Annotated in this window: 54 protein-coding genes (2 of these 54 running past the window's edge); 25 read left to right on the top strand and 29 right to left on the bottom strand. The window is 42.0% G+C overall.

Going from position 1 to position 57671, the window contains the following annotated elements; genetic code table 11:
* Positions 1 to 648, top strand: partial view of a Nif11-like leader peptide family natural product precursor gene (locus V7K79_RS14160; RefSeq protein WP_335048536.1) — the 3' portion only. Its footprint begins 12 nt before the window's first position; the window shows 648 of its 660 coding nt (coding positions 13–660); the start codon falls outside the window, past its left edge; it ends in the stop codon at positions 646 to 648.
* A 203-nt stretch (positions 649 to 851) separates the two neighbouring features.
* Here the strand turns inward: V7K79_RS14160 and V7K79_RS14155 are convergent, their stop codons facing one another.
* From V7K79_RS14155 to V7K79_RS14145, 3 genes are all read right to left on the bottom strand, one after another.
* Positions 852 to 2438, bottom strand: a complete 1587-nt coding sequence (locus V7K79_RS14155) for a glucose-6-phosphate isomerase (protein WP_335048535.1) — start codon at positions 2436 to 2438, stop codon at positions 852 to 854.
* A 112-nt stretch (positions 2439 to 2550) separates the two neighbouring features.
* Positions 2551 to 2808 (bottom strand): cytotoxic translational repressor of toxin-antitoxin stability system, encoded by a 258-nt coding sequence (locus V7K79_RS14150; RefSeq protein WP_099102182.1) that lies wholly within the window; start codon positions 2806 to 2808, stop codon positions 2551 to 2553.
* 62 nt (positions 2809 to 2870) lie between these two features.
* A complete protein-coding gene (locus V7K79_RS14145; RefSeq protein WP_334845889.1) occupies positions 2871 to 3068 on the bottom strand; it encodes a hypothetical protein in 198 nt (65 codons plus the stop codon).
* A 244-nt stretch (positions 3069 to 3312) separates the two neighbouring features.
* Between V7K79_RS14145 and V7K79_RS14140 the strand changes: the two genes are divergently transcribed.
* Together V7K79_RS14140 and V7K79_RS14135 are read left to right on the top strand one after the other, a co-directional pair.
* On the top strand, positions 3313 to 4446 hold the full coding sequence (locus tag V7K79_RS14140) for a branched-chain amino acid ABC transporter permease (protein ID WP_335048533.1): 1134 nt from the start codon (positions 3313 to 3315) through the stop codon (positions 4444 to 4446).
* Positions 4436 to 5218: an ABC transporter ATP-binding protein gene (locus V7K79_RS14135; RefSeq protein ID WP_335048531.1), complete on the top strand. Its 783-nt coding sequence runs from the start codon at positions 4436 to 4438 to the stop codon at positions 5216 to 5218. Before V7K79_RS14140 ends, V7K79_RS14135 begins: the two co-directional genes overlap by 11 nt.
* A gap of 212 nt (positions 5219 to 5430) precedes the next feature.
* Here the strand turns inward: V7K79_RS14135 and V7K79_RS14130 are convergent, their stop codons facing one another.
* From V7K79_RS14130 to glpX, 3 genes are all read right to left on the bottom strand, one after another.
* Positions 5431 to 5991 (bottom strand): DUF2087 domain-containing protein, encoded by a 561-nt coding sequence (locus V7K79_RS14130; RefSeq protein WP_335048530.1) that lies wholly within the window; start codon positions 5989 to 5991, stop codon positions 5431 to 5433.
* Positions 5992 to 6099: 108 nt separating this feature from the next.
* Entirely contained in the window at positions 6100 to 7386 is a 1287-nt protein-coding gene (locus tag V7K79_RS14125; RefSeq protein ID WP_335048528.1) for a glutamyl-tRNA reductase, read from the bottom strand.
* Positions 7387 to 7624: 238 nt separating this feature from the next.
* Complete coding sequence (glpX, locus tag V7K79_RS14120) at positions 7625 to 8662, bottom strand: class II fructose-bisphosphatase (RefSeq protein WP_335048527.1); 1038 nt, start codon at positions 8660 to 8662, stop codon at positions 7625 to 7627.
* 355 nt (positions 8663 to 9017) lie between these two features.
* On the opposite strand from glpX, the gene V7K79_RS14115 reads away from it, so the two are divergent.
* From V7K79_RS14115 to grxD, 7 genes are all read left to right on the top strand, one after another.
* Positions 9018 to 9590: a DUF981 family protein gene (locus V7K79_RS14115; protein ID WP_335048525.1), complete on the top strand. Its 573-nt coding sequence runs from the start codon at positions 9018 to 9020 to the stop codon at positions 9588 to 9590.
* A gap of 290 nt (positions 9591 to 9880) precedes the next feature.
* Entirely contained in the window at positions 9881 to 10195 is a 315-nt protein-coding gene (gene grxC / locus V7K79_RS14110) for a glutaredoxin 3 (protein WP_335048524.1), read from the top strand.
* A 223-nt stretch (positions 10196 to 10418) separates the two neighbouring features.
* A complete protein-coding gene (gene tadA / locus V7K79_RS14105; protein WP_335048522.1) occupies positions 10419 to 10904 on the top strand; it encodes a tRNA adenosine(34) deaminase TadA in 486 nt (161 codons plus the stop codon).
* A 112-nt stretch (positions 10905 to 11016) separates the two neighbouring features.
* Complete coding sequence (locus tag V7K79_RS14100; protein ID WP_442938927.1) at positions 11017 to 11793, top strand: lysophospholipid acyltransferase family protein; 777 nt, start codon at positions 11017 to 11019, stop codon at positions 11791 to 11793.
* A 615-nt stretch (positions 11794 to 12408) separates the two neighbouring features.
* Positions 12409 to 13017 carry a hypothetical protein gene (locus tag V7K79_RS14095; RefSeq protein WP_335048520.1) on the top strand — a complete coding sequence of 203 codons (609 nt, stop codon included), beginning with the start codon at positions 12409 to 12411 and terminating at the stop codon, positions 13015 to 13017.
* A 225-nt stretch (positions 13018 to 13242) separates the two neighbouring features.
* A complete protein-coding gene (locus V7K79_RS14090; RefSeq protein ID WP_335048518.1) occupies positions 13243 to 13500 on the top strand; it encodes a BolA family protein in 258 nt (85 codons plus the stop codon).
* Positions 13501 to 13586: 86 nt separating this feature from the next.
* A complete protein-coding gene (gene grxD, locus V7K79_RS14085) occupies positions 13587 to 13910 on the top strand; it encodes a Grx4 family monothiol glutaredoxin (RefSeq protein WP_335048898.1) in 324 nt (107 codons plus the stop codon).
* 349 nt (positions 13911 to 14259) lie between these two features.
* Here grxD and V7K79_RS14080 read toward each other — a convergent pair whose 3' ends face one another.
* Positions 14260 to 14508, bottom strand: coding sequence for a DUF6761 family protein (locus V7K79_RS14080; protein WP_335048517.1), 249 nt, complete (start codon positions 14506 to 14508; stop codon positions 14260 to 14262).
* 589 nt (positions 14509 to 15097) lie between these two features.
* Here V7K79_RS14080 and V7K79_RS14075 point away from each other — a divergent pair.
* Positions 15098 to 15871, top strand: a complete 774-nt coding sequence (locus V7K79_RS14075) for a response regulator transcription factor (RefSeq protein ID WP_335048897.1) — start codon at positions 15098 to 15100, stop codon at positions 15869 to 15871.
* A gap of 52 nt (positions 15872 to 15923) precedes the next feature.
* Here the strand turns inward: V7K79_RS14075 and V7K79_RS14070 are convergent, their stop codons facing one another.
* The 4 genes from V7K79_RS14070 to V7K79_RS14055 form a co-directional block, all read right to left on the bottom strand.
* Positions 15924 to 16742, bottom strand: coding sequence for an ABC transporter ATP-binding protein (locus V7K79_RS14070; RefSeq protein WP_335048516.1), 819 nt, complete (start codon positions 16740 to 16742; stop codon positions 15924 to 15926).
* A gap of 8 nt (positions 16743 to 16750) precedes the next feature.
* Positions 16751 to 17317, bottom strand: coding sequence for a hypothetical protein (locus V7K79_RS14065; protein WP_335048514.1), 567 nt, complete (start codon positions 17315 to 17317; stop codon positions 16751 to 16753).
* Positions 17318 to 17385: 68 nt separating this feature from the next.
* Complete coding sequence (locus V7K79_RS14060) at positions 17386 to 17847, bottom strand: DUF4079 domain-containing protein (RefSeq protein WP_335048512.1); 462 nt, start codon at positions 17845 to 17847, stop codon at positions 17386 to 17388.
* A gap of 176 nt (positions 17848 to 18023) precedes the next feature.
* Entirely contained in the window at positions 18024 to 18419 is a 396-nt protein-coding gene (locus tag V7K79_RS14055; RefSeq protein ID WP_335048510.1) for a DUF1830 domain-containing protein, read from the bottom strand.
* Between the two features lie 586 nt (positions 18420 to 19005).
* On the opposite strand from V7K79_RS14055, the gene V7K79_RS14050 reads away from it, so the two are divergent.
* From V7K79_RS14050 to V7K79_RS14035, 4 genes are read left to right on the top strand one after another with little or no spacing between them, the layout of a single operon-like run.
* Entirely contained in the window at positions 19006 to 20598 is a 1593-nt protein-coding gene (locus tag V7K79_RS14050; protein WP_335048509.1) for a photosystem II high light acclimation radical SAM protein, read from the top strand.
* A gap of 58 nt (positions 20599 to 20656) precedes the next feature.
* Positions 20657 to 22045, top strand: a complete 1389-nt coding sequence (locus V7K79_RS14045) for a DICT sensory domain-containing protein (protein WP_335048507.1) — start codon at positions 20657 to 20659, stop codon at positions 22043 to 22045.
* Positions 22042 to 22680 (top strand): pentapeptide repeat-containing protein, encoded by a 639-nt coding sequence (locus V7K79_RS14040; protein ID WP_335048506.1) that lies wholly within the window; start codon positions 22042 to 22044, stop codon positions 22678 to 22680. Before V7K79_RS14045 ends, V7K79_RS14040 begins: the two co-directional genes overlap by 4 nt.
* A gap of 51 nt (positions 22681 to 22731) precedes the next feature.
* Positions 22732 to 22974, top strand: a complete 243-nt coding sequence (locus tag V7K79_RS14035) for a hypothetical protein (protein ID WP_335048505.1) — start codon at positions 22732 to 22734, stop codon at positions 22972 to 22974.
* Positions 22975 to 23003: 29 nt separating this feature from the next.
* Here the strand turns inward: V7K79_RS14035 and V7K79_RS14030 are convergent, their stop codons facing one another.
* The 3 genes from V7K79_RS14030 to clpS all read right to left on the bottom strand — a co-directional run bounded on the left by V7K79_RS14030 (position 23004) and on the right by clpS (position 24780).
* A complete protein-coding gene (locus tag V7K79_RS14030) occupies positions 23004 to 23468 on the bottom strand; it encodes a hypothetical protein (protein ID WP_335048503.1) in 465 nt (154 codons plus the stop codon).
* Between the two features lie 140 nt (positions 23469 to 23608).
* Positions 23609 to 24433, bottom strand: coding sequence for a CPBP family intramembrane glutamic endopeptidase (locus V7K79_RS14025; RefSeq protein ID WP_335048501.1), 825 nt, complete (start codon positions 24431 to 24433; stop codon positions 23609 to 23611).
* A 65-nt stretch (positions 24434 to 24498) separates the two neighbouring features.
* Positions 24499 to 24780, bottom strand: coding sequence for an ATP-dependent Clp protease adapter ClpS (clpS, locus tag V7K79_RS14020; protein WP_104907504.1), 282 nt, complete (start codon positions 24778 to 24780; stop codon positions 24499 to 24501).
* 295 nt (positions 24781 to 25075) lie between these two features.
* Between clpS and V7K79_RS14015 the strand changes: the two genes are divergently transcribed.
* Entirely contained in the window at positions 25076 to 25441 is a 366-nt protein-coding gene (locus V7K79_RS14015) for a hypothetical protein (protein WP_335048896.1), read from the top strand.
* 208 nt (positions 25442 to 25649) lie between these two features.
* On the opposite strand, the gene V7K79_RS14010 is transcribed toward V7K79_RS14015, so the two are convergent.
* Positions 25650 to 25850, bottom strand: coding sequence for a hypothetical protein (locus V7K79_RS14010; RefSeq protein WP_094349495.1), 201 nt, complete (start codon positions 25848 to 25850; stop codon positions 25650 to 25652).
* A 471-nt stretch (positions 25851 to 26321) separates the two neighbouring features.
* Between V7K79_RS14010 and V7K79_RS14005 the strand changes: the two genes are divergently transcribed.
* From V7K79_RS14005 to V7K79_RS13990, 4 genes are all read left to right on the top strand, one after another.
* Positions 26322 to 26651 (top strand): STAS domain-containing protein, encoded by a 330-nt coding sequence (locus V7K79_RS14005; protein WP_335048499.1) that lies wholly within the window; start codon positions 26322 to 26324, stop codon positions 26649 to 26651.
* A gap of 148 nt (positions 26652 to 26799) precedes the next feature.
* Complete coding sequence (locus tag V7K79_RS14000) at positions 26800 to 29454, top strand: TIGR03960 family B12-binding radical SAM protein (protein ID WP_335048498.1); 2655 nt, start codon at positions 26800 to 26802, stop codon at positions 29452 to 29454.
* Positions 29455 to 30389: 935 nt separating this feature from the next.
* The gene (locus tag V7K79_RS13995; RefSeq protein ID WP_335048497.1) at positions 30390 to 32537 is read left to right on the top strand and encodes an Rne/Rng family ribonuclease; all 2148 of its coding nucleotides are present in this window, start codon (positions 30390 to 30392) and stop codon (positions 32535 to 32537) included.
* Between the two features lie 8 nt (positions 32538 to 32545).
* The gene (locus tag V7K79_RS13990; protein WP_335048495.1) at positions 32546 to 33211 is read left to right on the top strand and encodes a ribonuclease HII; all 666 of its coding nucleotides are present in this window, start codon (positions 32546 to 32548) and stop codon (positions 33209 to 33211) included.
* Here V7K79_RS13990 and V7K79_RS13985 read toward each other — a convergent pair whose 3' ends face one another.
* Positions 33212 to 33799 (bottom strand): DUF1997 domain-containing protein, encoded by a 588-nt coding sequence (locus V7K79_RS13985; RefSeq protein WP_335048493.1) that lies wholly within the window; start codon positions 33797 to 33799, stop codon positions 33212 to 33214.
* A 457-nt stretch (positions 33800 to 34256) separates the two neighbouring features.
* On the opposite strand from V7K79_RS13985, the gene pheA reads away from it, so the two are divergent.
* Positions 34257 to 35132: a prephenate dehydratase gene (pheA, locus tag V7K79_RS13980; protein WP_335048491.1), complete on the top strand. Its 876-nt coding sequence runs from the start codon at positions 34257 to 34259 to the stop codon at positions 35130 to 35132.
* A gap of 78 nt (positions 35133 to 35210) precedes the next feature.
* Here pheA and V7K79_RS13975 read toward each other — a convergent pair whose 3' ends face one another.
* The 9 genes from V7K79_RS13975 to V7K79_RS13935 form a co-directional block, all read right to left on the bottom strand.
* Positions 35211 to 35858 (bottom strand): LON peptidase substrate-binding domain-containing protein, encoded by a 648-nt coding sequence (locus tag V7K79_RS13975; RefSeq protein ID WP_335048490.1) that lies wholly within the window; start codon positions 35856 to 35858, stop codon positions 35211 to 35213.
* A gap of 345 nt (positions 35859 to 36203) precedes the next feature.
* Complete coding sequence (gene rpsJ / locus V7K79_RS13970; protein ID WP_008232935.1) at positions 36204 to 36521, bottom strand: 30S ribosomal protein S10; 318 nt, start codon at positions 36519 to 36521, stop codon at positions 36204 to 36206.
* A gap of 182 nt (positions 36522 to 36703) precedes the next feature.
* Entirely contained in the window at positions 36704 to 37933 is a 1230-nt protein-coding gene (tuf, locus tag V7K79_RS13965) for an elongation factor Tu (RefSeq protein ID WP_335048488.1), read from the bottom strand.
* 23 nt (positions 37934 to 37956) lie between these two features.
* On the bottom strand, positions 37957 to 40035 hold the full coding sequence (gene fusA / locus V7K79_RS13960; protein ID WP_335048486.1) for an elongation factor G: 2079 nt from the start codon (positions 40033 to 40035) through the stop codon (positions 37957 to 37959).
* Between the two features lie 138 nt (positions 40036 to 40173).
* Positions 40174 to 40644: a 30S ribosomal protein S7 gene (gene rpsG / locus V7K79_RS13955; RefSeq protein WP_069070112.1), complete on the bottom strand. Its 471-nt coding sequence runs from the start codon at positions 40642 to 40644 to the stop codon at positions 40174 to 40176.
* A gap of 602 nt (positions 40645 to 41246) precedes the next feature.
* Positions 41247 to 41630 carry a 30S ribosomal protein S12 gene (rpsL, locus tag V7K79_RS13950; protein WP_334815629.1) on the bottom strand — a complete coding sequence of 128 codons (384 nt, stop codon included), beginning with the start codon at positions 41628 to 41630 and terminating at the stop codon, positions 41247 to 41249.
* Between the two features lie 132 nt (positions 41631 to 41762).
* Entirely contained in the window at positions 41763 to 42086 is a 324-nt protein-coding gene (locus V7K79_RS13945) for a HesB/IscA family protein (RefSeq protein WP_335048484.1), read from the bottom strand.
* A gap of 420 nt (positions 42087 to 42506) precedes the next feature.
* A complete protein-coding gene (locus V7K79_RS13940; RefSeq protein ID WP_335048482.1) occupies positions 42507 to 42926 on the bottom strand; it encodes a cupin domain-containing protein in 420 nt (139 codons plus the stop codon).
* A gap of 261 nt (positions 42927 to 43187) precedes the next feature.
* A complete protein-coding gene (locus tag V7K79_RS13935; protein ID WP_335048480.1) occupies positions 43188 to 45251 on the bottom strand; it encodes a phosphodiester glycosidase family protein in 2064 nt (687 codons plus the stop codon).
* A gap of 888 nt (positions 45252 to 46139) precedes the next feature.
* Between V7K79_RS13935 and gltB the strand changes: the two genes are divergently transcribed.
* Complete coding sequence (gltB, locus tag V7K79_RS13930; protein ID WP_335048479.1) at positions 46140 to 50852, top strand: glutamate synthase large subunit; 4713 nt, start codon at positions 46140 to 46142, stop codon at positions 50850 to 50852.
* A gap of 406 nt (positions 50853 to 51258) precedes the next feature.
* On the opposite strand, the gene V7K79_RS13925 is transcribed toward gltB, so the two are convergent.
* Complete coding sequence (locus tag V7K79_RS13925; RefSeq protein ID WP_335048478.1) at positions 51259 to 52167, bottom strand: polysaccharide deacetylase family protein; 909 nt, start codon at positions 52165 to 52167, stop codon at positions 51259 to 51261.
* A 1589-nt stretch (positions 52168 to 53756) separates the two neighbouring features.
* Between V7K79_RS13925 and lepB the strand changes: the two genes are divergently transcribed.
* Positions 53757 to 54329: a signal peptidase I gene (gene lepB / locus V7K79_RS13920; protein ID WP_335048477.1), complete on the top strand. Its 573-nt coding sequence runs from the start codon at positions 53757 to 53759 to the stop codon at positions 54327 to 54329.
* A gap of 79 nt (positions 54330 to 54408) precedes the next feature.
* On the opposite strand, the gene V7K79_RS13915 is transcribed toward lepB, so the two are convergent.
* Both V7K79_RS13915 and V7K79_RS13910 read right to left on the bottom strand, forming a co-directional pair.
* Positions 54409 to 54942 carry a ComEA family DNA-binding protein gene (locus V7K79_RS13915; RefSeq protein WP_335048475.1) on the bottom strand — a complete coding sequence of 178 codons (534 nt, stop codon included), beginning with the start codon at positions 54940 to 54942 and terminating at the stop codon, positions 54409 to 54411.
* A 14-nt stretch (positions 54943 to 54956) separates the two neighbouring features.
* The gene (locus V7K79_RS13910) at positions 54957 to 55331 is read right to left on the bottom strand and encodes an NINE protein (protein ID WP_335048473.1); all 375 of its coding nucleotides are present in this window, start codon (positions 55329 to 55331) and stop codon (positions 54957 to 54959) included.
* Between the two features lie 247 nt (positions 55332 to 55578).
* Here V7K79_RS13910 and V7K79_RS13905 point away from each other — a divergent pair, with 247 nt between their 5' ends.
* Both V7K79_RS13905 and V7K79_RS13900 read left to right on the top strand, forming a co-directional pair.
* Positions 55579 to 56508, top strand: coding sequence for a J domain-containing protein (locus V7K79_RS13905; protein WP_335048471.1), 930 nt, complete (start codon positions 55579 to 55581; stop codon positions 56506 to 56508).
* 126 nt (positions 56509 to 56634) lie between these two features.
* The gene (locus V7K79_RS13900) at positions 56635 to 56958 is read left to right on the top strand and encodes a DUF1825 family protein (RefSeq protein ID WP_334736957.1); all 324 of its coding nucleotides are present in this window, start codon (positions 56635 to 56637) and stop codon (positions 56956 to 56958) included.
* 62 nt (positions 56959 to 57020) lie between these two features.
* On the opposite strand, the gene V7K79_RS13895 is transcribed toward V7K79_RS13900, so the two are convergent.
* Positions 57021 to 57671: the end of a transglycosylase domain-containing protein gene (locus V7K79_RS13895; protein WP_335048469.1), read on the bottom strand. 1281 nt of this gene lie beyond the right edge of the window; 651 of the gene's 1932 nt are visible here — the last part of the coding sequence; its start codon lies beyond the right edge, outside the window; it ends in the stop codon at positions 57021 to 57023.

The raw sequence follows: 57671 nt of genomic DNA, 5'->3' as shown, positions 1-57671 counted from the left end.
ATTTGGAATTTTTTTCTTAAAGAAGATAAATACATTTATTGGAAAGAAAAAACAAAAGCTAACAAAAACTTTGACAAAGTTACATGGCAGAAAATTATTGATTTCTTGTCATTAGTAGAGCAAACTTTCCAGTTGAAAAGTCAATTAGCAGAAACTGATAGCCTTGAGCCGTTTCTTAAGTTAGCAACAGAAAACGGTTATAATTTGACCGCAGAAGAACTTGCCTGGTTTTTAATTACGAGAAGACAAATTTGGGATCTTTTTGATTTTGCACAAAAAACACCATCTCTCAAAGAAGAATTGCTAATAGCTAAAGATCCGCAGCAATTCATCGAAATCGCTGCCGAAAATGGCTATTATTTTTCTGCTGATGAGTTAGCTTGGCTGTTAATTGACATCAAATCATCGTCAGATTTAATATCTATTAACAATAGCGTTGGAGAGATTATCACGGTATCAAGCTACGGCAGAATCGAAACAGGATATTGGATTTGGTTAGCAGAATACTGGGGAATTGTGCCACCATTTTGCCATCGGGATAAACCCGGTACTTTATTATGTCAAAATCTCAACAATCCTTTTTTACCCGATCGCTGTTTTTTACCTAAGAGTTACTTTAATCAACGTCTTCTGGCAATTCATAATTAAAATAATTCGTAATTAGGTGAAGGAAGAGAGGAAAGCAATACTTAACCAAGTGGTATTGAGTTATGAAACTTAATTACGAATTAGGAATTATACAGTGAAGCATCCTGAATAGAAGATATATCTTCTATTCAGGATGCTTCACAATAAAAAATTGTTGTTTCAACAACAATTCTGGACAAAATGTGAGATTTAGACTAAAGCTATCAGCTAGGAGAAACGGTCAAACTACCAGGTTTATGAAGATCGCCTTGTAAAACTGCACCCCGTTGATTGGCATGAATGTGACGCAAAATCTTGTAAATTGCCTCAACTTGATCTGATGCGCCTGCTTTCTCGGCGAGTTCGTCCAGGGAAAGGGGAGTTTTTTCTTTTTGTAGCACTGCTATCACTCGTGTTTGTAAATCAAGAATGGAAGCAGCAGCTTTTTTGCCAGCTTCTACGCCTGGTTGATGATAGGCGTTGACGTTGACCAAACTAGCATATAAACCAACAGCACGCTCATACAAAGCAATTAATGCCCCTACAATTCGGGGATTAACTTGGGGAATAGTGACTGTAATCGAATCGCGGTGATTTTCATAAAGCGCTTGTCGGGTTCCTTGGAGAAAACCGGAAAGATAATCGCCTGATGTAACTCCTGGGTCTATTTCAGTCGATGGGCCTTGACGATCTTCTAACACTTCGATGAAGGTAGCAAAGAAGTTCGCTACACCCTCGCGTAACTGCTGGACGTAAGCGTGTTGATCTGTTGAGCCTTTGTTGCCATAAACGGCGATACCTTGATGAACAACGTTGCCGTCTAAGTCTTTCTCCTTGCCCAAGGATTCCATCACTAGCTGTTGTAAATAGCGACTGAATAAAAATAAGCTGTCCTTGTAAGGTAGAACAACCATATCTTTTTCGCCCTTACCATTGCCTGTAAAGTACCAAGACAAAGCAAGCAAGGCTGCTGGGTTATTTTTCACATCTGGGACGCGCGTAGCGTCATCCATTTCTTTTGCACCATCTAGCATAGCGCGAACATCAATGCCCTGTAATGCTGCTGGTACTAGCCCCACAGCAGACATTTCTGAGGTGCGTCCTCCTACCCAGTCATACATCGGAAATCTTTCCAGCCAGCCTTCATCTTTGGCTAGTTTATCGAGGTTGCTATCAACGCTAGTAATAGCTACTGCATACTGGGCAAACTCCAAATTGTGTCCGGCATAGGCTTTTTTGACTTCAATCATGCCGTTGCGGGGTTCCGGTGTTCCCCCAGATTTGGAAATTACCAATACCAAAGTGCTGGCAAGGCTATTTCGGAGATGATTGAGAACGCGATCAATACCTGCGGGATCGTTATTATCGATAAAGTGAATTTTCAGGGGCGGGAAATCAGGAGCGAGAGCTTCCGCGACGAATTGGGGGCCGAGAGCGGAACCACCAATGCCGATGGAGATAATATCCGTGAAGCGGCTTGCTCTGGGAGGATGAATAGCACCTGTTTGGACTTTTTCCGCAAAGGCTTCGATTTGTTCTAGAGTTTGGACTATTTCTTGTGTAAGTTCTGGAGCTGGCGCTAAATCAGGATTTCGCAGCCAGTAGTGTCCAACCATGCGGTTCTCGTCAGGATTTGCGATCGCACCCTTCTCTAGTTGAGCCATATCCGCAAACGCCTTGTCAAACTTCGGCTGCAACGATTCCACGAAGGCATCATCGAACCGTATCCGACTCACGTCTAAGTACAGTCCCAATCCCTCGTGGAAATATAACCAATCTTGGTATCGTTGCCAAAGTGCCCTAGCATCCATAGGGAAATCTCAAATAAAGTGTTTTTCAAAAACCAGTTTAATGTAAGGTTATAGCGATCCCTGCCTAGCCTTATACAGTTTACAGTTTTAAGTGTTCCCTTACCTCTTGACTTTAAACATCTGGCATAGGGATGACACGCAAAAATTTCACAATTTCACCTCTAATTTCTATACCAATCAGATAATTGTCTAGGGTGAAGCGATGAAAAATGCCTTCACTATCAAGCTGTCGCAATTCTTTTAAATCAGTCAGTTGCCACTTTTGGGCTAACTCAATAAAAACAAAATCATGCACCCGCTCGTAGGCGGCAGGTTCTAAATTCTTCAGGTCTAGCAAAAAAGACCTGGCATAGCGCATTTCCAGACTCACTGGGCGTTACCTTCACCAAAACTTGAGGGGCCACTGGCAAAAGAGAAGAAAGCGCTGCTGAATCAGAAAAACATCAACAGTCTTACTGCTTCTTCATGGGTTAAGATATCCCACGGTTGCTGCGATCGCTTGACTTTTTGTATGGCTTTAAGCATATAAAAGTCATAATGTAAACCTTCAAGAACGTTCCAAATGTCTTGCAAATCGTCATCACCTAACTGCTCTATTAAGTGATGCATTCTAAGTCGCAGCAAATTCATACGCCAATTATTCCCTACCAGCAAATACCAACAATAAATAGTATTCCCATAAAATTAGCTCCGCTCAAGCTACGCTAAAATTTATTCGCCAAGCGTTGAGGGCAAAGGGGCAGGGGAGACAAAGGTAAAAGGGGATAAGGTGACTAAAGTTAGAACTTCCAACAAGTCTTTCCCTTCCTCTTGTCCCTAATTCTCCTTGTCCCCAAGTCTCTTCCCTGTTTGCCCAATTCCCAAATAATTTAATATGGTTGACTATCTAATTTTCTTAGCAATTTCTACAGCACTTTTTGCTCTATTCGCACTAGGACTGAATTTACAGTGGGGCTTTACGGGATTAATTAACTTTGGTCATATTGCTTTCATGACCCTGGGAGCATATACAACGGTATTATTAAGCTTAAAGGGCGTACCAATACTAGTATCGGCACTGGCTGGGGCAATTGCCGCTGCCTTGTTGGGTTTGATAATTGGTTTTGTAACTCTCCGTTTACGGGAAGATTATCTAGGAATTGTCACCATTGGTACGGGCGAATTAATTCGTTTGGTGGTGAATAATCAGGAATTGCCTGTGGGTGACACTTGGATTTCTGGGGCGTTTGGCGTACAAAGTTATCCCATACCTTTATCCACAGAGCCAACTTTGTTTGTCAGATTAATAATGATTGGGCTTTTGACACTGCTGGCTGCTGTAACTTTCTTTACTTTGTGGCAATGGATTCGTACCACTCAAATATCTCGGACTACTGATTTAGGTAAAAGTACGACTAGCAAGCAAGAATTTGCATCGCGCTTGGGTGTGGGAATTGTGTTAGCAATTTTGGCGGCAGCGATTTATATTTCTGGAGTAATCGGACTGTATAATTACAACCCAAAAGCGGGTTTAATGCTGGTGTTGTTGCTGGTTTTAGCATTTGTATACTGGCGGTTAGAAATTTTGGTGCGATCGCCTTGGGGTAGAATTCTCAAAGCCATCCGCGAAGATGAAGAAATTCCCAAAGCATTAGGAAAAAATGTCTTTTGGTATAAATTACAATCTCTGATGTTAGGAGGTGCGATCGCAGGTATCGCTGGTGCTTTCTTTGCTTGGCAACTCAGCGCCATTTACCCTGATAATTTCCAACCGCAGATCACCTTTGACACTTGGATTATGGTGATTTTAGGCGGTTCTGGGAAAAATGTTGGCACAATCGTAGGCGCGATAATTTTCTTTGCTTACGATGCGCTAACGCGAGAAGTCTTACCCAGAATCGTTTCCCTTGATGAAGCGCGTTTGGGCGCATTTCGGATCATGGTAATCGGACTAATTTTGATGGTACTGATGATTTGGCGTCCTCAAGGTATCTTAGGGAAAAAGGAGGAACTCACCCTTGGTAAATAACTATTCATCCCCACTTCCCCTTTTAGTAGCCACTGGACTTTCTAAAAGCTTTGGTGGTGTCAAAGCAGTTAATGAGGCGAAAATCGAAGTTCCTAAAGGCAGCATTACGGGCTTGATTGGCCCCAATGGTGCTGGTAAAACTACTTTATTTAATTTACTCTCAAACTTCATCCGCCCCGATAAGGGACGAGTGATTTTTGATGGCGAACCGATTCACAATTTGCAACCATATCAAATTGCCCAGCAGGGGGTAATCCGCACCTTTCAAGTTGCACGGACTCTCTCGCGGTTGTCGGTGTTAGAAAATATGCTGTTGGCGGCGCAAAAACAAACGGGTGAAAATTTTTGGCAAGTGCAGTTGCAACCGCACGTTGTCGCCAAGGAAGAAAAGCAACTCCAAGAGCGAGCAATGTTTTTATTAGAATCAGTGGGCTTGGCAAAAAAAGCACACGATTATGCTGGTGGCTTGTCTGGTGGACAACGTAAGCTGCTGGAAATGGGACGAGCCTTAATGACTAATCCCAAGTTAATTTTGTTGGATGAACCGGCGGCTGGGGTAAATCCGAGACTGATTGATGATATTTGCGATCGCATTATCACTTGGAACCGTCAAGATGGCATGACCTTTTTGATTATCGAACACAATATGGATGTAGTTATGTCATTGTGCGATCGTGTTTGGGTACTTGCCGAAGGACAGAATTTAGCTGACGGTACACCCGCAGAAATTCAAACTAATCCCAAAGTTTTAGAAGCTTATTTGGGAAAATAGAGTGCGATTGACTTTCTGTGCCAAACTCTCCCTGTGTGGGAGAGAGGCTTTTATTCTTACTCTGATTCGCTGCTAGGGAAAGGTTTGAGGCTTAAGTTTGAGAAAATGTCACATACTGTGTCAAATTTTCGGAAATTTGGCTCTTGTTAAAATCGAGTTCTAACTGCATAAATATACGACCTAGAATTGTGCGGTTTGCTCATCTTTCATATCTATGTTGTACGCCAATAAACCCCATTTTCTCGCTGCATTAACTGGCAAGCAATCAACTCTCGTCGCAGGGTTGCACAGTCAATATGGTAGCGTTTGAGAATATCATTTACCAGATGTTCAGGGTAGTTGACTCTTACATCAAACTGGTTTACTAACCACTTAAGAATAACTAGACGCTTTTTACGACTAGCAGGAATTTCTTTGAGGCGTTCGCCCTCGAAATAGTTTTTCAACACTTTGCTTTCCCAAGCCTCGGTATCCACATCCTCAATCAAGGATGCTATTTTCTCAGGTGTGAAAATTTCCTTGCTAATGCTTTGCAAAGCCTCGCTATTCAATTGATATAGACGGCTATTACCTTCAGGACGCATTGTCACCAAATTTAGCTCTTTAAGTTTCGCTAAATGATGGGATACCGTCGGTTCTTTGAGTTGCAGTAGCACCGCTAATTCTTCGACGCTGCATTCCTGATTCGCCAAAATACCTACAATCTTCAATCGGCTATCATCCGCTAATGCCTTGAAAAAGCGCAATAAGATGTTAAATTGCTCTGGTTGCATAACTAACTTCTAATTAGACATCTATCTAATTAGAAGTATATCTAATTTCAAATTGATTGGCTTAGAACTCCAACTTCTCACCAAAATTTGAAGTTTTGGTTGTTTAATTTAACTAAACTGTTCTTCTGCATCGAGGTTAAACAGCATTTGCAGAGTTTGCATACAGCGCCTTCTGGCTTCAACATCTTGCTGCGATCGCAATTGCACCATCGGGTCATGTAAAATTTTATTGACAATTCCCCGTGTTAATGCTTCTATTATTTCTTGATGTTTTTCAGCGAATTCCGAACCCAATCTCGACAAAGCTTTTTCTAATTCTTGTTCGCGGATGGTTTCGACTTTATTTCGCAGACAGCTAATAGTAGTAACAGTTTCCAGAGAGCGCCACCAAATATCAAAGGTTTCTACTTCTTCTTCTAAAAGTCGCTCGGCTTCCTGTGCAATTTTCCGGCGGCTTTCGTAGTTTTGCGCTACAACAGCCTTCAAATCATCCACATTAAACGCCTGCACATTCTCCAATTCATTTACATCCGCATGAACATTACGCGGCACAGAAATATCAAATAACATTAGAGAGCGCTGAACTTCTAAAACCATTTCCAATTTGGCACGGTCAAGTATTGGCTCTGTTGCCGAAGTGCTTGTAAAGACTAAATCGCTATCGGCAATTACTGCCATCATTGCTGATAGCGGATGAATTTGAATAAGTTGTTGAGGGAACTGCTTCGCTAATTCTTGGGCGCGATCGCGAGAGCGATTTACAATACTAATTTCCACAGCACCTTTAGAAACTAGGTGTTGCACCAGCAGCCGCGACATTTTACCAGCGCCGAGAATTACTACTCGACAAGCTGCTAAATTTGCCACTTTTAGCTGTGCTAATTCTACAGCTGCCGAACTGATAGAGACAGCGCCAGTACCAATACTAGTTTCAGTGCGAACCCGCTTACCAGCTGTCAGTGCTTGTTTAAATAATCGATTCAAAATGGTTTTTATACCGCTATATTGCTGTCCCAGTTTGTGAGTAGTCTTCACCTGAGCCAGAATTTGACCTTCTCCAAGAACCAGACTATCTAAACCACCTGCTACCCGCATCACGTGCATCACTGCATCATCATGCAGCAGCATAAACAAATGCTGTCGCAGAGAAAGCACGGGTAATTTACTGTATTCTGCAAGAAACTGCGTTATTTCTCGAATACCTTGGTCTGCTTCATTGGTAACAATGTAAATTTCCAGGCGGTTACAAGTACTAAGAATTGCAACTTCGTCAATATGAGGATAGCTAGCTAGTTGAGCGATCGCACTTTCAATTTGTGGTTCTGGAATACTCAGTTTTTCCCGAACTTCTACTGGGGCTGTTTTATGGCTTAACCCCACTACTGCTATATTCATTTGCTAAATCTTAGTTATTAATTGGTAGTTGAGAATAGGGCATTGAGTGAGAAATAGGGAATGGGAAATTTTGTTTACTGGCTGATAGTTTTTTCAACCAATAAACAATAACTAATCACTAAATACTAACTACTAACTAGTGTAAGGATGAAACATTTGGGTGAATATTTTTCCGTTTTATATAAATATTTTTCCAAATGTTTTACCCTTACTTTTACCATTCCCCATTCCCGACAAATTAATTCAGTTGGAGAGTCTTGGGTTCACCAAACATGTGAATCGTATCAACAAATCGAGCAGTTTTCGATTGGTTGGAAATTACCAAGCTTTGAGTTCTGGCTCCGCCGTTGAAGAAACGTACACCTTCCATCAGATTACCACTGGTAATACCGCTAGCAGCGAACAGAACAGTTTTACCAGATGCCAATTCATGAGCATCATAGACCTTATCGGGGTCATTGATATTCATAGACTTTAAACGATCGATATTGGCTTCTTTGCTTTCTCCAATCAGACCCGTTTTTACGATTGCTGGATCGTAAATCAGTTGACCTTGGAAGTGTCCGCCCAAAGCACGCATTGCTGCTGCCGAGATTACACCTTCAGGAGCCGCACCGATACCCATCAGCCCGTGGATATTAGTTCCAGCAAAACCACAGCTGATAGCTGCACCCACATCACCGTCTGAAATTAGGGCGACTCTCGCTCCAGCCTCACGGATTTCTTTAATTAAATCGTTGTGGCGTTCGCGCTTCATAACTACGATCACAAGTTCTTCAATCGAGCGCTCTAGACACTCAGAGAGAATCTTGAGGTTTTCTGTTGCTGACTTGTTGATATCTACCTTGCCCTTAGCTGCGGGGGGTGCTGCTAACTTCTTCATGTAAAAGTCAGGAGCAGCAAATAATCCACCCTTTTCAGAAATTGCCAAGACAGCCATCGAACCAGGTTGTCCATAAGCTACCAAATTTGTGCCTTCACAGGGGTCAACGGCGATGTCAATTTCAATTAATTCATCGGGGTTACAGAGAGCTTCGGCATTTGGTTGAGTACAAATACCAACTTCTTCCCCGATGTATAACATCGGCGCATCATCGCGTTCGCCTTCTCCAATCACAATGCGACCGCGCATATAGATTTTATTCATCCGCTCCCGCATGGCTTCCACTGCTACCTGGTCAGCAGTGTTCTTTTCGCCTTTACCCATCCACTTTGCGGATGCGATCGCGGCTTGCTCTACTACTTCAATAATCTCTAACCCAAGTGTATTTTCCACAGAGTTTGCCCTCTCAGCTGCTTGAATTTGCGTCGTTTCATCTGCCTATTTCAGTCTTCAAGTCTACCAAAGGGCGGATACACGTGGAAGAAAGTTAAGTTTTACTGCTAACTCGTTAGAAAAGTGCCAGTTAACACATCCTGATTTTTTACTCATAATTACTCCAGTATAAAACCTGTTCACAAGTAACTAAGTTAAAAATTGCCACAAATAGGTAACAGTGTATATCCAAAACATTGCTTTTCTTCTGTATCTATCTTTAGGTATAAAATAACAAATAAAAAAGCTGGTAGATTCACTAACAACTAAAAAACGAGGTACAGAGTAAATAACTTGTAAAATTCAGAGGAAAATCGTGTTTATCGACTACATCACCCTCATGTTAATCAACATGGTAGCTGGGTTATTTTTACTAGCTGACTATGTGTATCGTGGTATAGATAGCTCTAACCAAAGACAGTGGATTCCGGGATTTGGAATTACGGGTGCGATCGCACTCACAACTGGTTTACACATGAGCTTCACCTGGCCAGTAATGGGTAGCTTTAATATTGCCTTTGGTGAAACAAGTGTTCTATTTGGAATATTGTTTGTAGCAGCTGCAATCGCCCTAGCTCAAGGTTGGGATTTATTGACAATCGCAATTTACGGCTTCTTTGCTGGTGCAGTTGCGATCGTAGTCGGTATCCGCATCATCAACTTGAATTTGACAAAGCAACCGCTTTTATCGGGAATCGGCTTTATTTTAACTGGATTAGGTGGTGTTTTTGCCGCGCCAACTCTTTATTGGAAAACCAACCGAACTTTGCGACTAATTGGCGTAGCAGTGCTAATAGTAGCCGCTCTAATTTGGGCATTAACTGGATATTTGGCTTATTGGAATCATTTAGAGGGTTTCCAAAAGTGGGTTCCAGCGCCGATGCGGTAAGCAATGATCTAGGCTAGAGACATAGTTCAAATGTCAGAATTCAGGAGTCAGAATCAAAGTCAGAATAGTTAAAGAATCAAAGTCAGATTTGGTAAATGAATATCTTAGTACCGCAAGGCGGAATTCAAAATTCAAAATTCATGCATTAATATAGCGTAAGCATTTCATTGGTTTTGAATGGGTGGTTTATTTACGCCAAGTTGTACTAGTTATATAACAGTCCTTATAAATTCTGATTTCTGACTCCTGGGTGCTGAATTATTACGTTAAAACTTTGCTTAAGTATCGATATGCTGGACTTTCTTAATCCCCTCTTAAATCGCCATCCAGAGCGAGTTAAAGCCAACGTCGAACTTTACACGTGGCAAACTTGTCCTTACTGCATTCGTGCCAAAATACTGCTGTGGTGGAAGGGTGTAAATTTTACTGAATACAAAATTGACGGCGACGAAGCAGCCAGAGCGAAAATGGCAGAACGCTCTAACGGCCGCCGTAGCGTACCACAAATTTTTATCAATAACCAGCACATTGGTGGCTGCGATGATCTTTACCAGCTAGATACACAAAGTCAACTCGATCCTCTTTTAGCCCAAGCCGCTATTTAGAAATCAAATTAGCCCCCAACAATTTCTTTGGTAATGCGATGTTGGGCAATTTTGGATTTTAAATTGCTCAGTAAGCAAGTTCGTAGTAAGCACTTTAGTCCTTAATTTTCTAGGCACTAAAGTGCTTACTATAAACTCTTTATTACTAGCTTGACAAAGCGCCAGTAAACTGTATTACAAATTTGCCCATCTTTATGGCAAGGAGTATCAAATTTATCAGAATATGCTAACTAAGTATACAGAATATCTTATACATCAACAATGGATGAGTTATGCCTTAGAATTAGCAAAAACAGCAGGTGAAGCAGGTGAAATCCCTGTAGGTGCTGTTATCATTGATTCGACAGGCAAATTGCTGGCGCAAGGAGAAAACAGAAAAGAGCGCGACAAAGATCCTACCGCTCATGCGGAAATTCTCGCTCTCAAGACAGCGGCAACAACTTTACAAAATTGGCATCTTAATGAATGCACACTCTATGTAACTCTTGAACCTTGCCCGATGTGTGCAGGTGCGATCGTCCAATCACGATTAGGACTACTGGTATATGGAGTAGACGATACAAAAACTGGCGCAATTCGTACAGTTATTAACATCCCCGATAGCGCTGCTTCTAATCACCGTCTCCAAGTAATCGGAGGCATTCTAGAGTCAGCTTGTCGTCAGCAATTACAGATTTGGTTTGCTACTAGACGGCGTAAGGTAAACTAACGGACAGAGGTAAAACTGTCCATCTAGTACGACACAAGTCACACAAGAGAATCTACGGTGTAACTAGTCAGGCATTTAATTAAATTTTACCCGTCAATCAGCTGCATTCGTCATGATGGAATTTTACTCTTCATCCGATACCTGCCAGCAAACCCTGGCAAATCCTCAGGTAGATAGCACTACCTCAAGGGTTTCTCCTTGGTTAAGTCCCCTGGCATATTCATTAGGGCGTCACTGCCTATTACCATTATTCTTTGGACAAATTAGAATAACCGGACAAAAAAATATCCCTAGAACTGGGCCTGTAATCCTTGCCCCTACTCATCGGGCGCGTTGGGATGCCTTGCTCGTACCTTACGCTACCTCTGATTGTCGCAGAGAACAAGACCTGCGCTTTATGGTGACTATTGACGAATGCCAAGGTTTGCAAGGCTGGTTTGTCCAACGTTTGGGGGGTTTTCCTGTAAATTCTAAGCATCCGTCAATCCGCACGCTGCGACATGGAGTACAACTACTTCAGCAGCAAAAAACCCTGGTAATCTTTCCAGAAGGTAACATTTTTCGTGATGGCCAAGTTCACCAGTTGAAGCCAGGAATTGCTCGTCTTGCTTTGAGTGCTGAATCTAGTCATTCCGGGCTAGGAGTGAAAATTATACCCATAGGCATTAACTACAGCCAACCTTATCCCAATTGGGGTACAGATGTGAGTATTGACATTGGCTCCCCAATCAGAATTGCGGATTACATGAATGGCTGTATAAAACAAGATGCAAAAAACATTACAACTGATTTAGCAAAGGCACTGCAACAATTGAGCCATCAAAAAACAAAAATTACTAACCATGCATTTGCAGAAATTACTAATTCTTGCTCCAGTCAAACCTCATAATCATTGACCGTGCATAATTTAGAAACCGCATCTTTTCAATATTTGACACTAATTACTAACTGCTATATTCATCCTGAGTAAGTCACAAACGATTAGTGGTGTTTTGCAACCTTTGAGTATGTATATATAGATTACCCTCTATTGATCATATATTCAGCCAATTTGGCATTTTTTTGAGCCAATAGCTAATTAATTGCCTGCAAACTACTGAATTGCTTGATGATAAATATTTTCATGATTTAGTCAAACAGTTAAATAAAAAGTAGGGAAGCGCGGACTGAGGATATCGCTATTCTGAACTATTTTGGTGCGATTGCAAATACTTCAAGCAGTGCTTTGGGAAAATTATCCTGCCAAATATTTCAGTTAAGTTGAGATAATTATTGGGGAAGAAAGTCGGTAGTCAGACAGATGGTAACGCACTCCACCGTAGGTATCACTGATCGCGGCGACATAAGTTAGTTGGTATACAGAAATAATGGGAACTCTATTAAACTGATTTTTAGTCTAAATCAGAGATACTTAGGATGTAACTTTGCTTTGTTCAAGACCAAAACAGAGTTAAGATACCCGAAGTTTCCATAACTCTATATAGTTGTCGCACTAATTGATCCCATGAACACTGCTGTCGCTGTTACCTTGATGCACCGTACTGTTTTATCAGTTATAGCAGTCCTCAGCCTGCTATCACCTGTGAATGCTCAGGTATCACAGTCACCAGGCACTACCAGCCAACCACAACTCATTGACCCCAACGATCCTAATAACCTCCGCCCCATAACCGAAAGTAACAGCCTTTTAAGTATTGCAGGTGGCGATCGCTTACTAAAAGATGCAGAACAAGCTGTTTCTGCTCAAAACTACCCTTTAGCTGCCAAAAAACTGCAAGAAGCACGTCAAGTTTATAATCAGCTATCTAATTTTTATCAAGAGTTAAATTCTAGCTTTTCGGGAATTGACAACAGAGTTTCTGATTCTCAGCGTCAAAAAGCTCTATTAACAGCCCAAAAGCGAGATGAAGCTACTTTTCAGCTAGCATTGGTACATCGGGCACAAAATCAGCCAGAACTAGCTGTACCATTGTTGATTCAAATAATTAAGAGTCAAAACCCAACGCGGGATTTAGGCAAGAAAGCTTATAAACAGTTGTTTGAGTTGGGTTTTGTTGATTCTCCTTATCCTAGAGAAGGTGGTAATTCATCCTCCTCATCCCCAAAAAAATAAATTAAATTTTTGTTACCTGTTTTTCCCTACCCACATTTCCCTAACCAGTCGCTTGGGAACGCCCCAGTGCTAGGATAGAGCTATCCGCCGTAACCTTGATCCAGCGTTCTCAAGCAATACACTCCAAAGGCGTCTTTGTCTACAGCCTTGCCAAAGCCTGAAGTTGGCACAGGCATTTGCTCTATATCTGTTAATAATAGAAAAGTAAGTTTTTCAGGAATTGCGATGATTAGTCCGCAACAGGTTGAGGAAATGATCAAGGCGGAACTGCCAGATGCACAGGTTCAGGTGCAAGACTTGACTGGTGGCGGCGACCACTATCAAGTGACAGTAGTTTCATCGCACTTTGCAGGTAAAGGACTAGTGCAACAGCACCAGTTAGTTTATGGTGCGTTGGGTCAAGCTATGTCAACTGAAGCGATTCATGCCTTGGCGATGAAAACATACACTCCCGAAGCTTGGCAAGCAACAGCAGCTTCGTAAATAAGAGTTAGAAGTTAGGAGTTATGAATTTTGACTCCTCACTCTCACTCCTCACTGTTGAATCCAACATAGGAAACATAATTACCATGACACCAGAACTCAAAGACAAAATTGATAGCTTAGTACAAGAAAACAAGATTTTAGTTTTCATGAAGGGAAACAAGTTAATGCCCCAATGTGGTTTCTCCAACAATGTTGTGCAGATTCTCAATACCTTGGGAGTTCCCTTTGAGACGGTTGACGTTCTATCAGACGCGGAAATTCGTCAAGGTATTAAAGAATACTCTAGCTGGCCCACAATTCCCCAAGTGTATCTCAATGGTGAATTCCTTGGCGGTTCTGACATCTTAATTGAACTGTACCAAAAAGGTGAATTGCAGCAGAAGGTAGAAGTAGCATTAGCTTCTTAATCTTTCTTTACGCAAACTAAAGGATATGCTGCTGAATTTGCTCTTTGCGATCAAGGCAATGTGCCGTTTTTAATCTTCTTGAAAGGAGAGAGAATATAATATCTCTCCTTTCAAGGGTTTTAAATCAGTTTCTAACAAAAATACTCTCTGTTGGACTTAATTTCATAGCTAGCCAACAATCCCCTCAGTTTTATATTGGTTTTGCCAATATAAAACTGAGGGGATGCGTTTAATCAATATAATTTCTCCAAAATTTCACACCACGACAACCCGTTGACCAATACAAATAATATGCTATAATTATCTGTTGGTAATTAACCGTTACTATTAACGGCCAGATAAATGGTACTTAGTAGTAATCGGGTTGTGGCTGTGGTTGCGGGACTGCAAAGTTCGATCCATCGTACAAGTAGCGGCTGGCTTCCTCTTCTAAGCGATGAATCAGAAAAGGTTCAATGACGTTGCTATGTCGCAGTGCGGCTAGATATCCATCCAAATACATCCGCATATCATCCATGCGATAACCGCGATTCCATAGCTCGACGAAGGCGTCGGTGAGTCTTTGGTAATAACGGATGGTTTGTGTGTCTTGGAGCATAACTGCTGTATTAATCTCTTTGGAATGAGAATTGTAAATGATTCACGATTAAAAGTGAACTGTAATTTCACTTTGGCATCTACTCAAAGTCAACACATCTACTTTGGGTAGTACCCTTATATCAGCAACAAGCTACTTTAATCCTATTCCATAAAACACCGATTCTAGTTAGCTGCTAAGTTATTTTTTTGATTTTCACAATCAACAGCCCAATTGTATTGATATTATATTCCTGGATAGAATTGCTAAATTTTGGCGAAAAAATCGACTTTCATCATCAAGTTTAAAAGCTGTTGTAGTAAGGTTAGCTAGGTTGGGTTCTATTATATTTGTCATATAACACCCATCTAAAAGCAAAATGTCAGGCTAAAAAAAAGAACTTTTCATAAGTGTAACAACACTTTCGGAAAATTTAATAAAAATTTAATAATATTTCTAATTGCCTATCGGCAAGGCATAACTTAAAGATATTGCCATTCATTTTATTAGGAAATGTAAAGTTAATTGCAATTGAAGTAACAAAGGCTACAAAACCTTAGACATGGGCTTGTTACTTTGAATGTCATCGACGCTAAGGGATCTTGCCACCGTGGGTTCGGTTTGTATAGAAATCATTGAGGGGAATCCCCATCTGAGGTCGTTGTTGGGTTGGCACTTGCAACAACTGGAATACCGCGTGCATCAAGCTGCCAGTATTTATCAAGCAAGGGAAGTATTTTTAAGCCATCAACCAGCACTGATAGTTTTAGATGCAGACCTGCCTGATGGTGATGGCATTGAGTTTTGTCGTTGGTTGCATCGTCAGCAGCAGCCTTTAATCTTAATGCTATCTGCTCGTAATAGTGAAGCTGATATAGTCGCAGGTTTAAAGGCGGGTGCAGATGATTACCTGAGCAAACCTTTTGGAATGCAAGAGTTTTTGGCACGGGTGGAGTCACTGATTCGCCGGAAGCGCACACCTACTGCACCAGCTTATTTGGATTATGGCACTTTGCAAATCGATTTAGTTCAGCGTCGTGTCCGTTTTCAAGGGGAGTTTATTGACTTAACGCCCCAGGAATTTAGTTTGCTGTACGTTTTAGCACAAGCTGGAGGAGTACCTTTAAGTAGATCGGAATTGCTGCGTCGTGCTTGGCCTGACGCTATTGATAACCCTCGTACTATTGATACTCATGTTTTATCGCTGCGGAAAAAAGTTGAACTCGACCCCAGGCAACCCAATTTGATTCAAACTATCCGCAATGTTGGATACCGTTTTAATATGGAAATTTTGAATACCAATATTTCACAGTCACAGACAACAAAGTTAGCTAGAGAGAGATTTAATAATCAACGTTCAACACTTACTAGTAGTCAGGTGTGAATGGGGCATGAGGGAGTAAGAAAACAATTCCTGATTTTGTCTCATTCAAAATTTAAAATCCAAAATCGTCTTGATTTGCTGCTTGAGTTAGGCTTTTTCGTAATTCAATCCACTCTATCTCTGAGGCTGTTTGATTTGCGAATAAATGACCTTGTTGCAGGTGTAATAACCGAGCGCAAAACATCTCGGCTAGTTCCAGTTGGTGATTTACCATTAAAATTGTGGTTTGATGAGTTTGACTCAACTGAGTTAAGACTTGCATTAGATGAGTAGCTGTACCAGCATCTAGGGCAGAGGTTGGCTCATCTAATAATAATATTTTAGGCTGGATGATTAAGGCACGAGCGATCGCTACTAGTTGTCGTTGTCCTGCTGAAAGTTGTACCTCTGTTCGCCCTAACCATTCATTGGGAATGTGCAGTTGTTCTGTCCAGTAATCGACTCGTTGCTGAATTGTCTGTTTCGGTAAACCACGCAAAACCAAAGGATAAGCTAAGGCTTGTCCAACTGTCATCCCCAACAGCTTTGACTCTTGCAATACAAGTACAAGCATCTGCCGTAGCTGGATGACGGGAATTTGAGGATATTCTTGATTTTCTAGATAAAGTTTACCACTCGTGGGTTCAATGAGGCGGTTGATCAGGCGTAATAACGAAGTTTTCCCAGCACCTACTGGGCCGACAATAGCAATGCGTTCGCTCTGGAATACCTCTAAGGAAATATCCTGTAATATGGGGTATCCCTGCTGATTGCCGGGAAGTTGGGTTTTCAGCTTTGTAAACAGATTAACTTGCTCTAGCCTGAGTGTGGCTTTTGCTGTATTCAAAGGTAATAGGGAGTAGGGAATGGGGAGAAATAACCAATGCCCCATGCCTAATTTTAAGTTAATTGTGCAGTAGTTAAAGCTGTAGCGATCGCCCAGCCATCGACTAATAGTAGCAGCAGAGTGAATACTAGTAAAATCAGGTACATCCAGGGCTGCGCTAAAGGGCGAACATCTGTGGTGTCAATACTCGTCTTTGCTTGGACAATTTTTACCAAACGGGCAAATCCAGCTACACGCATCGGTAGTAAATAAGCTTTCCCATCCTGGCTGAGGAAGTAATAAACTAGCCCTCCTTGCCCAGTGGTACGGGGTTTTAACTCTTTCATTTCTGACCAAGGTAAAGACCAGCCTTTACGAAAAAAGCTCGGCACCCAAGCGGGGTAAGTAACCTGAATTCCTTGGTCATCTACTATTACTTGTTCAGTTAATACCGCGTACAAGGCAACTAAACCGATGCCAATCCCTATCCACAATAATTCTGGAGGTACGGGTGCAGCTGTTACCTGCGATAAGAAGGGTAATGGGACTGTGAGTGCTATGTATAGACTCAGCAACGTTATCCGAATCAAAGGAGACAGACGAAAAATAGAAGTTGAGATATTGGCTGAGTTTGCTGTCACGGCTCAATTACAATGCTTTTCTTCATTGTAGGGTAGGTCTATGTCCCTGGTAGTTGGCGTGTGGTAGTTCAGGGTAAATACTTTTGTACGACAATCCAACCAGTAAGGGACACCCAGGCAAATCCTATAAACAGAATAATATTTACACCGATGTGTAAAGGTCTAGCCCAAGGTTGTCTGGCACTAATTTGGGTGGCACTGAAGGCAGACAGTAAAACTAGTGTTACCACTATTAATCCAGCGATTAAGTGTGATGAGTGACCTAAAGAACCAAAGTGCCCGAAAGTGCCAACAATACCGATCGCTAGCAACAGTAGTACTAAACTTACCATACTGATGCCCATTGTATAGTGGAGCGATCGCACCCCTCTATTACCGCCTACAAATGGGGTAAAAAAAGGGAATTGCTGCGAAGTTCTCGCCCGAAACATCCAAACGCCGGTAATTGCTAACATCAGATAGGCCAGCAGGGATAATCCCATTGACCAGGCGGCTATTTTCCACAACCAAAGAAATGAAGGCAGATTCATAAGATTGATTGTAAATGAGATGAGGGAGCAATCAATTCAAAATTCAAAATTCAAAATTAAAGAACTTCTGCCTCCTGCCTCGTGCCTTCTCTTTCCCAATGCCCAATGCCCAATAAATAATAAACAAAAAGGGCTGCTAAATTAGCAACCCTTAAATTTAGATAAAATTGTTTTTTTTAATCAACCGAAGCTAAACCAAGCATTTGCAAGGATTTTGTAGTATCTGGGATTTTTTTATTAATTTGCTGCACCATTAATTTGGTATTAATAGGGTCTTTCCCATCTGATGAGTCTGTATCAAACTCAAAAGTACTGGGTTCTTCGAGCATCAGGCGATCGCACGGAATCTTATCGGATAAAATTGCACTTGCCATCATCCCTGTATGAATCTCCACTTGACCTTTTAGCGGAGCTTCAAAAACTAAACGTTGTCCAGGGAAAACAACCCTTTCAAAGTACCAGTTGGGAATATTGGAGATGCGAGCTACCTGTATTTTGCTCGTGGCATTAACGTAGCAGCAGAGAACTTTTTCTGCTTGCTCAGTTGGTAGAGGATCTAATATTTGAGCCATAACTGCTGAGGAGCTTTACGCCACAATCTTACATTATACTAACCAAGCCTAGCACTCACTGATCCCCAATTGTTGTAACTGTGAATACCAACTGAGTAGTTGGAGATTATTTCTATCTAAAGATATATTTTTAGTTATAAAAATTTTGTGAAAATTCCCACGTTTTTCGGAATCATACACTATGGATAAATGTTTTTGAGATTTTTCTGGTATAAAAGTTTCAATTCTCTTCAAACAGATTGTTAGGAAATTGACATAACAGCGATCCCCTTGCTTTTTTCGTAGCGAGGAAATAAGTTTTGCTGTTTTATCTATCCCAGGAATATCGGCTGGGATCGTCGCTTAATGAATAAACTCAATGTTATGGTAAAACTATATGAAAAAATATCTTCAGAAAGCTCTCTATAAATTCCATGTATTTTTTATGTACAGCAATTCTAGCGTTTTACGCAGTTGCTAAGAGCAGGTTAAGTATTACCAATAATCGGCTGAAATGTCAAGCTAAATTGTGATAAATAAAACCAAATAAAACAAGCACACACTTTAAAACTAGATGTTTCTCTCGCTTTCTCCACAGGTTGGCAAGATGGAAGTTAAAACACAGATGATAAAAAATCGAATTCTTTACGTTCGCCTTCCTTGTAACCCCATCTTTCCTATTGGGGTTGTCTACCTTAGCGATCATGTCCACAAGCAGTTTCCTAATATTGAACAGCGCATCTTTGATTTGGGAACAGTGCCACCTTTAGATTACAGTTCGGCTCTGGATCATTGTATTGATGAATTTAAACCGACACTATTAGTATTTTCTTGGCGGGATATTCAAATTTATGCCCCAGTTGGCGGACGTGGTGGTAATCCACTGCAAAATGCCTTTGAATTTTACTACGCTAAAAATCCTCTATTGAAACTACGCGGCGGATTGGGCGGTTTGCGAATCTTTATCGCTTACTATGTAGAATTGTGGCGCAACCAGAGCTTAATCAAACACGGTTTAAAACGTGCCCAAAAATATCATTCTGATGCCCGTGTAGTTGTCGGTGGTGGTGCAGTCAGCGTATTTTATGAGCAACTAGGTAGAAGCTTACCCGAAGGAACAATTATTTCTGTGGGTGAAGGCGAAACCCTGCTAGAAAAACTTTTAAGTGGCAGAGATTTTCGAGATGAACGCTGTTACGTTGCCGGAGAAGCTCAACCACGGAAACGGCTAATTCACGAACAACCTACCCCGATAGAAAAAACAGCTTGTAACTACGATTACATCGAAAGCATCTGGCCGGAATTTAATTATTACCTACAAGAGCAAGACTTTTATATAGGTGTACAAACTAAACGTGGTTGTCCTCACAACTGTTGTTATTGCGTCTATACGGTTGTCGAAGGCAAACAAGTACGCATTAACCCAGCAGATGAAGTCGTTGCTGAGATGCGCCAATTATACGATCGCGGCATTCGCAACTTCTGGTTTACCGATGCCCAATTCATCCCCGCGAAAAAATTTATCGCCGACGCTGTAGAACTATTGCAAAAAATCGTCGATTCTGGTATGACAGATATCCACTGGGCAGCATATATCAGAGCCGACAATTTGACACCAGAGTTGTGTGACTTGATGGCGAAAACTGGGATGAACTATTTTGAAATCGGGATTACCAGTGGTTCTCAAGAACTTGTGCGGAAAATGCGGATGGGGTATAACCTGCGAAACGTCTTGCAAAACTGCCGTGACTTAAAAGCAGCTGGTTTCAACGACTTAGTTTCCGTCAACTACTCCTTTAATGTGATTGACGAACGCCCCGAAACCATCCGCCAAACCATCGCTTACCACCGCGAACTAGAACGGATTTTTGGTGCTGATAAAGTCGAACCTGCCATCTTCTTTATTGGACTACAACCCCATACCCATTTAGAAGAATACGCTTTCAAAGAAGGCATCCTCAAACCAGGGTACGATCCAATGAGTTTGATGCCGTGGACAGCCAAAAAACTTCTCTGGAATCCCGAACCCCTTGGTTCATTTTTCGGCGAAGTCTGCTTACAAGCTTGGCAACAAAACCCCAACGACTTCGGACGCGAAGTTATGAACATCTTAGAAGAAAAGCTAGGTTGTGCTGACTTAGAAGCAGCACTGACAGCACCATTAGAAACGAAAGAAAAGCAGTTAGCAGGTGTATCCTAGTAAACACGAATTCTAATTTTCCTCCTCTGCGCCTCTGCGGCTATTTTTACCAAATCCCATGTTAGAAGGTTCAATACTACAACAGCTAGAAACAGCTCATCGCCACACCACCAGGCCAATTCGATTCGGTGTTTATTACAAAAATACCTTAGTTGCCCTGTGCCACGCTCTCGAAGACCATATCTTAACCGACGACAGTACACCCTTAGTGATCACAGCCTTTCAACAAGGTAAATGGTATCTACAAGAAGCTGAACGATATGCAGACATCGCCCAGCGCAGCCACCAAATTGCCATCATGGCTGCCATTGAATCCGGCTTTGCTGAACATCCTACCAGCCAGCTACCCAATGTAGATTTAGTAAGATTAGATTCAGCCGATTCAGTAGCGCAAGAGTGGCACTTAATTATTTTATCGCCAACATACACAGCAATGGTAATTTGTCAAGAATTATCCGAGGCTGATTATGGCAGCGCTGGAGTGCCGACATCAGACTTAGAGCGCAAATTCTATGGTTTGTGGACATTTGAGCCAGAGTTAGTGCAAGATACAGCAGAAATAGCGATCGCTCACATCGGTAAATACAACCCAGAACTGGCCCAAAAACTCACAGCCGATAAAGAACAAATTGTGCCTTCAATGGACAGAACCCAAAATTTAGGTGCAGTTGTCTCCCGTGTAGTAGATTACCTCCAGACTGGGCAAGAAAATTTATCCATCCCCACAGCGCTTCAGAAACAAACCCTAGATCGCAACTTGGTTTCTAACGAAATCCAAGCCTTTTTGCGAATGGCGCAACTGATGGATATGGCAGATGTCAACAATCCAATGGCAGCTGCGGAAGTAGTAGTTCTTGCGGAAGCGATCGCCCAGCTTTTGGATCTTCCCGCATGGCAGATTAAGAGATTGCGGTTAGCGGCTTTGTTACATCGCATAGATCCATTACAAAATGCACAAAGTGTCCTCACTTCTGGTAATATACCGACACGCCATCAACAAGACGCTCCCTGTTGTCCTTTAATACCAGGAGCGCAAGTATTGCGAACAATGCCACGACTGCGAGCCGTTGCCCAAATTATTACTCACCAAACCGAGTGGTGGAATGGTTTAGGAGAACCAGGAGGTTTAGCTGGAGATGAAATTCCTTTAGAATCGAGAATTTTAGCATTATTAGCAGACTTTCAGTGGCGAGTCAATCAGCAAAAATCGTCAAATCAAAGCCAAGAACAGATATTTACTCAAGCTTTAGATGAGTGTAGACAGCAACAATCTACCCGCTTTGACCCTAAACTTGTAGATACCCTAGCTTTATTAGTAATGGGTTTACAACAGGGACTAGACTTACCCTTGATGACACCCAAATTCAGCGCCGGCATCTGGATACTTGATTCCCAATGGGATAGCCACAGCAAGATAAGTGAGGAGATTGGTAGTTACTTTACATGAATATTGAAGCCATTAAATTAGGAAAACTCAAACAACTTCCAGGGGCAAATTTAGAAGACGAGGAACTCTCCCGACTGGATTTAAGCCGGATTAATCTTGCTGGTGCTACCCTTGTCGGCACTAATTTCGCAGCTTCCAAACTCGAAGGTGGGCATTTGGAGGGGGCAAATTTGATGGGAGCCAACCTCCAAGAAACTGACTTGCGCGCGAACCTGATGGGAGCAAACCTGATGCAAGCAGATTTAACAGGCGCTGACTTGCGGGGTAGCAATTTGCGTGGCGCTAACTTGATGGGAGCAAGACTCAGTGATGTGTCATTGGCGGGTGCTTTCTTAAGTGGTGCCAATTTGATGAATGTGAACTTACAAGGCGTTGACTTGCGCGGTGCTGATTTGCGCGGTGCAAACCTGACTGGAGCAAATCTCAAAGGTGCAGACTTGAGTCGTGCCGATTTGCAAGGGGCTTTGTTGAGTGAAGCAAACCTGGAAGAAGCGGACTTGCGGGGGGCAAATTTGGCAGGGGCGAATTTTTCAGGAGCGAATTTGCTTTGTGCAGAGTTAGAAGGTGCAAATTTGAGCGGCGCTAATTTGAATAAGGCGTGTGTAGTGGGTACTGTGGTTGAGACTCTTGCATAAAGATTCTACCAAAAAGCCCAGTATACTTGGGTATTGTTAAAATTTTCGCAAATGATACCCGTTGCCGCACAAGTCTCAATTACCGCAATTATTCCCATGTTGACTGCGATCGCAAATCGGCAATGGGAACAGTTTAGAGAACTAGAGGCAGATTTTGTATTCCAGTATGGCGTAGAGGTATGGCAAGAGGTTTTTAATTTCCGTCTCAAGCCAGCACTGGATAAAGATTCTAACAGATGGCTACTGATTCAGTGGTGTAGTGAAGAAATTATCTCAGTCAAAAATGTGGCTTAGGTGCGATCGCCCAAGGTGAATTATGGCTATTAATTAAAGACTTCTCCTAAGTGCACTCTTAATTTATCGATACTACCCCACTGCTTCATCAAGTTGTCACTAGATAACAATTTAGCTTTAGTGTCATACCAACCCCAGTTGGCTATCATTTCCTTCTGATCAAGAGGAATACGGTTGGGATTGTTGAAATCAGCAATCCAATGAACCTTAACCCATCGGAAAATACCCCATGAACCTGTTTCCCATTGAGGTTTATCTTCACTTCCGTTATTAACCAGTTCAACTACGTGTGTCAAGGTTCGCTCGTACCCAGATCGTTTTTGAGAAAGGATGATAAGAGATCCTTTTGGTAAGTTAAAGGCGTGATTATCTATACCTGTAGCCTCATTCTTTTTAAAGTTAAACTGAAAATAAGCTCCAATAAGATAGCCTTCATACGCCCAATCACCATTATCATTGACATTTTTAATATATTCCAGACGACTACAATCCATTATTTTTAACCTTAAACCTTTATTTGATGTTGAATCTCTAAAAGCCTTTTGGCTACACTTTGACACTTTGCGTAAATGGAATATTAATGTATTTTCTTTTTAGCCGATATTTTATTTTTCTACAACTTCATTACTCATCTTTAATTTTTCACTGTTCGCCCTCGTATCCACAAAGCTAGTACACTCATTAACAACACCCCCATCACTCCTTGCAGGGGATTATTATTCACACCAGTTACCCAATCAGGAACTTGGCCAGAATATTTCACTAATTTACCCACATTAATAATGTAGTAACCCCAAACTAAACCACCATGCAAACCAATTGGGAAACCCAAGCGTCCCCTTTGCCAACGCTTTCCCCATACTTGCGTTAACCCCAGCAGTACTAAAGCTGGAAATTGCGGCAGTGTATGAATAATTGCCTCCAAGGGTTTAATAAAGTGCAATGTAGCAAACGCAGTTGCATCTGTCCACAGTGCCACACGTGGACTGTAATCTCGTTGTAATTCATCTAGCAACCAGCCTCGGAATAACAATTCCTCAGCAAATCCAACACCTAAGCCAACAAGTAAACCCTCTAAAATTACTTTCAGCAAAAAAACTTTCGGTTGTTGCCACACCAACCAACCCAACAAACTTTCTACCCCAAAAAGTATCAGAATATTAATTATCCCCAAAGCCAAGCCACGCAGCAAATCTACACCATTTTGCCGCGTGAATTCTAAGCCATAATGCCACAGAATTTGGGGCTGCTGGTAGACATATTTACCCCATAATCTCAGAATAAAAATAAATACAGCATATAACAATACCAATGTCAATATACTTTCTAAGTTTGAATCATGCACTAGTAAGTATATTGGTGTAGCCAATGGCAACCATAGCAGCAATAAAGTCAAAATAAAAGCACCCAGCCTAATAAGGGCAGGGCGTTCAGCTAAACGGACAAGGTTTTTTTTCATACTAAGTTAAATCATCAATCACTAGTCAATACTCCAAATTTTGACCAATGACCAATGACCAATGACTATTCATCAGGTTCAATGGTGCTACTTAAACCGTGACTTATCAATGTTTCGCAATAAAACTCAGCGTGTTCTAGGGCGCAAGTAATAACTAAAGCTAGCCCGTTAGTATGGGCTTCCATCATAATGCTCACAGCTTGGGGTTGGGTAAGGCTAGGTACAGTAGCTATTAGTGACTGTACAACATGCTCCATAGAGTTGTAGTCATCGTTATGGAGCAAAACGCGATACCGAGGCGCGAGCTTGCGGGTTGTGGAAGGCTTTTCAATGGTTTCAACTGACACGGCTCTTTGCTCTTTTCTCGTTACTTCACTACAACAAAATCTCTGTCTAGCGATCGCTCAACAGTTATTTACCTATTCTATAGTATTTCTGCTCAGATACTATGCTAGGAAAACCCTTGACTGCTAAGGATTAGTTGTATTATTTTTGCGTAGCCACTTGATAAGGCACACGTCTAAGACATGGCTGCCGTAAGAGTGCTACCCTAATCTTACATAAGCTTTCCTTAAACGTAACGCATTTTTCCTTTTAAGATTAAGGAAGTTGCAAGCAAAATAATCCTTGCCCCTGCCCAAGATGGACATGAGCCTAGATTTTCTTCAACCGGGACAAATTGTGTCTTTAGAGTATGGCGACAGGAACCTGTATGCAGAAGTCATTCAATTTGTAGTTTCCCGCCAGCTATGCTGGGTACGTCCTTTATTAATGGTTACTTTCATAGAAGAATCACCCTTAATTACCGATTTGCGAGATGCGTCTGACTTACTTTGGCCTGCCAATTCATTTCGCCCAGCATTAGATACAGAAGTAATTACCTTCTTGAGCCAACTTTTAGCGAAAGAACCAAAAACTGAACCTGATTCAGCCGCCAAGCAGCAACTCAATCAGTTTATTCACCAACTTTGGCAAGCATATCAAGAAGGGTTGGGGATTAAGGATTAGCGATCGGGCATTGGGTATGGAGAATAGACAACGTAAAGACTTCTTCAATAATTCTTCCTTGTCTTCCTTGTCCCCCTGCTAAATTTAATTACGAATTATGTTAGGGAGTCCTCATACCCTTAAAGAAAAGCAAGCTATACACAACTTCTTGTAGAGAGTGTCATTACATTAGTGCAGCGTCTCGTCAAGAGCGTCATTATGAATTATTTTAAAATCCCAAGCTAGGAACCAACTGGATTCGTCCAGCATCCATCTCTGCCATTAATAATTCTAAGGCTTCGTAATCAACATCAGAAATGTAACCCAATTCCGTCAGTTCTGAGTTGATTTCATTCTCTATCTCAGGAGTTAGTTTTTTAATGTCAAGAGCTTTTTCTACTAGTTTACGAATAGCGTACTGAGTTCTCATAAGTAATAATCCAACTGTAATATGACACTAATCATCCCAGATCGGCCTCAGTATAAAGAGCGATCCAAACACTAACTCACTAGTGATATATATCACAATTTAATTAGTTAACTAGATAATTCACTTTAACGTTGCTGTATACCATCAACAACGTTAAAGTGAAAGATTTAACCTACCGTTAAGACTTGGCTAAATTAGCTTTAGTTATAGACTAAGCAAGGTTTATCAGCATAGTTACTGATAATTTGTCTGCTCTATGGCCGTCTATAGTTGATTGTTTTTGAAGTGACATAAAAAAAAAGTATATATAAACACATTTTAACTTGGAATTATAACAATCTTTAAACAGACATACTAAAGCAATAAAGATTCAGCAAAGAGAGCTAAGACGTATGGTCGATGCAACAAAATAGAGCTTATGTTCAAATAATCCTTAACTTCACGCTTCAAAATTCTTAATAGGATGTAACTATGCAAGTAGTGCTTAACTATCCCAAGATTGCAGTCATTCGCCCCCAAGGGTGTTTAAATGCTGCAAACGCCTTGGAATTTGAACGAGATATGACTACAGCGTTGGCGCAAAATGGTATTTCCATCTTGGTAGTAGACCTTGCAGCAGTAGAATCGTTAGACAGCGCGGGGTTGATGGCATTGTTATCTACACACAAGCTGGCTCTTACTTTAGGAAGAAGTTGCCGACTTTGTGCTGTTACTCCACAAATTAGAATTATTTTTGAACTAACACAACTCGATCAGGTATTTGAAATATCAGACGCTGAAACTGAATTGACCCAAACATAACTTTATGTAAAAGCACAAAGGTTCAGGCAATAAGTAGAGTTTTTGTAAAGGAGTTGTAAGTTGCAACGAGAAATTATGTTATAAAATCTAATTCAATGCTAAGGTTGGGGTTGGATAGCTGTAATTAAGGTAGCTAGAAGATAGCACAGTGGTTGTTGCAGTTGAAAGATTAATAACGTCAGATATTTTAAAACCAGCCCGTTATCTGGGTAACGAGCTGTTAGCAGTACATAAACCTTGGGATACGACAGCAATACATTGGGTTTTAACCTACCCAGAAGTGTATGAAGTCGGTGCATCTAATTTAGGGCACGTTATCCTTTATAACATCTTAAATGCCCAACCGCGTCAATTGTGCGATCGCGCCTACCTCCCAGGAAAAGACCTGGCAGCCAAACTACGCGAAACTAATACGCCATTGTTTGCGGTAGAGTCAAAGCGATCGCTGACAGATTTCGACATTTTAGGCTTTAGCCTCAGTTACGAACTGGGTGCAACTAATATCCTGGAAATGTTGGATTTGGCAGGAATTCCTTTAACATGGCGAGAGAGACAGAAACTCAGGGAATCTACTGATACCCAGTCATCCTTTCCGTTGATTTTCGCTGGTGGGCAAACAGCGACATCAAATCCTGAGCCTTATGCTGACTTCTTTGACTTTATCGCCCTAGGAGATGGAGAGGAACTACTACCAGAAATTGGCTTGGTGTTGGAAGAAGGCAAACAAGCTAGATTGAGTCGGGAAGATATATTACTGGATTTAGCACAGATACCAGGCGTATATGTCCCTCAATTTTACGACATGGCAAAGGATGGCTCAGTTCATCCTTGTCGCCCGGATGTGCCAAAACGAATTCTGCGACGGGTTGCAACTCCGATACCAGCATATTCCATCGGGTTAGTTCCCTATGTAGAAACGGTTCATGACCGCTTGAGTATTGAGATTCGGCGTGGTTGCACTCGTGGCTGTCGCTTCTGTCAACCAGGAATGCTGACTCGACCAGCACGGGATGTAGAACCTGATAAAGTTGTAGAAGCAATTGAACAGGGAATGCGAGCAACTGGTTACAATGAGTTTTCCCTACTATCTCTGAGTTGTTCTGATTATTTATCCCTACCAGCAGTGGGGATGGAAATCAAAAATCGCTTAAAAAATGAAAATATTTCTTTAACTCTACCAAGCCAACGGGTAGACAGATTTGATGAGAATATTGCCAATATCCTGGGAGGTACGCGGCAAGGTGGACTGACTTTTGCTCCAGAAGCTGGGACTCAGCGGATGCGAGACATTGTGAATAAGGGGTTGACGAATGAAGAATTGTTGCGAGGAGTGAAAACGGCTTGGGAACAAGGCTGGGATAAAATAAAGTTGTATTTTATGATTGGCTTGCCAGGTGAAACGGATGCTGACGTTTTGGGCATTGCGGAAACAGTAAGCTGGCTACAGCGAGAATGTCGAGGCAAAGGCAGAAAACCCCTAAACTTTAACCTGACAATTTCTAACTTTACGCCCAAGCCTCATACACCATTCCAGTGGCACTCAGTTTCTACTGCTGAATTTAAGCGAAAACAAAACCTGTTGCGGCAAGAATTCCGCCGAATCAAGGCAGTGAAGGTAAATTTTACCGATGTCCGCATTTCGGCAATGGAAGATTTTGTGGGACGAGGCGATCGCAATTTGAGCAAAGTAGTTCGCCGTGCCTGGGAATTGGGTGCAGGTATGGATTCCTGGTATGAAAATTTAGATCGGGCTTTTAGTGCTTGGGGAGATGCGATCGCCCAAGCCGATTTAGATTGGAAATACCGCCAAGTAGAAAATGGCGAATGGAATTTGTTTGACATAGAAGCGCACAAGGGCACAGAAGCACAGGAGAATACCCCACTCAGCACTCACTCCCTTGATATTCCCCTACCTTGGGATCATATTGATACCGGGATTGACAAAAAGTGGCTCAAAGAAGACTTGCAACGCGCTCTAGAAGCTGCAATTGTACCCGACTGCTCTTTTGAAGGTTGTTCTCATTGTGGCGTCTGTGGCACCGACTTTGGGCATAACGTGGTGATTGAATCACCTACTATCCCAAAATTCACTGGTGAGTTTGTCCCCAACACAACTAAGGCGCAAAGACTGCGAGTTTGGTTTGGAAAACAAGGTAATATGGCTTTGATCAGCCATCTCGATTTACTCCGTCTGTTTGACCGAGTTGTGCGGCGAGCAAGCTTACCAATTGCTTTTACTGGTGGATTTCACCCAATGCCACGGATTTCTCTAGCAACTGCTTTGGCTTTAGGAGCTACTAGCAACTGTGAAATTGCAGATTTTGAGTTAACTGTGCCAGTAGAAGTTGATGCTTTTAGAGAAAAGTTGGTTCGGGAAATGCCCACGAACATACCTATATATAATGTGGAGCAGATAGATTTAAAAGCTAGTGCCGCTACCCAACTGCTAGAGTCCGCAGAGTATTTAATTACTGTAGCAGCACTTGCAGAAACAACACCCATACAATGGCAAAGCTGGATTGATACAATCAAAGCAAAAGAGGAACTTTGGTACGAGCAAATAACTAAATCAGGCAAAAGCCAGTTAATAAATCTGCGCGATCGCTTATTTGAACTGGAATTAGTAGAAAACTACAATTGCGTTGCAGAATCTATGTCATCTGTAATCCGTTATCTAGGTAGCTATCGCCAGGACGGTTTGCTGTTGCGTCCCGAACAAATCCTGTTTATGCTACAAACAGTGGCTAATATAGAATTTCAACTTTTGCATATCCACCGTAATCGGCTAATTTTAGGGGTATAATCCCTGTAGAGCAACTTGCTAGTAGTTGTCCGAAGATGGCAGATCGTAGGAATTGATTTTTAGCAAGGTTGCGTTAGAATAGGGTGAAGAGAAATTTTCTGGCGCTGCATTGAATTAGCTGATTCACTACCCTGGTATTCAGGGGGCAAAAGCAAAAAAATTAGAGTGCAACTTCTAGGATTTTATTCTAGACAAACAAAAAGCAGATTAAAGAATGCACACTCTCTCTATAGCTACCTTGTGAATCAGTAACTAACAGCAGGCTTAGTTAGCTTCTCCAAATTCATGCTTTTAAAACAACTGCTGAATGTCTAATCCACGTAGTGCCCAAGAGCTAGTGCATTACTTTTTTTAAAGTTAAAGCAACTGCTGTCGGTTATGCCGAATTGTAGACGTTCGCCAGACGCGCAAAGCGTTGCTTGTCTTAGGCTAGAGCGAATCGAGGTAAGGTAGTAACTGGAGCTGTTGAGTATAACCCTAAAATAAATCCGGGGAATGGAAAATAGAAATAGCTTCTTTTTCTTAACGAATTCAGTAGGTTCCTCTCAAATAAAGCATCTTGAGTTAAAATGCTTACTCAGGATTTAGAACTTCAACTCAGAACTCTCTTGATTGAGAGTATTGCATTATAAATCAACCACAGACGGTTGATTTAATTGCTTAAACGATATGCAGCAGTTCTGGAATAATCAGCCGTGGAAACGCTCTTAAGAGCGCCAATAGCTATTTAACTTAGAAGCTCAGATTTGTGATTTTTATTACCAGTAGCGCTTTTTGAGGGTTGCGAGGGCAGCGAAAGTATAATATCAAACCGAGAAAGACTGGTAATTAAAACTGACGCCAAGACGCAGGTAGTTTTGAATTATTAAGTAATTAACCGGACTTGATACAAAAACCTCAAACCTGTAAGTGCTGCCAATTTTTGAGGAAATTGAATGCCAAAACAAATTATCATCGCGGAGCAGCACCAAATTGCTGCGGTTTTTTCTGAAGATCAAATACAGGAACTTGTTGTTGCTACAGGTCATCATCAAATAGGTGACATATACTTAGGAGTAGTAGAAAACGTATTACCTGGGATAGATGCGGCTTTTGTCAATATTGGCGACCCAGAGCGCAACGGTTTTATTCACGTCACCGACTTGGGTCCATTGAAGCTTAAGCGTACCGCATCGGCAATTACAGAACTACTAGCACCACAACAGAAAGTTTTGGTGCAAGTAATGAAAGAGCCAACAGGGACAAAAGGGCCCAGGCTCACAGGTAATATTACTTTACCCGGACGCTACGTGGTACTGATGCCTTATGGTCGGGGCGTAAATTTATCCCGACGGATTAAAAGTGAAAGTGAGCGCAACCGCTTACGAGCACTGGCGATTTTGGTCAAACCGGCGGGAATGGGTTTGCTTGTACGTACAGAAGCAGAAGGCAAACCCGAAGAAGCGATTATGGAAGATTTGGAGTTACTGCAAAAGCAATGGGAGGCGATTCAGCAGGAAGCCCATTCCACCCGTGCCCCAGCATTACTCAACCGAGACGATGACTTTATCCAGCGCGTATTGCGGGATATGTACGGCGCGGATGTAAATCGGATTGTCGTGGATTCCAGTACTGGTTTGAAGCGCGTCAAACAGTACTTGCAGAATTGGAGTGGCGGTCAAACACCGCAGGGATTGTTGATTGACCATCATCGCGATCGCTCCTCAATTTTAGAGTACTTCCGCATCACTGCTGCGATTAGAGAAGCCCTGAAACCGAGAGTAGACCTACCTTCTGGCGGTTACATTATCATTGAGCCGACGGAAGCATTAACCGTAATCGATGTTAACTCAGGTTCCTTCACGCGATCGGCAACAGCTAGAGAAACAGTTTTGTGGACAAACTGCGAAGCGGCAACAGAAATTGCTCGTCAGTTGCGTCTGCGAAATATCGCTGGGGTGATCGTCGTTGATTTCATCGATATGGAATCGCGACGCGATCAACTGCAAGTTCTCGAACACTTTAATAAAGCACTCAAAGCAGACAAAGCTCGTCCCCAAATTGCCCAACTGACCGAACTGGGTTTAGTAGAATTGACCCGCAAACGTCAGGGTCAAAATATTTATGAATTGTTTGGTGAAACTTGCCCCACCTGTGGCGGTTTAGGACATACTGTGCGTCTGCCTGGAGAAATCGAAAACCGATTACCGATACCAGCACCAGCAGAGACACCAGATCGCGAGCGTTTTATATCCTTGCCTCACCGAGAACCACGTCAACCATCTGCCCGGATCCCGGAACCACGAGAAACCTATGATGGATTTGGGGAAGCATTTGACAGTGACTCGGAATTGAGCAACCTAAATCTGATCAATCATCCTAGTTATCAAGAACTTAATGATAAGCGCCGTACCCGGACTCGCCGCAGTCGAATTGGTGTCAATGGATTAAACGGCAAAGATGAAGCTCGGATTGTTCCCAATCCCCTGGCTTTTGTTAATGAGCCAGACTTAGACCTTGATATGGAACCAGAACTAGGAGTTGCACCAGAAATTCCCTCACCCACCCTTGGTAAACCAGGTTGGAGTGAAAGAGTAGAGCGTACTAAAATTATCAAGGCAGAACCAGTTAAGCCAGTGGTAGAACCACCGGAAATTAGAACTGTAGAAATGAGCCTCCAAGAACAGGATATATTTGCTTTGATGGGAATATCTCCCTTGGTGAAGTTAGAGCAAGAGGTTAAAAATACCAAGTCTGTGATTATTAATGTGATTCAGCCCGGTCAACAACCAACGACCCCAATTGAATCAACCTCAGAATCAACTATTGTTCAAAAAGCAACACCGGAAATAATCACTATTGCCCAAAAGGCAACACCGGAAATCACTGCCAGCAAGATACCGACACCAAAAGTTATTGAGCCAGAACAAAAATCTTTGATTGAAGAGACAACTGAACCATCGGAGTTGACTGTGGATCCTTCGGGACGCTTGTCTGCAAAAGCTGCCGCCGAAAATGAGAACATAGATGAAAGCGAAGCTAATAGTAGCGCCACTGCCAACCGCCGCCGCCGCCGTCGTTCCTCAGCGATCGAGGATAATTAATTTATTTTATGGTAGAAACATCGCCAACACCTTTGGAACAATCCACTTGGATAGAGTTTTCTACCTTCTCAGGAATTCCAGGGTTGATTGCAGGTGTGGATGAAGTAGGGCGAGGCGCTCTGTTTGGCCCTGTGGTGGCGGCAGCAGTGATTTTACCAGATCACGCTTTGCCAATACTGATAGCAGCTAAAATTAAAGACAGTAAAAAGTTGTCTAGTTCTCGGAGAACTCAGCTAGCGCAGCAAATTTGTGAGCTAGCTATAGACTGGAAAATTGGGTTTGCTTCTACTGCCGAAATTGACAAGATAAATATTTTGCAAGCAACGCTGTTAGCAATGAGGCGGGCTGTGCTGAAGTTAAAGCAACAGCCCACACTCTGCTTGGTTGATGGCAATCAGTCAATCAAAGATTTGCAATTGCCGCAACAAACAATAGTTAAAGGGGACGAGCGATCGCTCGCTATTGCCTCTGCTAGTATTGTCGCTAAAGTTTGGCGTGACGATCTGATAATACGTCTAGCATTAAAATACCCTATGTACAATCTGGAGTGTAACAAGGGTTATGGTAGCCAGCGGCATAAGCTGGCTTTGCAACAATACGGGCCCTCGCCCCTACATCGTCAGTCTTTTCGTCCTTGCCAAATTAAAAGTCTGAGTACTTCCTTGATTAAATAATTACTCAGCATTCAGGATTGGTAATTCAGTAATATCACTGTCAAGTTCTTTATCTTTGGTTTGTGATATTACCCAGTAACGATAATCCGTCAAAAGTTGATTTAATAACCGTTGCTTAACCGACAACAGCACGCTTTTGAGCAAACCGTTGCCAGTAGCTTCTAAAATCGGCTTGGGAGTGAAGGAAAATGGCGGTGGGAAATCCACCAGCACTTCTAAATCAGCTTTTCCTTGCAGGCGAGTGCCAGTACTAAACTCTTTGGGAGACAAATACCCTTTTAAATTAAGAGCAAAGCGCTGGTTAACATACTCAAATCCTAAAATTTCACAGTTTAGCGATCGCAAATAAATTATTCCATTTGATTCTGCCCAAACTCTCATGTCTACAGTAGGTTGAATATTCAATGACATAAAAGTTAGCGGACGCATTTTCAAGCGAAATACTTCCTCCGAAAGCTGCTGAATCCGACTATTGTCAACCAAAGCCTTAACCAGACGTTGAGGCTGACGCAAGTAGTGCTGAATGGGAATAGGCTGCTCTGGAACAGCGATTTCAACCGATTGGGAGGCAGTAAACCGGGTAGCCATGAGCTAATAAAAATATCTGTTTCTTAATTTTAATATTTTTTTAACAACTTCTTTCTGATTATTAGAAAACTACAGAATTTATTGATTATAAAAATGATTGTTGCTTATCAGCTATATATCATTAACAAAAAGTTGGTAGGCTCATTCTATCTTTAGTTCAAGAAATATAGATTATAATTTTAGTCTTGACACAAAACCCATAATATGCTTACTTTATAAGCCAATATCATTCCTCTTAAATCTTTAGAGAAATTTAGCAAAAAACTGCTAGGAAATCTATATACTAAAAGACTGATTTGCATAACTTGTTTTCTTGAATACATATTTTGTTTTATCCGTTTAGTGCGTAAATTTTAAACATAACAGTGTTTAGTAGAGTAGATGTTGAATATATTTTCCAAACCAAAATATCATAATCTCTGTTTAGGCATTAAACTTACAACTCAACGCTAAAAGCATGACTTTATCGATCGCACATTTAGGGCCTCCCGGCACTTACACAGAACAAGCAGCTGTTTTTTATGTCAATTGGTTTAGCAAAAGTACGCGAACTGAAGCTATATTGTGCCCTCATACTACTATCCCTCAATCACTGCACGCCGTTGCTAATGGTCAAGCTCACTTGGCTGTTGTGCCAGTAGAAAATTCTATTGAAGGGAGTGTGACTACAACAATGGATACACTATGGCAGTTAGACAGTTTGCGTATTCAGTTGGCTTTGGTATTACCCATTGCCCATACGTTAATTTCTTGCGCGTCTAATTTAAATAAAATTAAAACTGTTTACTCTCACCCGCAAGCTTTGGCACAATGTCAGGGATGGTTAGAGCGGTTTCTCCCAACTGTGGAGATTATTCCCAGCAATTCCACAACCGAAGCACTACAACGATTGCAGCAAGATACAACAACGGCAGCGATCGCTTCTAGTAGAGCAGCTCAACTCTACGATCTGCCGATACTTGCTAGTGGTATCAACGATAATCCAGAAAACTTTACTCGTTTTTGGGTGGTAAGTCAGGATAAAGTGGACGCTGCATACCAGACAACAAAACTGCCTGTTAGTCACACATCACTGGCTTTTAGTATGCCTGCCAACACACCCGGAGCATTGGTAAAACCTTTGCAAATATTTGCTCAACTAGGAATTAACCTCAGTCGGATAGAATCTCGTCCGACGAAGCGATCGCTAGGCGAATATTTATTTTTCATGGATTTAGAAGCAGATGCCAAGGAAGCACAAATGCAATCTGCTTTAGCAGAATTAATTACTCACACAGAGATTTTAAAAATTCTTGGCGCTTACAATGTTTTAGCGATCAACACCCTTACTTGAAAAGTTAAGAGTTATCTATTTGGGACTATAAATTATAAGTTGTCAATCTTTTATTTTTTGTTATTTCTTTCTAACTCCTCACTTTTCGTTAAATGTGTCTTTGAGAACAGCGCGAGCTGCCAAGTGATTCCGAGTAGAAGTTAAAATTTCTGCTTCCCGTTCTAGACGAGTTACAGTATCTTGCATTTCTAACAATAATTGCTGCTCTGCGGCGACACCATAAAGGTTACTAGCTACCCAATAAGATAATTCTGTTGGCAGATCGGGCAAATCTTCTGGCAATTCAATATTTTGTTCGGTTAATTTGGCTGACAGACGTACAACATCTCGCAGTAGTTGTTCTACTTCAGTTGATAAAGGTCGCAAATCTTTAGTAGGTGGTTGGTCTTCAATCCACTCAACTAAACCAACGCGATATGGCTTTTCACGAACATACTCTAATACACGAAATCTTTGCTGCCCTAAAGTCATCATCTTGATCCGATCGTCTGGTAGCCGTTGATGATGAATGATTTCAGCACAACAACCAGTGTTTGCAATTGTACCTTTGACTGGATCAAACATCAAAACACCAAACCTGCGATCGCTCTCCAAAATCGTGTTCATCATGATTCGGTAGCGAAATTCAAAGATGTGCAGGGGTAATGGCCTAGTAGGAAACAAAACTACTTCGGGTAACGGGAACAGAGGTAGTTCGCGAACTGCAATTTTAGAAGATGATGTCATTGTTATTTTGAGATAAACTTAATCTTTAAAATTTCTTTTTCTCTGCTTTTCCCGTATTTTATCTACATTCTACCATTTGTTTCCTAGCTAAATAAAAGCCCTGAGATATATTTCTTCAGGGCTGTGTAAATATTCATACTAATGTCATTTGTCGTCTGTTACAAAGTTCTGAGCGGAGGTTTCCTTTCCTCAAGGCCAGTGACGCTCCTGCGTCGCTACCGCTGACGCTCGATGACTCGCTAACGCTTCGCTATCGCTAACACCCAAGTCGGGAAACCCTACCGAGAGCGACTAGCTCGACTTTGCGCTTTATTTTTCGTCCTTTGCTAATAACTAATGACTAAATTAAAGTTTGACTTCAATATCTACGCCCGATGGTAGATCCAATTTCATCAGGGCATCAATAGTCTTAGAAGAGGGCTGGTAAATGTCAATAATCCGGCGATGAGTACGGGTTTCAAAATGCTCCCGTGAATCTTTATCTACGTGGGGCGATCGCAGCACACAATAGATCCGGCGTTTTGTTGGTAAAGGAATTGGGCCTATAGCTGTAGCGTTGGTGCGGTTAGCTGTGTCTACAATCTTCTCGCAAGATGTGTCTAATAACCGCCTGTCAAAGGCTTGTAAGCGAATTCTAATCTTCTGCTGCTGTAGAGTTGCCATCTTTAATTTTCCAGGTTCTGCGTAATTAAGGGAGTATTTACAGGTAATAGGTTACAGGGTAAAAATTACAGAAAACTATTACCTGTCCCCTGTAATCTATTACCTTATTTATAGAGGGAAGAGAAAGGAGCAGAGAGGCAAAATCATACCATCTCTGCTCCTTTGTTATGAGCAAAAAGGTGCTACTTGATAATTTTGGAGACGACACCAGCACCGATGGTGCGACCACCTTCGCGGATAGCGAAGCGCATTCCTTGTTCAATCGCGATCGCGTTGATCAATTCTACTGTCATCTTGATGCGATCGCCTGGCATCACCATTTCTACTTCTTTGCCTTCATCGGAGGTGTAGGCTTTGATAGTACCAGTTACATCGGTTGTCCGCACGTAGAACTGGGGACGGTAGCCAGCGAAAAATGGAGTCTTACGACCACCTTCTTTTTCTGTTAAGACGTACACTTCACCTTCAAATTCATTATGAGGTTTAATTGAACCTGGTTTGGCAATTACCATACCCCGTTCAATATCAGCCTTCTGGATACCCCGGAGTAGTACGCCAGCGTTATCTCCAGCCATACCTTGCTCAAGACTCTTCTTGAACATTTCAATACCAGTTACGGTAGTAGCGCGAGTATCTCTGATACCCACTAGTTCAACGTTATCGCCAACTTTGACTATACCCCGTTCAATCCGACCAGTGGCTACAGTTCCACGACCTGTGATTGAAAACACGTCTTCTACAGCCATCAGGAATGGTTTATCAACATCTCGCTCAGGTGTGGGGATGTAAGAATCTACAGCATCCATCAGTTCATAGATTTTGTCTACCCAAGGATTTTCTCCTCGTTGGGTCTTAGGATTCTTGGTCATTGCTTCTAAAGCTTGCAGACCAGAGCCTTTGACAATAGGGATATCATCGCCAGGGAAATCATAGCTGCTTAACAGTTCTCTCAGTTCTAGTTCCACTAGTTCCAAGAGTTCTGGGTCATCCATCAAGTCTTCTTTGTTCAAGAAGACAACCAGACTAGGAACACCAACCTGTTTTGCCAACAGTATGTGTTCGCGGGTTTGAGGCATAGGACCATCAGTAGCAGCAACTACAAGGATACCTCCGTCCATCTGTGCAGCACCGGTGATCATGTTCTTCACATAGTCAGCGTGTCCTGGACAGTCTACGTGAGCATAGTGTCGATTTACAGTTTCATACTCTACGTGAGCGGTATTGATGGTAATACCCCGTGCCTTTTCTTCTGGGGCATTATCAATTTGGTCGTAGCCCTTAGCTACAGCCTGACCCGTAGCTGCCAAGGTCATGGTGATGGCTGCTGTCAAGGTAGTTTTACCGTGGTCAACGTGGCCAACTGTACCGATATTGATGTGGGGTTTATTCCTTTCAAACTTTGCGCGTGCCATGAATACTCATTTCCTTATTTTAACTAAGCGTTCCCTTTGCTTTTTGCAATGATAGTTTCAGCTACGCTGCGAGGCACCTCTTCGTAGTGGCTGAACTCCATCGTGAAGGTACCCCGACCTTGCGTTTTTGACCGAATATCAGTGGCGTAGCCAAACATGCTCGCCAGTGGAACTTTGGATGTTACCTTAGCGAGTCCCTTTTCGGTGCTTTGGCTTTCAATTTGCCCTCGGCGGGTGTTGAGGTCGCCAATGACGTTCCCCATATAGTCTTCAGGAACTTCAACTTCAACTTTCATCATAGGCTCTAAGATGACAGGTGAAGCTTTTAGCACAGCCTCTTTCATCGCCATTGAGCCAGCGATTTTGAAAGCCATTTCTGAAGAGTCTACATCGTGGTATGACCCATCAATTAGCGTCGCTTTAACGTCAATCAACGGATATCCAGCTAGAACACCAGATTCGCAGCTTTCTTTCATTCCTTGTTCTGCGGGGCCAACGTACTCTTTAGGCACTGTACCGCCAGCAATTTTGGAAACGAATTCAAAGCCAGTACCGGGTTCTCCAGGCTCCAAATTGATCACAACATGACCGTATTGACCTTTACCACCACTTTGGCGGATGAATTTGCCCTCAACTTTGTTCACAGCTTTCCGAATTGTTTCTCGGTAAGCTACTTGTGGGGCACCTACATTCGCTTCCACCTTGAATTCTCGTAACATCCGGTCTACTAGAATTTCTAGGTGTAGCTCTCCCATTCCCGCGATCACGGTCTGGTTTGTTTCCGGATCGACGCGGACACGGAAGGTGGGGTCTTCTTCTGAGAGAGATTGCAGAGCCTTGGACAGCTTGTCCATGTCGTTTTTGGTTTTGGGTTCAACCGCTACCGAGATTACAGGCTCAGGAATGAATAGAGATTCCAGAATTACTGGTGATCCATCATCACAAAGCGTGTCACCTGTCAAGGTGTCTTTCAATCCCAAAGCTGCTCCCAAATCACCCGCTCGCAGTTCATCGACATCTTGCCGATCGTCTGCCTTCATGAGAACTAAGCGAGAAATCCGTTCTTTTTTATTCTTACTAGCGTTGAGAACGTAGCTGCCCTTTTTCAGGACACCAGAATAAACACGAACAAATGTCAGGCGACCGTAAGGGTCAGCCATAATCTTGAATGCCAGAGCTGCTAGGGGTTCGTTGTCATCAGCCCGCCGCTCAACAGTATCGCCATTGAGCAGTAAGCCTTGAATTGGCGGTACTTCACTTGGCGCTGGCAGGTAATCGATAACGGCATCTAGCATCAGCTGTACGCCTTTGTTTTTGAATGCCGAACCACAAAGTACTGGTACAATTGTCCCCGCAATTGTGCCTTTACGCAGGGCAGTTCTAATTTCCTGCTCTGTAAGTTCTTCGCCCTCGAAGTACTTAGTCATCAGAGCATCATCTGTTTCGGCTGCGGCTTCTATTAGCTTGGTGCGGAATTCGTCTACCTGCGCCTGCAATGCTTCCGGGATATCGGTTTCTTGGATATCGGTTCCTTGATCATTTGCGTAAATATACGCACGCAACCCTACAAGGTCAACAATACCTTGGAAGTCGTTTTCACTACCGATTGGTAGTTGAATGGCGATCGCATTTGCTCGCAGGCGATCGCGGATTTGGTCGTGAACTTTATAAAAGTTCGCTCCGGTGCGATCCATCTTGTTGATAAAGGCTATCCGAGGAACTTTGTAGCGTTCTGCTTGCCGCCACACTGTCTCAGACTGCGGTTGCACGCCGCCCACAGAACAAAATACTGCGATCACACCATCCAACACGCGCATGGAACGCTCAACTTCAATTGTGAAGTCTACGTGACCTGGAGTATCGATAATGTTAATTTGATGATCTTTCCAACTGGTACTGATCGCAGCAGCAGTAATGGTAATTCCCCGTTCCCGCTCCTGCTCCATCCAGTCTGTGACGGCAGTTCCTTCATGAACTTCGCCAATTTTATGAATTATCCCAGAGTAAAATAATATTCTCTCTGTTGTTGTTGTTTTGCCCGCATCTATATGCGCCGCAATACCAATGTTGCGTACTTTCTCTAGCGGGATCGTGCGTGCCACAGCTACCTCCTACAGTTTTTGCCTCATGATATCTTGTATATTACTCTTTGTTAAGATTCTATACTTTTACGGAAAACCGTCTTTTTGTGTAAATGCCACGATATACCGCTTCGGCAAGACGATATATCGCTTTTTTACTTAGTAACGATAATGTGCGAATGCTTTGTTAGCTTCTGCCATCCGGTGCGTTTCTTCGCGTTTGCGAATGGCATTGCCTGTTTCGTTAGCAGCATCCATCAGTTCATTTGCCAATTTGCTAGCCATTGTCCGGCCTGGTCTTGACCGGGAATATTGCACTAACCAACGCAGTGCTAAAGTAGTGCCTCGTTCTGTACGCACTTCCATTGGTACTTGGTAGGTTGCTCCCCCTACTCGCCGAGCTTTTACTTCTACTAAAGGCGTAGCATTCCGCACTGCTCTTTCAAAAGTTTCCAAAGCACCAGCACCAGTGCGTTCTTCAATAGTTTTTAATGCATCATAAACAATGCGTGCGGCAAGTGATTTTTTGCCATGACGCATGATCCGTCTGATAATCATGCTCACAAGGCGACTGTTATATACGGAGTCAGACGGAACTGGGCGCCTTTGAATAACACCACGACGAGACATACTTCACCTTTAATTCGGAATTGGCAACGAAATTATATGCTATCAGACACCGGAAACTAAAAGCGGTAGAACCCAACCCTCAGACTTCCTCAATTTTTTCGACCGTTGCAGCAAAGCTGACTTCTTAATTGTCAATTTGGGATTTTGGTCGCACCTTTTGTTGGCCTTCTGGCGCAACGCCGAGTTTTGGATTAAAAGTTTTCGGTATATGTTCTGAATACAAACATCTGAACAAATCAAAAATCTATAAGCCTCATTTCCTTGTAGGTTCGACCAATCCAAAAGATGCTCAATAAATCGCTAAAGCTACGCGATCGCCAACCTAAAATCTAAAATTCATTGACTTGCTACTTGCAACTAAATACTCAAGGCACAAGATTATAAACTTTAATGTTCAGATGAGAAACTCGCTGTATATTACAGCATTCTCCTCATAACTTCTACACTTGCTCGCTTAGTGTAGATGTAGCTTGCTTAATTTTTTCAAACAGACTTTTGCAGTCTTTATAGCTACTGTTAGAACACAGACGGCGCTCCTTTTTTGCCCTTCAGCGTTTTAAGGTAGACGATTAATCGTGTTGGATGCGATTAACCGCCTAATCTTATTTTTTCGCTACTTTAGGACGCTTGGTTCCATACTTGGAACGGCCTTGCTTGCGGTCTTTGACTCCGGCTGTATCTAGGGTGCCACGGATGATGTGGTATCTCACGCCTGGTAGATCCTTAACCCGACCGCCACGAATCATCACAACTGAGTGTTCTTGTAAGTTGTGACCAATCCCTGGAATGTAAGCTGTGACTTCAAATCCAGAGGTAAGTCTAACTCTTGCTACTTTGCGTAAAGCTGAGTTAGGCTTTTTTGGTGTGGTCGTGTATACTCTGGTACAAACTCCCCGACGTTGGGGACATTGTTTCAGAGCAGGGGACTTGGTTTTCTGACGCGCTTGTTCGCGTTCATTTCGTATTAGCTGCTGTATTGTTGGCATGAGTTACAGCGCGTAAAGCTGCTTATGGTCTAAGTTTTAACAAATCCTGATTATATCTTTTTTTATGGCTTTATGTCAATTGTTATTTTTCCTTAATGATTGAACATCTGTTTTTTGACTAATGCTCAATCACTAAGGACTCACAGAAAAGGAATTGCCACAACCACAGGTAGCGATCGCCTGGGGATTGTGGAAGCGAAAACCACCACCCATTAAGTCTTCTGAATAATCTATCCTCAAACCGTTGAGGTAATTTAAGCTTGTGGCATCGATGACTACTTGAATCTCATCCAAGTCGAAAACGCGATCGCCAACTTTTATTGCTTCATCGAAACACATATCATAAAAGAATCCAGAACAACCACCTGGTTTTACTGCCAATCGAAACAAGACATTTGGCTGCTTGGACTTAATTCGCCCAATCTCACTTATGGCTGCTTGACTCAGATGAATCATGGAACTCGTTTTTTGCAATTGAATACCCCATCTTCTATTTTGACAGATGGATTGACCTTTGCTTGTACAAAATTCCAAATCACCGAAGGTATAGCAGGAGGAAGGAGGCAGAGGGCAGGAGGCAGAGGGCAGGAGGCAGAGGGCAGGAGGCAGAGGGCAGGAGGCAGAGGGCAGGAGGTAGAGGGCAGGAGGTAAAACTATTGGTAACTCTCTTCTTTCACCCCATCCTTATGTCCTAATTTGTGTGACTACGGCTATATGAGCGCGATCGCTAATTACTACATTTATAACACTAACATATTTCAGTCCCCACCTTAACAAGGTAGGGACTTCTGGGGTGTAATAGTTCGTTTACAAAAACGGTTTACACAAAAATGTATTCAGCTTTGGGATCAGAGCTTTGATAACGTTCTTTTGATTTTAATCTTTGGTACGGGCATAGTCATCTTGGTAGCGGATAATATCATCTTCTCCCAAGTATTCGCCATTTTGGACTTCAATCAATACCAAGGGGATAACGCCAGGATTCTCTAAACGATGAGATGTACATTGGGGTACATAAGTTGACTCGTTATTACTCAGTAGTACTTCTTTCTCGCCACAAACTACTCTAGCTGTACCAGAGACGACAATCCAATGTTCGCTGCGGTGATGGTGCATTTGTAGACTGAGGCGGTGTCCTGGCTTAACTTCGATGCGCTTAATTTTGTATCCGCGCCCTTCTTCCAAAACTGTGAAAGCACCCCAAGGACGTAATTCAGTTGCAGCGATGCCCCTGGAAGTTATGTTTGGAGGGAGGTGTAGAGTTTCAGTCTGTGTAGTTTCTTGATATCGAGCCATAGTTACCTCATTTGAAGACATAACAAACCGTTGATATTCTTAACTATTGATCAAAAATCTGGCGCTATCTTGCAACCTTGAAAATCAGCAATTTTGTCGCACTTTGATAAACATAGCAAAATCAAACCTGATGGTGTAAAGTATCACTACTAAAATTCTGATGTTTACACCAAGTCTTCATCAAGCAAAATGATAGCTTGTTCTAAACTTTAAAAAGTGACTAAAAATTAGGGATTGAGGATTGTTAATTGAGTTTTTTCTCTATTCTCTATTTCCTGACGATCGTGGTTGCAGAAAAATACCAATTCCGTTATGAACACGAGCAGCAGTACTGGGCGATCGGTCGAGTAGTTGCCCTCCTAAATAAAGGCTGGTAGAACTACCTCCATCCAAATTTAAAGCATCCACACAGCCCATGAGTTGCATCAATTGAGCGTGTTCTGCCAAATTAGGGCCATAACCGCCAATACGATTATGTGTGGCAGTAATCATCACTGTACCTGTTTCTGTTATGCAAATACCGCTACGAATAGCCTTTTCGGCAATAAAGGCATTACTGAATTTTTCGCCTTTGGCATCAAGGACAATTTGACGATTTTGGACTAATAGCGGCCCAGCACCAATAATGTGGGAATAACGACTAAAATCAGCTGGAATAGTAGCGCTGGAAATACTTACTGCGCTTCCAATAGGTAGCCCAGAGGCAGCAATAGTAGCGTTAGCGCGTAAAGTTAGCAGGTAGCCATCTTGGGGAATTGGAACTGCTGTCGTACCAACTTTGCCACCTGGTAACTGACTAATAATTTGGTCTTTTTGTACTACTAGGATAATTTCGTTATCTGTCAGGGGTGTGTAAGTTGATCCCCAAGCTGAGGTGTAACGAGCAATGCCACTTTGGATGTAGCCACTGTTGAGAAATAGAATTGGTAGGCGCTGGTCATTTGCTGTAATTAAAGTTTCTTCCAAGGTGAGACGACCGAAGTAAAATTGGCCTGAATCATTCCAAGCGATCGCACCCCGGTTAAGAATTGGGCCTGATAACCACTGACTATCCCGACGAATTGCACCCAATGGCAATCTGTTTTTGCGGTTAAAATAACCACCATTAATTCCAGCTACTGCTAAATAACGTTGTGCTGTTTGAATTAAGGGAGCAGTACCCACAAGTCCATCAGGACTAGCCCACATAGGTTTCAAAATTAGCCCAAATTTGCGGGGATTAACTTCTAACCAGACTACCGGAAAACGTTCTGTGCCTAAGTTGATATAATGCTGTCGCCAGCGCAATCCTGGGGCCCAAGTAATATCCCGCTCTTCTAAAGGGTCGGGTCGAATATCGATAATTAGACGATTGGGGTTAGCGACAGTACTAACTTGAGGCGATAGACCAAAAGGAACACTCAGACTAATAACCGTTTGGTTTTTTACCACCTCCACTTTTTGAATCAGCGGTTCAAGAACTGGTGGTATTGGTTGCGTTGGTATAGCTGGTGATAATTGTTTAAGCAGGTTTGGCAGCAATGTTGGTGGTGCTACTGGTGGCTGGGGAGTATAGCGTTCTATCAAAACAGGATCGGCTATTCCATCTAGGGTAACTGTCCACTGTCTATTTGGTGGTGTAGTGGATTTTGGAGTTGGCGTGTCTGGATCGGAAGACGGAGTTTGCAGTTTGGCGATCGCTGACCCTTGTGCAACTTGCCAAGGAGTGGGATGATCTAAATCGACAAGAATCCGAGTCTGTTGCAAAGGGGCACTCGCTTCTGGAGGTTCTTGACTCGGAACAATATTTGTGATTTGTGTTTTTGGGGTAGAAATCAGCAAAGTATTGCCATTAGCTTGAATTTGCCATCCAGATATTTGAGCAAAATTAGTGATATCCAAATAGCGATATGCCCCTACTAGCCTGGTAGCTAATACTAATGGCTGTGTCAACGACGAAAACCACTGTATTGGTTGCTTCGCGGAATTACTACTGTTTAGGAAATTTACTCCAATTAATTGCCTAAATGCCCCATCACTAATATTAGTTGTCACCTGGCCAGATTTTCCAGGCTGTTGTAACCAAGTTCCTGGTAAAGTACGACCATTAAGGGAAATTTGATTACCAGAAAATGCCGCGCCTGTCAAAGAAGGTGCAGGTGACTGTGAGATTAACTTGGGTGTTAATTTTGTGGTTTTTAGAGACTCCTCGGCGTTAATAGGATAGGTAGTAATTAAGCACAGTACTGTTAAAAGTATTGGTGACACAGTAGCCCGAAAAAACTTGCGCTCGCCCTTGGCGTTGACGGAGCCATCGCGAATCACTGATTGGCAACAATTCGGCATTTTTACCATAATTTACTAGGTAAGCTAAACCACATCTAGTTTGCATAATCTGAAATTGTACATTTCTTGTGGGGTGGGCGTCTCGCCCGCCCAATATATGCAAGTTAAATGTGGAACAGCTTACTTTTGAAAACTACCACCCAAGATATAAACTAACCAATTATTTGGAAATATGAAGAAAGCATGACTTTATTTTTAAATAAATATGATAATCTATATATTGGCTAATTATCTATTTTGAACACACATTAATTGATTTAGACGCTAAAGCCACTGCAATCAAGTTTTTTTAACTCCCACTAATTTTAACCACACCATATACGGTAGTTTTGGTTATCAAAACTGGATTAAAATATTTAATCCAGGCTGAATGTTGCTAATATGATTACTTCAGTAATGTCTAGTTAATAGTAATACATGCGGCAACTGGAAAGCGGCAAAATTCTAGACAACAAAAATATTTGGGAATTGTCAAATGGGTATCTATTGTAATACGCTAATTTTATTGCTGGATCGGGATGATTTTGGCTTTAGAACATAGTACAGCGTTTTAATTTAGTTTTGTTTCAGGTAAGCCAAAAAATCGGCTCGGTAAGTAGCTAGTGTGCATCTGGAAAAAAGGGATTGAGAAAATACTTAACTTCAAAATATAAAAAAGAAACTGTCAGGGCAAAAATAATGTCTTGGCGCAAATAACTTGTCTAACACCGCATAAATACATAAAAAATACGCAATTATTTTAACACGGGTAACTGATAAAGTAAAACCGAAGTTAAAATTTTTTTTCCTTAAATTTCGGTGCTTATATATTTTTCCATCGCTGAAATTAGAAATTTTTCCCCACAATGTAATGGCGAAATTGGTAACTCAATACTTCAGGAACAGGGTATGAATAATAAACCGATGAATCAAAACCAGAAAATCACAGCGGATATCAACGTTTCAAGAGATACTTATCAGGGGCAAAAGTGGTTAGTGGAAGAACGAGATGCCTGTGGTGTAGGTTTTATTGTTCATCGCCAAAATCATACCAGCCACGAAATTGTCGAAAAAGCTTTAGCTGCTTTAACCTGCTTAGAACATCGGGGAGGTTGTAGCGCCGATCGCGACTCTGGAGATGGTGCTGGAGTATTGACAGCAATTCCTTGGGAGTTGTTCCAACAAAACTTTGCCCAAAGGGGGAAGGAATTTCCATCTAGCGATCGCACAGCTGTGGGGATGATATTTCTACCACAAGACCAGCAAGCTGCCCAAAAAGCTAGGGTGACTGTTGAGCAAGTAGCTGCTGAAGAGAAATTAATTGTATTGGGTTGGCGAGTAGTGCCAGTGCAATCTGATTTATTAGGGGTACAAGCAAGAGAAAATCAGCCCCAGATTGAACAAGTTTTGTTAGCTTCCGTTGACAAAAGCGGTGATGAATTAGAACGGCAGTTGTACATTACCCGCCGCCGAATTAGTAAAGCTGCAACTAACATCTCAGAAGAATTTTATATCTGTTCGTTGTCAAGTCGCACAATTGTCTACAAAGGCATGGTGCGTTCTGCTGTCTTGGGCAGCTTTTACGACGATTTAAAAAATCCAGCTTACAAAAGCGCCTTTGCTGTTTATCATCGCCGCTTTAGTACCAATACCATGCCCAAGTGGCCCCTAGCGCAACCGATGCGGCTTTTGGGTCACAACGGCGAAATCAATACCTTATTGGGTAACATCAACTGGATGATGGCACGAGAAGCTAGCCTGAATCATCCTGTATGGAACAATCGCATCGACGAACTCAAGCCATTAGTTCATATTGATAACAGTGACTCAGCTACCCTAGACAACGTAGTGGAATTACTGGTGTGTTCTGGACGCAGCCCCTTGGAAGCTTTAATGATTATGGTTCCAGAGGCTTATCAAAATCAGCCTTCTTTACATAAATTTCCAGAAATTGTTGATTTCTACGAATATTACAGTGGTTTGCAAGAAGCGTGGGATGGGCCAGCACTTTTAGTATTCAGCGATGGCAAAAAAGTTGGTGCAACACTAGATCGTAATGGTTTAAGACCAGCTCGTTACGTGATCACCAAAGATGATTACATTGTTGTAGCTTCCGAAGCTGGTGTGGTGGACTTTCCAGAAGCCGATATTGTCGAGAAAGGTAGACTCGGCCCAGGGCAAATGATCGCCGTGGATTTAGAAAATCATGAAGTGCTGAAAAATTGGGATATAAAAGGGCGGATCGCCAAGCAGCACCCTTACGGGGAATGGTTGCAAAAGTACCGTCAAGAACTCAAAGAAATTGTCAGTAGTCAATCGTCAGATGTGAATGGAAATGGACATTTGGCTACTGAAAATGGTAACGGGCATAGTCCAAGTGACAAAATTGACAAGCAAACCTTACTTCAGCGTCAAACTGCCTTTGGCTACACCACAGAAGATGTAGAAATGGTGATTCATCCAATGGCGATCGCAGGTTCTGAGCCGACTTTCTGCATGGGTGATGATATTCCCTTAGCCGTGCTATCACAAAAGCCACACCTGCTTTATGACTATTTCAAACAACGCTTTGCTCAGGTGACAAATCCAGCCATCGATCCCCTGCGGGAAAAGCTAGTAATGTCTCTGAAAGTCGAATTGGGTGAACGGGGTAACTTATTAGAACCGAAGCCAGAATATGCTCGCAGATTAAAACTCGAATCGCCAGTGGTGACGGATGGTGAATTAGAGGCGATTAAGCTGTCAGGATTTGCCACGGCTGAGTTGTCAACTCTGTTTGCGATCGCTAATGGCCCAGAAGGATTGAAAACCGCAGTGCAGTCTTTGCAAGCACAAGCAGCTGAATCAGTCCGCGCAGGTGCAAAGATTTTAATATTAAGCGACCAGATCCCCTCAAGCTCTCTTGATGCGGGTATCAGCACGGAATACACCTACATTCCCCCCTTGTTAGCAGTCGGCGCTGTGCATCACCATCTGATTAGCGAGGGGTTGCGAATGAAAACATCCCTGATTGTGAATACTGCTCAATGCTGGAGTACCCATCACTTTGCTTGTCTGATTGGCTATGGTGCTGGTGCAGTTTGCCCGTATATGGCTTTAGATACGGTGCGTGATTGGTGGTCTGAACCCAAAACTCAAAAGTTAATGGGTGTGCAAAAAATTGCCACCCTCACCCTAGAACAAGCTTTAGGAAATTATCGCAAAGCAGTAGAGTCAGGTTTGCTAAAAATTCTCTCCAAAATGGGAATTTCTCTGCTCTCCAGCTATCAAGCAGCCCAAATCTTTGAAGCGATTGGCATTGGTGGAGATTTAATCGAACTCGGATTTCGTGGTACGACTTCCCGTATCGGTGGTTTGAGTGTTACCGAACTCGCTGATGAAGTCCTTTCCTTCCATGTCAAAGCTTTCCCAGAACTAACAACCAAGAAGTTAGAAAACCTGGGCTTTGTGCAGTACCGTCCTGGCGGCGAGTACCACATGAATAGCCCAGAAATGGTTAAGGCGCTGCATAAGGCTCTAGATGGTAAAAACTACGACCACTACGAAGTTTATAAAAAGCACCTCCAAGGCAGACCAGTAACAGCCTTGCGAGACTTGCTGGATTTTCAAGGCGATGTTCCATCGGTTCCTCTAGAAGAAGTCGAGTCGATATATGAGATTGTCAAGCGCTTCTGCACAGGTGGCATGTCTTTAGGCGCTTTGTCAAGAGAAGCCCATGAAACTTTAGCGATCGCCATGAACCGGATTGGCGGTAAATCAAATTCTGGAGAAGGCGGCGAAGATCCAGTGCGCTACACAGTTTTAGATGATGTAGACGAGTCTGGTCACTCGCCAACCCTACCTCATTTAAAAGGATTGCAGAATGGCGATCGAGCTTATAGTGCGATTAAGCAAGTTGCATCGGGACGCTTTGGTGTGACGCCAGAGTACCTAGTCAACGCCAAACAAATTGAAATCAAAATTGCCCAAGGTGCCAAGCCTGGGGAAGGTGGACAACTGCCAGGCCCAAAGGTGAGCCAATACATTGCAATGTTGAGGCGCTCCAAACCAGGTGTAACGCTGATATCGCCACCACCGCACCACGATATTTATTCTATTGAAGACCTAGCACAACTGATTTTTGATCTGCACCAAATTAACCCTAAAGCAAAGGTGTCGGTGAAGCTAGTTGCAGAAGTTGGCATTGGCACGATCGCAGCTGGTGTAGCCAAGGCAAACGCTGATATCATCCAGATTTCTGGTCATGATGGTGGTACAGGTGCATCGCCACTAAGTTCGATTAAACACGCTGGTTCACCTTGGGAACTCGGTTTAAGTGAAGTGCATCGCGTCTTAATGGAAAATAGCTTGCGCGATCGCGTGATTTTGCGCGTAGATGGCGGACTCAAGAGTGGCTGGGATGTGGTAATAGGTGCATTGATGGGTGGTGAAGAATTTGGTTTCGGCTCCATCGCCATGATTGCTGAAGGCTGTATAATGGCGCGAGTTTGCCACATGAATACCTGTCCTGTGGGTGTTGCTACCCAAAAAGAAGAACTTCGTAAGCGGTTTACGGGAATACCGGAACAGGTTGTCAACTTCTTCTACTTCATTGCCGAAGAAGTGCGTAGTTTGTTAGCACGGCTTGGCTACCGTTCTTTGTCAGAAATCATTGGACGTGCAGATTTGTTAAAACTGCGCCCAGAGGTAAAACTTACCAAAACGCAATCGCTCAATCTCGACTGTTTACTTCAGCTACCAAATAGCAGAGACAATCGTAGCTGGTTGGTGCATGAAGAAGTTCATAGCAACGGCGTGGTTTTGGATGACAAGTTCCTTGCCGATCCCGAAATTCAGGCTGCCATTAGGGATCAATCTACTGTCACCAAGACTTACCCAATTATCAATACTGACAGAACAGTGGGCACAAGATTAGCGGGTGCGATCGCTTCTCAATATGGTGATAGTGGCTTTGAAGGACAAATTAATCTCAACTTTACAGGTAGTGTTGGACAAAGTTTTGGTGCTTTCAACCTTCCCGGCATAATTCTGAGTCTAGAAGGAGAAGCAAACGACTATGTAGGTAAAGGGATGCATGGTGGTGAAATCATCATCAAACCTCCAACTGATGTTACCTATAACGCATCACAAAACGTGATAGTTGGCAATACCTGCCTCTATGGTGCTACTGGTGGCATATTATTTGCTAACGGACTAGCAGGAGAGCGCTTTGCTGTGAGAAACTCCAAAGGCATTGCAGTGATTGAAGGCGCTGGGGATCACTGCTGTGAATACATGACAGGTGGTGTGATTGTCGTCCTCGGCAAAGTAGGACGTAACGTAGGCGCGGGAATGACTGGTGGATTGGCATACTTTTTGGATGAAGACGACTCATTTCGTGAGTTAGTCAACCCGGAAATTGTCAAAATTCAGCGCGTGATTACCGAAGTAGGTGCAAAGCAACTGCAAGAGTTAATCCAAACTCATGCAGAACGCACTGGTTCACCAAAGGCGAAGAAAATTTTGCAAAACTGGCAAGAATTTTTGCCAAAATTCTGGCAGTTAGTTCCACCTTCTGAAGCTGATAGTCCAGAAGCCAATCCTGAAAAAACAACTGAGTTCAGTTTAGTAAGTAGTCATTAAGAGACTGACAACAAATAAATTTAATTTTGTAAGGCAGACCTTCTGGCCTGCCTTTTAATAAAACAAAATTTTCAGCGTCAAAAAACTTTCGTAATAGTCATGTAAGAATATCAATACAGTATCAATATAGCCGTAGTCACACAGGTTAGGACATTTGGAAAGAGTGAAAGAAGAGAGTTAGCAATAGTTTTACCTCCTGCCCTCTGCCTCCTGCCCTCTGCCTCCTGCCTCCTGCCTCCTGCTATATTTGGGCGATTGTTTTTTAAATAAAAATTTTTTGGTTCATTGCTAGAGTGCCATTAATTATCACTCTTCAACCAAATGCAAAAACAGCTATTTCAACCAAAAAAGATAATTTTAGTATTTAGCCAATTACTATTGAAAAATTACCTATAATTAATACTTATTATTTTTTGTTAGTAAGTAACTTTTGGTCTGCATCTTCGATTTCTAAAAGTTCTGGAATAGTCACAAAGCGATAGCCTTGCTTTCTAAAATTGCTAATAATTTCTGGTAAAGCTTGCACAGTTCTGGAACGATTACCACCACCATCATGCATTAGCACAATCCCACCAGGTTTAGAATCTTTAATGACGTTATTAATCAACTTTGGTACAGCTGGTAACTTATAGTCTGTTGAGTCAGCCGACCACATCACCACAGCATACTTTTGTCCTCTAGCATAAGCAACTAATCCATTATGCATAATGCCACCAGGCGGTCGAAAAAGATTTGTTTTGACACCTGTAACTTGATAAATTAGGTCTTCGGTGCGATCAATTTCAAAAGCAGCTGCTTGTTGATTAAAGAAGTGATACCAGTGATGCCAAGTATGGTTGGCAATGACGTGACCTTGAGCAACAATCTGTCTTCCTAACTCTGGATAATTTTTTAGGTTTTGCCCAACAATAAAAAATGTCCCTTTGATATTATTTGATTTGAGGATATCTAGTACTTGTTCTGTGCTTTTAGGCCAAGGGCCATCATCAAAGGTAAGAGCAATTACTTTCTCGCCCTGAGTGAGTTTTGCCGCACTAATTATTCCCCCTTGAAAACGTGATGGTAAAGGATAGGCTAGACCCTTTGTTTGTGCTTCTTGCTGCCAACTTGTAAGCATCGTCGCCTTTAATTTCTCAATGCGCTGCTGAGTTCCTACGTTTGCAGATACATCCTTGCTATTTATACTCGATCTACTCTGAGCCTCCGAAGTATTTGGCCTGAGAAGCATCATAAAAGCAAGACTAAAAACACCGCCTAAAGCAAGTAGCGCAATTAATATTCCTTCTGGCCACAGAAACGACTTATTGTTTTCCACTTCATAGCTCCTTCATAGCTCGAACCATCACCACGGTTATGACGGTACGTTATAACACATTTTTATTAGATATTTAGATACCAGTTACTTTCTGGTAATCATGAAAATTGGAATTGGTACTAACGGTAATTCAAATTGATAAGACAGACTACATTACTTTTACTGAAATATATATGCTCTATATATGGGCAGCCTTGAATATACAGTAATTGCTGCTGTTTAATATCAACCTAGTCATATAAAGGTAAGCTCTGCGTTTCCACATTCTTACCGCTAGCTTTAAGAAAGAGAAAAATACAATTATATAATTATCCACACCCTAAAATCCTCTTAAATAGGAGTTCTGAATTAGTTGCTATTTTTTGATTCACCGCTAAAGCAGCATTATCTTTTCAATTTTTATAGATGTTCAAATAAGATGAACTAAACTGTTATACTTACAGGCTGCACTTTTATCTAGATTTTTTGACTGTACAATTGTATAATTTACAACTTAAGCAAATTGTTTGATTAGCATACTAAACTACTTACAAGGGCGGGTTATCTTTAAAAAAAGAGTCTGGTAAACTATCAGTTCTATTTTTGATAGAATATATTTTACTACCTGTTGTCATTGTTTCCTTTTTAAGAAAAAGTTAAATTTTCAACTGACAGAATGTTACCTTGTACTTTCTCTGAGATAGACCAGACGAAAATTGATTCAATATAGTTTCTCATTGCCAAGGGGGATTTATTCTTTAAATCTAGTTACCTTTGACTCATTCAGCTAAAAGAATTCTATCAGCAGCTTACTTCTGTTTCGGATGCTGATACTTCAGCCGAAATTGCTAGTAGCTTTCTGCGTGTAAATGTTTTTCTCGATAATTTAGTATGTTGATATCTTAATTAATAGTACAGTTTAATATGTACTGTCACCGTGTAATTACGGTAATTGGTTTTGTATATGTAAGTAAATGACTAAAATCACAATAGTATGGTATCTATCAATTAAAGCAATAAAGTCTATATTTCATATTTAAAAGTAATCTTTTTTACTAAAAAAGCTAATTTTAACCAAGTTCATGCATTTAAAAATACATTATACTCTGGTCGCTTTTATGTAATATTACTTAATGCTACAGAGTAAAATATATTTTTTTGCAACTCAAGCTCTAGTAAGACTGCCATCTACCTTTTTTCTGTAAAGTGAGGTAGATACTGCCAAATATCGGGTAAACTATTTTGCAATTTTACGACCAATTTTCTGTTTAAAGAAAAAACCTACTGACTATATCGTTCTAGCAGTCTGTAATTAGCTTCTTTTACAGGAATATACAAAGTTAGGATTCTCTCATAACTTGCCTTATAATTACAGCAATTAGAACTTTTATTTTTAATTATCTATTTAGCTAATCCTAATTATTAGCTTATATTACCTTAGACAAGTCATAGTTTATTTACAGTACTTTTGCTTATCTTTAAAAAATGGATAAGTGTATTATTTAATGCCTGTATAGGTTGACCCTAAACCTTGTTTTCCTATTAATATACTTTTTGAGTCAAAATAATCAAGGTATTTGTCTCACTTCTGAAACTGGCTAGAAACTTTTATGATTCCTCACGAAAGTGATGCAAAAGAAGAGCGTGCGTCGTTAAAAGTATGGCGTAGTTGGCAAGAAAATCTGATTTTAATTGCGATCGCACTGGCTTTAGCATTCTTAATCAGGACTTTTATCGCCGAACCGCGCTACATACCTTCTGATTCGATGTTGCCTACCTTACATACAGGCGATCGCTTGGTAGTTGAAAAAATCTCTTACCATTTTCACCCTCCGATAACTGGAGATATTATTGTTTTTCAGCCACCCGCAGAACTACAACGTCGAGGATATCCCAAAGACCAAGCGTTTATCAAGCGAGTTATTGGCCTGCCGGGTGAGGTAATTAGTGTTGCTTCTGGCAAAGTCTACCTCAACGGTCAACCCTTGGCAGAAGACTACATCGCTGAACCTCCAAATCAGCCATATCGACCAGTGAAAGTCCCAGAAGACGAATTTTTCGTTATGGGAGATAATCGCAACGATAGTAATGATTCTCGCTATTGGGGCTTTTTACCCAGAAAAAATGTCATCGGTCGCGCAACGTTTCGCTTTTGGCCTCTTGACCGTATTGGGTTCATTTAATCAATTTTGGATTTTTCTTTCAATCCAAAATTCCAAATTGCCAGAGTTAGGAGTTATTTTAAGACTTCTAACTTTTAATTTAAAACCTCAAATAATACATTATCTGGGCGATCGCATCACCAGTTAACTCTAACCGTCGTTGGAAATCAGCCAGGTTACGGTAAGGCCCGGCTGATTGGCGATTTTGCACCACTGCTTGCGCCAAAGACAAATCTATAAATGGAATTTGTGCTAATTTTTCAACGGTTGCTGTGTTCGGGTTGACTAAATGCGGAGGATTTTCTAAAGATTCGTGGTCATAGTAAATAAAATTTAGCAGAGGCTTTAATGGCTCTAAGCGCGGTGCTGGCATACCCAAAGCCGCAGCGATATCTTCAATACAGTAAAATTTCACACCCGAATGTGAAAGTTCCACAAGCGATCGCGCTTGGTGAATTGACAAACCTGGTAAGCGTAACCAATCATCTACAGTGGCTTGATTAGCATCAATGCGGATACCTAATTGAGCCGCTATCTGAATTTCTTCCCCAGATTGTAGGCGATAGTAGGGATCGTTGAGAAGCTTGGCGCGGAGTTTTTGCAGCCTGGAATTTAAAGGTAGCCAGTTATTCATGATTGTCGCTTACCTCAAGAAATCTGGTCTAGCAATTGGCGGCGCTTTTGTTCAAATTCATACTCTGAAATTAGTCCATCCTGGCGCAGAGCATCTAATTCTCGCATTGCCTGTGCGATCGCTCCTACCTGATTAATCGCCTTTTGTGAGTTTTTTGCTGCTGACTTGCCTAGATTAAAGTTACGATCAAAAGCTTCTTCGTCTTGGGCTAAATACCAAACTCCCTCAATCGCACTAGCTACCTTAGGGATAGGCGTCCAGGAAAGCAACACATACAAAACACCCCACAACGGCTGTCCTAGGTAGAATTTATGTAATCCTGAAATTGTCAGCGTGCCAGAAAAAGCTAAAACAGCAGCAACACTTCGACTTTTGCGCTTAGTCAACATATTTCTAATAAATATACGAATCCCACAGTTCCTACAATAAGACAGCCAAAAGGCACAGAAACAATTCATCCCTAACTAAATCTTCCCAATCCCCATTACCCCCTATCCCCAGAGGGGGCCCCACCTTCCCCAATCCCCAGTTCCCAGTCCCCAATCCCCAATTTGAAGAAATTTGAGTAAGTTTCACATGACTGTGCATTGAGCTTTGATGCTAATTTTAAGTTTTTAACGGATCTAGATTACTACGATGTCACAGACCTTCCAACCGCCAGAATGGTTTAAACAGCTTTGCGATCCTTACGCTGTGCTAGGAATTTCTGTGAGTGCTGACGATCGCCAGATTTTTAAACGCTATTACACTTTAGCGAAACTGCTACATCCCGATCGCTATGCTAATTGCAATTCTGACCAAGAATTAGCAACGGCAATACTTACCCATTTAATCAATCCAGCTTACGAACAACTCAAAAATCAACACAAACGCTTAATTGCTATAGCCATGCTGCGATCAAACGCAAAAGTATTACAGCAGCAAGCTTTGTGTGAGCAAAGTGCCGTAGTTAAGGAAATTATAGAAATGTCTGCACCCCAAGCAGAATTGTTTTATGAAGAAGCGATCGCTTCCTATGCAGAAGCTCAATACAAATCACTTCATCAGTTCGAGCGAGTTACGCAACAAATTAGTATACTGAACTTAGTTTATTTACAGTTGCATAAACCTGACCTATTTCCACCGCAAAAACCCGTTTGCATCATCCCTGAAGTAGAAGTCAATCCAGTTGAATTAACATTAAATGAAAAAACTAATGTCAAACCAGTTTTGACAAACTACGCTCAACGTCACTACCAGCGAGCGATTGAGTACGTCAAGCTAGATAATTGGCCCCTAGCTGTACAAGAACTGCGCGATGCCATCAAGCTAGAGCCAAATAACAGCGACTATTATGCTTTATTAGGTTTAGTACATCTAAAACAGAAATTTATCGGGATGGCCAGGGTTTACATCCGTCAAGCATTAAAACTTAACCCGCAAGATTCACTAGCTTTGAAATACGCTACCAAATTGAAAATTGAACAGGGTGAAAAGACCAGTCCTAAATCAATGGCTAAAGCTCTGAGTATTGCAGCTTTATTAAGTCGATTTAACAAAGGTAAACGTTCTCAAGTCAAGTGGTGAAATTTCGGTAACAAACCGTACTAAAACCGAAGCTTCGTGACTAGATTACTCCCCTAGACTAAAATAATAAATAGAAGTAAAACTATTAAGCTACTGAGTCTGGGCACTCAGTTTAATATAAGCAATATGGGATTCTTCGATTCTGAAATAGTTCAGCAAGAAGCAAAACAGCTGTTTGAGGATTATCAAGCGCTGATTAAGCTTGGCAATGGCTACGGCAAATTTGACCGTGATGGCAAAAAGCTGTTTATTGAGCAAATGGAAGCCATGATGGATCGGTATCGCATCTTTATGAAGCGCTTTGAGCTATCAGAAGATTTCATGGCACAAATGACAGTAGAACAACTGAAAACGCAATTAGGTCAGTTCGGTGTCACTCCCCAACAAATGTTTGACCAAATGCACCTCACTTTAGAACGGATGAAAGCCGAGCTAGAAAAACAGCCTTAACAAAAGTTAGGAGTTGGGAGTTAGGAGTTCTCAATAAACTCATAACTCATAATTTATCACTCCTAACTTTGATTTGACTTGGGACGAGAAAACTGCGAAGGTGATTTGAAGTTTTCTACTGGTACGTTCTTGAGTGCCTTGTCCATAAAATCTTTCCAAATGGGAGCGACCAGAACACCACCTGTGGCATGGTCAGCTAATTGTCTGTTGTCATCTCTCCCTACCCAGACAGCAGTTGTCAACTGTGGCACAGTACCAACAAACCAAATATCTTTTTCTGATGATGTTGTTCCGGTTTTTCCGGCGGCTGGGCGACCGATAGCAGCACTTTTACCTGTACCTTCAGTGATTACCGATCGCATTACATCAAGAATTGCTGCTGATGCCCACGGATCGAGAACTAGCTGTGGTTTAGGTGTGTTATCTAGCAACACATTACCACTACTATCGGTGACACGGGCAATTACAGTTGGTGGAGATTGCCAGCCATAATTAGCAAAGGTAGCGTATGCACTAGCCATTTCCAGAGGGGTGACACCAATAGCACCAAGTGGTAAAGAAGTCACAGGTTCCATCGGACTCGTAATACCTAAGGTACGGCAGGTTTCTATCACTCTATTCATCCCCACAGCTTTACCAATCTTGATCACCGGAATATTTCGCGATTGGGCTAAAGCTGTGCGGATTGGCATCGCTCCCCTAAAACCGCCATC

Origin of the sequence: Nostoc sp. (assembly GCF_036917575.1) — a bacterium.
Classification (GTDB): Bacteria; Cyanobacteriota; Cyanobacteriia; order Cyanobacteriales; family Nostocaceae; genus Nostoc.
This window is presented reverse-complemented; position numbering and strand designations above follow the sequence as displayed.

Coding starts and splice junctions, on each gene's coding strand:
- V7K79_RS14155 (WP_335048535.1), bottom strand. CDS start 2,438: ATGGATGCTAGGGCACTTTGGCAACGATACCAAGATTGGTTATATTTC.
- V7K79_RS14145 (WP_334845889.1), bottom strand. CDS start 3,068: ATGAATTTGCTGCGACTTAGAATGCATCACTTAATAGAGCAGTTAGGT.
- V7K79_RS14140 (WP_335048533.1), top strand. CDS start 3,313: ATGGTTGACTATCTAATTTTCTTAGCAATTTCTACAGCACTTTTTGCT.
- V7K79_RS14130 (WP_335048530.1), bottom strand. CDS start 5,991: ATGCAACCAGAGCAATTTAACATCTTATTGCGCTTTTTCAAGGCATTA.
- V7K79_RS14125 (WP_335048528.1), bottom strand. CDS start 7,386: ATGAATATAGCAGTAGTGGGGTTAAGCCATAAAACAGCCCCAGTAGAA.
- grxC (WP_335048524.1), top strand. CDS start 9,881: ATGCTGGACTTTCTTAATCCCCTCTTAAATCGCCATCCAGAGCGAGTT.
- tadA (WP_335048522.1), top strand. CDS start 10,419: ATGCTAACTAAGTATACAGAATATCTTATACATCAACAATGGATGAGT.
- V7K79_RS14100 (WP_442938927.1), top strand. CDS start 11,017: ATGATGGAATTTTACTCTTCATCCGATACCTGCCAGCAAACCCTGGCA.
- V7K79_RS14095 (WP_335048520.1), top strand. CDS start 12,409: ATGAACACTGCTGTCGCTGTTACCTTGATGCACCGTACTGTTTTATCA.
- V7K79_RS14090 (WP_335048518.1), top strand. CDS start 13,243: ATGATTAGTCCGCAACAGGTTGAGGAAATGATCAAGGCGGAACTGCCA.
- grxD (WP_335048898.1), top strand. CDS start 13,587: ATGACACCAGAACTCAAAGACAAAATTGATAGCTTAGTACAAGAAAAC.
- V7K79_RS14080 (WP_335048517.1), bottom strand. CDS start 14,508: ATGCTCCAAGACACACAAACCATCCGTTATTACCAAAGACTCACCGAC.
- V7K79_RS14070 (WP_335048516.1), bottom strand. CDS start 16,742: ATGGGGCATTGGTTATTTCTCCCCATTCCCTACTCCCTATTACCTTTG.
- V7K79_RS14060 (WP_335048512.1), bottom strand. CDS start 17,847: ATGAATCTGCCTTCATTTCTTTGGTTGTGGAAAATAGCCGCCTGGTCA.
- V7K79_RS14055 (WP_335048510.1), bottom strand. CDS start 18,419: ATGGCTCAAATATTAGATCCTCTACCAACTGAGCAAGCAGAAAAAGTT.
- V7K79_RS14050 (WP_335048509.1), top strand. CDS start 19,006: ATGGAAGTTAAAACACAGATGATAAAAAATCGAATTCTTTACGTTCGC.
- V7K79_RS14045 (WP_335048507.1), top strand. CDS start 20,657: ATGTTAGAAGGTTCAATACTACAACAGCTAGAAACAGCTCATCGCCAC.
- V7K79_RS14040 (WP_335048506.1), top strand. CDS start 22,042: ATGAATATTGAAGCCATTAAATTAGGAAAACTCAAACAACTTCCAGGG.
- V7K79_RS14035 (WP_335048505.1), top strand. CDS start 22,732: ATGATACCCGTTGCCGCACAAGTCTCAATTACCGCAATTATTCCCATG.
- V7K79_RS14030 (WP_335048503.1), bottom strand. CDS start 23,468: ATGGATTGTAGTCGTCTGGAATATATTAAAAATGTCAATGATAATGGT.
- V7K79_RS14025 (WP_335048501.1), bottom strand. CDS start 24,433: ATGAAAAAAAACCTTGTCCGTTTAGCTGAACGCCCTGCCCTTATTAGG.
- V7K79_RS14015 (WP_335048896.1), top strand. CDS start 25,076: ATGGACATGAGCCTAGATTTTCTTCAACCGGGACAAATTGTGTCTTTA.
- V7K79_RS14010 (WP_094349495.1), bottom strand. CDS start 25,850: ATGAGAACTCAGTACGCTATTCGTAAACTAGTAGAAAAAGCTCTTGAC.
- V7K79_RS14005 (WP_335048499.1), top strand. CDS start 26,322: ATGCAAGTAGTGCTTAACTATCCCAAGATTGCAGTCATTCGCCCCCAA.
- V7K79_RS13995 (WP_335048497.1), top strand. CDS start 30,390: ATGCCAAAACAAATTATCATCGCGGAGCAGCACCAAATTGCTGCGGTT.
- V7K79_RS13990 (WP_335048495.1), top strand. CDS start 32,546: ATGGTAGAAACATCGCCAACACCTTTGGAACAATCCACTTGGATAGAG.
- V7K79_RS13985 (WP_335048493.1), bottom strand. CDS start 33,799: ATGGCTACCCGGTTTACTGCCTCCCAATCGGTTGAAATCGCTGTTCCA.
- pheA (WP_335048491.1), top strand. CDS start 34,257: ATGACTTTATCGATCGCACATTTAGGGCCTCCCGGCACTTACACAGAA.
- V7K79_RS13975 (WP_335048490.1), bottom strand. CDS start 35,858: ATGACATCATCTTCTAAAATTGCAGTTCGCGAACTACCTCTGTTCCCG.
- rpsJ (WP_008232935.1), bottom strand. CDS start 36,521: ATGGCAACTCTACAGCAGCAGAAGATTAGAATTCGCTTACAAGCCTTT.
- tuf (WP_335048488.1), bottom strand. CDS start 37,933: ATGGCACGCGCAAAGTTTGAAAGGAATAAACCCCACATCAATATCGGT.
- rpsG (WP_069070112.1), bottom strand. CDS start 40,644: ATGTCTCGTCGTGGTGTTATTCAAAGGCGCCCAGTTCCGTCTGACTCC.
- rpsL (WP_334815629.1), bottom strand. CDS start 41,630: ATGCCAACAATACAGCAGCTAATACGAAATGAACGCGAACAAGCGCGT.
- V7K79_RS13945 (WP_335048484.1), bottom strand. CDS start 42,086: ATGATTCATCTGAGTCAAGCAGCCATAAGTGAGATTGGGCGAATTAAG.
- V7K79_RS13940 (WP_335048482.1), bottom strand. CDS start 42,926: ATGGCTCGATATCAAGAAACTACACAGACTGAAACTCTACACCTCCCT.
- V7K79_RS13935 (WP_335048480.1), bottom strand. CDS start 45,251: ATGCCGAATTGTTGCCAATCAGTGATTCGCGATGGCTCCGTCAACGCC.
- gltB (WP_335048479.1), top strand. CDS start 46,140: ATGAATAATAAACCGATGAATCAAAACCAGAAAATCACAGCGGATATC.
- lepB (WP_335048477.1), top strand. CDS start 53,757: ATGATTCCTCACGAAAGTGATGCAAAAGAAGAGCGTGCGTCGTTAAAA.
- V7K79_RS13915 (WP_335048475.1), bottom strand. CDS start 54,942: ATGAATAACTGGCTACCTTTAAATTCCAGGCTGCAAAAACTCCGCGCC.
- V7K79_RS13910 (WP_335048473.1), bottom strand. CDS start 55,331: ATGTTGACTAAGCGCAAAAGTCGAAGTGTTGCTGCTGTTTTAGCTTTT.
- V7K79_RS13905 (WP_335048471.1), top strand. CDS start 55,579: ATGTCACAGACCTTCCAACCGCCAGAATGGTTTAAACAGCTTTGCGAT.
- V7K79_RS13900 (WP_334736957.1), top strand. CDS start 56,635: ATGGGATTCTTCGATTCTGAAATAGTTCAGCAAGAAGCAAAACAGCTG.